The sequence below is a fragment of the Paracoccus mangrovi genome, assembly GCF_042648425.1.
Taxonomy (GTDB): domain Bacteria; phylum Pseudomonadota; class Alphaproteobacteria; order Rhodobacterales; family Rhodobacteraceae; genus Paracoccus; species Paracoccus mangrovi.
In genome coordinates, this window is the sequence record NZ_JBHRXJ010000011.1 from 1 (window position 1) to 57,671 (window position 57,671).

Annotated in this window: 51 protein-coding genes (1 of these 51 running past the window's edge); 9 read left to right on the plus strand and 42 right to left on the minus strand. The window is 65.1% G+C overall.

Annotated features, from left to right (window positions below; all coding sequences use genetic code 11):
* Positions 1-133 (minus strand): Lrp/AsnC family transcriptional regulator (locus ACFOMH_RS14290; RefSeq protein WP_377745444.1); only part of this gene is annotated, 133 nt, incomplete at its 3' end.
* A 121-nt stretch (positions 134-254) separates the two neighbouring features.
* Between ACFOMH_RS14290 and hppD the strand changes: the two genes are divergently transcribed.
* A complete protein-coding gene (gene hppD, locus ACFOMH_RS14295) occupies positions 255-1,367 on the plus strand; it encodes a 4-hydroxyphenylpyruvate dioxygenase (protein WP_377745278.1) in 1,113 nt (370 codons plus the stop codon).
* A 106-nt stretch (positions 1,368-1,473) separates the two neighbouring features.
* Here the strand turns inward: hppD and glpK are convergent, their stop codons facing one another.
* The 9 genes from glpK to efp all read right to left on the minus strand — a co-directional run bounded on the left by glpK (position 1,474) and on the right by efp (position 11,595).
* Positions 1,474-2,958, minus strand: a complete 1,485-nt coding sequence (glpK, locus tag ACFOMH_RS14300) for a glycerol kinase GlpK (RefSeq protein ID WP_377745280.1) — start codon at positions 2,956-2,958, stop codon at positions 1,474-1,476.
* A gap of 65 nt (positions 2,959-3,023) precedes the next feature.
* Entirely contained in the window at positions 3,024-4,745 is a 1,722-nt protein-coding gene (locus tag ACFOMH_RS14305) for an ABC transporter substrate-binding protein (RefSeq protein ID WP_374426747.1), read from the minus strand.
* Positions 4,746-4,830: 85 nt separating this feature from the next.
* Complete coding sequence (locus ACFOMH_RS14310) at positions 4,831-5,253, minus strand: DUF2160 domain-containing protein (RefSeq protein WP_374426744.1); 423 nt, start codon at positions 5,251-5,253, stop codon at positions 4,831-4,833.
* 8 nt (positions 5,254-5,261) lie between these two features.
* On the minus strand, positions 5,262-6,065 hold the full coding sequence (locus tag ACFOMH_RS14315) for a carbohydrate ABC transporter permease (RefSeq protein ID WP_374426742.1): 804 nt from the start codon (positions 6,063-6,065) through the stop codon (positions 5,262-5,264).
* On the minus strand, positions 6,065-6,952 hold the full coding sequence (locus ACFOMH_RS14320) for a carbohydrate ABC transporter permease (protein ID WP_377745283.1): 888 nt from the start codon (positions 6,950-6,952) through the stop codon (positions 6,065-6,067). Before ACFOMH_RS14320 ends, ACFOMH_RS14315 begins: the two co-directional genes overlap by 1 nt.
* Positions 6,952-8,037, minus strand: a complete 1,086-nt coding sequence (locus tag ACFOMH_RS14325; RefSeq protein WP_377745285.1) for an ABC transporter ATP-binding protein — start codon at positions 8,035-8,037, stop codon at positions 6,952-6,954. Before ACFOMH_RS14325 ends, ACFOMH_RS14320 begins: the two co-directional genes overlap by 1 nt.
* Before the next feature lie 9 nt (positions 8,038-8,046).
* On the minus strand, positions 8,047-9,126 hold the full coding sequence (locus tag ACFOMH_RS14330; protein ID WP_374426733.1) for an ABC transporter ATP-binding protein: 1,080 nt from the start codon (positions 9,124-9,126) through the stop codon (positions 8,047-8,049).
* A 21-nt stretch (positions 9,127-9,147) separates the two neighbouring features.
* A complete protein-coding gene (glpD, locus tag ACFOMH_RS14335; RefSeq protein ID WP_377745446.1) occupies positions 9,148-10,722 on the minus strand; it encodes a glycerol-3-phosphate dehydrogenase in 1,575 nt (524 codons plus the stop codon).
* A gap of 306 nt (positions 10,723-11,028) precedes the next feature.
* Complete coding sequence (gene efp, locus ACFOMH_RS14340) at positions 11,029-11,595, minus strand: elongation factor P (RefSeq protein WP_374426730.1); 567 nt, start codon at positions 11,593-11,595, stop codon at positions 11,029-11,031.
* A 132-nt stretch (positions 11,596-11,727) separates the two neighbouring features.
* Between efp and epmA the strand changes: the two genes are divergently transcribed.
* Positions 11,728-12,771, plus strand: a complete 1,044-nt coding sequence (epmA, locus tag ACFOMH_RS14345) for an EF-P lysine aminoacylase EpmA (protein WP_377745288.1) — start codon at positions 11,728-11,730, stop codon at positions 12,769-12,771.
* Here epmA and glcF read toward each other — a convergent pair.
* Genes glcF through ACFOMH_RS14360 form a run of 3 tightly spaced genes read right to left on the minus strand, consistent with a single transcriptional unit; the run spans position 12,768 to position 16,643 of the window.
* A complete protein-coding gene (gene glcF / locus ACFOMH_RS14350) occupies positions 12,768-14,054 on the minus strand; it encodes a glycolate oxidase subunit GlcF (RefSeq protein WP_377745290.1) in 1,287 nt (428 codons plus the stop codon). The two genes, epmA and glcF, sit on opposite strands and share 4 nt — an antisense overlap.
* Position 14,055: 1 nt before the next feature.
* Positions 14,056-15,201: an FAD-binding protein gene (locus tag ACFOMH_RS14355; RefSeq protein ID WP_377745292.1), complete on the minus strand. Its 1,146-nt coding sequence runs from the start codon at positions 15,199-15,201 to the stop codon at positions 14,056-14,058.
* Positions 15,198-16,643, minus strand: a complete 1,446-nt coding sequence (locus tag ACFOMH_RS14360) for an FAD-linked oxidase C-terminal domain-containing protein (RefSeq protein ID WP_377745448.1) — start codon at positions 16,641-16,643, stop codon at positions 15,198-15,200. The genes ACFOMH_RS14355 and ACFOMH_RS14360 overlap by 4 nt, the downstream gene beginning before the upstream one ends.
* A 136-nt stretch (positions 16,644-16,779) precedes the next feature.
* On the opposite strand from ACFOMH_RS14360, the gene ACFOMH_RS14365 reads away from it, so the two are divergent.
* Entirely contained in the window at positions 16,780-17,589 is an 810-nt protein-coding gene (locus tag ACFOMH_RS14365; protein WP_374426719.1) for a FadR/GntR family transcriptional regulator, read from the plus strand.
* Here ACFOMH_RS14365 and ACFOMH_RS14370 read toward each other — a convergent pair.
* Genes ACFOMH_RS14370 through fahA form a run of 5 tightly spaced genes read right to left on the minus strand, consistent with a single transcriptional unit; the run spans position 17,586 to position 22,312 of the window.
* Positions 17,586-18,896 (minus strand): TRAP transporter large permease, encoded by a 1,311-nt coding sequence (locus ACFOMH_RS14370; RefSeq protein ID WP_377745293.1) that lies wholly within the window; start codon positions 18,894-18,896, stop codon positions 17,586-17,588. The two genes, ACFOMH_RS14365 and ACFOMH_RS14370, sit on opposite strands and share 4 nt — an antisense overlap.
* On the minus strand, positions 18,893-19,393 hold the full coding sequence (locus ACFOMH_RS14375; RefSeq protein ID WP_374426713.1) for a TRAP transporter small permease: 501 nt from the start codon (positions 19,391-19,393) through the stop codon (positions 18,893-18,895). The genes ACFOMH_RS14370 and ACFOMH_RS14375 overlap by 4 nt, the downstream gene beginning before the upstream one ends.
* Complete coding sequence (locus ACFOMH_RS14380) at positions 19,390-20,394, minus strand: TRAP transporter substrate-binding protein (protein WP_377745296.1); 1,005 nt, start codon at positions 20,392-20,394, stop codon at positions 19,390-19,392. The genes ACFOMH_RS14375 and ACFOMH_RS14380 overlap by 4 nt, the downstream gene beginning before the upstream one ends.
* 14 nt (positions 20,395-20,408) lie before the next feature.
* The gene (gene maiA, locus ACFOMH_RS14385) at positions 20,409-21,095 is read right to left on the minus strand and encodes a maleylacetoacetate isomerase (RefSeq protein ID WP_377745298.1); all 687 of its coding nucleotides are present in this window, start codon (positions 21,093-21,095) and stop codon (positions 20,409-20,411) included.
* Between the two features lie 2 nt (positions 21,096-21,097).
* Positions 21,098-22,312, minus strand: a complete 1,215-nt coding sequence (gene fahA, locus ACFOMH_RS14390; RefSeq protein WP_377745299.1) for a fumarylacetoacetase — start codon at positions 22,310-22,312, stop codon at positions 21,098-21,100.
* A 330-nt stretch (positions 22,313-22,642) separates the two neighbouring features.
* Between fahA and ACFOMH_RS14395 the strand changes: the two genes are divergently transcribed.
* Positions 22,643-23,086, plus strand: a complete 444-nt coding sequence (locus ACFOMH_RS14395; RefSeq protein WP_377745300.1) for a MarR family winged helix-turn-helix transcriptional regulator — start codon at positions 22,643-22,645, stop codon at positions 23,084-23,086.
* On the opposite strand, the gene ACFOMH_RS14400 is transcribed toward ACFOMH_RS14395, so the two are convergent.
* Positions 23,083-23,574, minus strand: a complete 492-nt coding sequence (locus ACFOMH_RS14400) for a MarR family winged helix-turn-helix transcriptional regulator (RefSeq protein ID WP_377745302.1) — start codon at positions 23,572-23,574, stop codon at positions 23,083-23,085. The genes ACFOMH_RS14395 and ACFOMH_RS14400 overlap by 4 nt on opposite strands.
* A 127-nt stretch (positions 23,575-23,701) precedes the next feature.
* Between ACFOMH_RS14400 and ACFOMH_RS14405 the strand changes: the two genes are divergently transcribed.
* Positions 23,702-25,171 carry an amidase gene (locus ACFOMH_RS14405; protein ID WP_377745303.1) on the plus strand — a complete coding sequence of 490 codons (1,470 nt, stop codon included), beginning with the start codon at positions 23,702-23,704 and terminating at the stop codon, positions 25,169-25,171.
* Here ACFOMH_RS14405 and ACFOMH_RS14410 read toward each other — a convergent pair.
* From ACFOMH_RS14410 to ACFOMH_RS14425, 4 genes are all read right to left on the minus strand, one after another.
* On the minus strand, positions 25,151-26,095 hold the full coding sequence (locus ACFOMH_RS14410; protein WP_377745304.1) for a helix-turn-helix domain-containing protein: 945 nt from the start codon (positions 26,093-26,095) through the stop codon (positions 25,151-25,153). The genes ACFOMH_RS14405 and ACFOMH_RS14410 overlap by 21 nt on opposite strands.
* An 80-nt stretch (positions 26,096-26,175) precedes the next feature.
* Entirely contained in the window at positions 26,176-28,536 is a 2,361-nt protein-coding gene (locus ACFOMH_RS14415; protein WP_377745306.1) for an aldehyde dehydrogenase family protein, read from the minus strand.
* Between the two features lie 12 nt (positions 28,537-28,548).
* Positions 28,549-29,535: a deoxyribose-phosphate aldolase gene (deoC, locus tag ACFOMH_RS14420; RefSeq protein ID WP_377745308.1), complete on the minus strand. Its 987-nt coding sequence runs from the start codon at positions 29,533-29,535 to the stop codon at positions 28,549-28,551.
* Positions 29,525-30,538: a sugar-binding transcriptional regulator gene (locus tag ACFOMH_RS14425; protein WP_377745309.1), complete on the minus strand. Its 1,014-nt coding sequence runs from the start codon at positions 30,536-30,538 to the stop codon at positions 29,525-29,527. Before ACFOMH_RS14425 ends, deoC begins: the two co-directional genes overlap by 11 nt.
* A gap of 213 nt (positions 30,539-30,751) precedes the next feature.
* Between ACFOMH_RS14425 and hchA the strand changes: the two genes are divergently transcribed.
* Positions 30,752-31,615, plus strand: coding sequence for a glyoxalase III HchA (hchA, locus tag ACFOMH_RS14430; RefSeq protein ID WP_377745311.1), 864 nt, complete (start codon positions 30,752-30,754; stop codon positions 31,613-31,615).
* A gap of 47 nt (positions 31,616-31,662) precedes the next feature.
* Here hchA and ACFOMH_RS14435 read toward each other — a convergent pair whose 3' ends face one another.
* The 6 genes from ACFOMH_RS14435 to ACFOMH_RS14460 all read right to left on the minus strand — a co-directional run bounded on the left by ACFOMH_RS14435 (position 31,663) and on the right by ACFOMH_RS14460 (position 38,632).
* A complete protein-coding gene (locus tag ACFOMH_RS14435) occupies positions 31,663-33,546 on the minus strand; it encodes a bifunctional sugar phosphate isomerase/epimerase/4-hydroxyphenylpyruvate dioxygenase family protein (protein WP_377745313.1) in 1,884 nt (627 codons plus the stop codon).
* Positions 33,543-34,388, minus strand: coding sequence for a shikimate dehydrogenase family protein (locus tag ACFOMH_RS14440; protein WP_377745315.1), 846 nt, complete (start codon positions 34,386-34,388; stop codon positions 33,543-33,545). The genes ACFOMH_RS14435 and ACFOMH_RS14440 overlap by 4 nt, the downstream gene beginning before the upstream one ends.
* 83 nt (positions 34,389-34,471) lie before the next feature.
* Positions 34,472-35,968 (minus strand): tripartite tricarboxylate transporter permease, encoded by a 1,497-nt coding sequence (locus ACFOMH_RS14445; protein ID WP_374426672.1) that lies wholly within the window; start codon positions 35,966-35,968, stop codon positions 34,472-34,474.
* A 12-nt stretch (positions 35,969-35,980) separates the two neighbouring features.
* Positions 35,981-36,481, minus strand: a complete 501-nt coding sequence (locus ACFOMH_RS14450; protein ID WP_374426669.1) for a tripartite tricarboxylate transporter TctB family protein — start codon at positions 36,479-36,481, stop codon at positions 35,981-35,983.
* Between the two features lie 98 nt (positions 36,482-36,579).
* Positions 36,580-37,572 carry a tripartite tricarboxylate transporter substrate binding protein gene (locus tag ACFOMH_RS14455; protein ID WP_377745318.1) on the minus strand — a complete coding sequence of 331 codons (993 nt, stop codon included), beginning with the start codon at positions 37,570-37,572 and terminating at the stop codon, positions 36,580-36,582.
* 118 nt (positions 37,573-37,690) lie between these two features.
* Positions 37,691-38,632 (minus strand): LysR family transcriptional regulator, encoded by a 942-nt coding sequence (locus ACFOMH_RS14460; RefSeq protein ID WP_377745319.1) that lies wholly within the window; start codon positions 38,630-38,632, stop codon positions 37,691-37,693.
* Between the two features lie 93 nt (positions 38,633-38,725).
* Between ACFOMH_RS14460 and ACFOMH_RS14465 the strand changes: the two genes are divergently transcribed.
* Positions 38,726-39,532 carry a sugar phosphate isomerase/epimerase family protein gene (locus ACFOMH_RS14465; RefSeq protein WP_377745321.1) on the plus strand — a complete coding sequence of 269 codons (807 nt, stop codon included), beginning with the start codon at positions 38,726-38,728 and terminating at the stop codon, positions 39,530-39,532.
* Between the two features lie 98 nt (positions 39,533-39,630).
* A complete protein-coding gene (locus tag ACFOMH_RS14470; RefSeq protein ID WP_377745323.1) occupies positions 39,631-44,406 on the plus strand; it encodes an NAD-glutamate dehydrogenase in 4,776 nt (1,591 codons plus the stop codon).
* A 43-nt stretch (positions 44,407-44,449) separates the two neighbouring features.
* Here ACFOMH_RS14470 and ACFOMH_RS14475 read toward each other — a convergent pair whose 3' ends face one another.
* From ACFOMH_RS14475 to ACFOMH_RS14535, 13 genes are all read right to left on the minus strand, one after another.
* Positions 44,450-44,734: a GNAT family N-acetyltransferase gene (locus ACFOMH_RS14475; RefSeq protein ID WP_377745326.1), complete on the minus strand. Its 285-nt coding sequence runs from the start codon at positions 44,732-44,734 to the stop codon at positions 44,450-44,452.
* Positions 44,735-44,745: 11 nt separating this feature from the next.
* The gene (locus tag ACFOMH_RS14480) at positions 44,746-45,849 is read right to left on the minus strand and encodes an NAD(P)-binding domain-containing protein (protein ID WP_377745329.1); all 1,104 of its coding nucleotides are present in this window, start codon (positions 45,847-45,849) and stop codon (positions 44,746-44,748) included.
* 86 nt (positions 45,850-45,935) lie between these two features.
* Positions 45,936-46,916, minus strand: a complete 981-nt coding sequence (cysK, locus tag ACFOMH_RS14485; RefSeq protein WP_449301456.1) for a cysteine synthase A — start codon at positions 46,914-46,916, stop codon at positions 45,936-45,938.
* A gap of 210 nt (positions 46,917-47,126) precedes the next feature.
* On the minus strand, positions 47,127-48,119 hold the full coding sequence (locus ACFOMH_RS14490; protein WP_377745330.1) for an RDD family protein: 993 nt from the start codon (positions 48,117-48,119) through the stop codon (positions 47,127-47,129).
* The gene (locus ACFOMH_RS14495; RefSeq protein ID WP_377745332.1) at positions 48,116-49,189 is read right to left on the minus strand and encodes a stage II sporulation protein M; all 1,074 of its coding nucleotides are present in this window, start codon (positions 49,187-49,189) and stop codon (positions 48,116-48,118) included. Before ACFOMH_RS14495 ends, ACFOMH_RS14490 begins: the two co-directional genes overlap by 4 nt.
* Positions 49,186-50,478 carry a DUF58 domain-containing protein gene (locus tag ACFOMH_RS14500; RefSeq protein ID WP_377745333.1) on the minus strand — a complete coding sequence of 431 codons (1,293 nt, stop codon included), beginning with the start codon at positions 50,476-50,478 and terminating at the stop codon, positions 49,186-49,188. The genes ACFOMH_RS14495 and ACFOMH_RS14500 overlap by 4 nt, the downstream gene beginning before the upstream one ends.
* Positions 50,478-51,434 carry an AAA family ATPase gene (locus tag ACFOMH_RS14505; protein WP_377745335.1) on the minus strand — a complete coding sequence of 319 codons (957 nt, stop codon included), beginning with the start codon at positions 51,432-51,434 and terminating at the stop codon, positions 50,478-50,480. The genes ACFOMH_RS14500 and ACFOMH_RS14505 overlap by 1 nt, the downstream gene beginning before the upstream one ends.
* Positions 51,397-52,722 (minus strand): hypothetical protein, encoded by a 1,326-nt coding sequence (locus tag ACFOMH_RS14510; protein ID WP_377745337.1) that lies wholly within the window; start codon positions 52,720-52,722, stop codon positions 51,397-51,399. Before ACFOMH_RS14510 ends, ACFOMH_RS14505 begins: the two co-directional genes overlap by 38 nt.
* Complete coding sequence (locus ACFOMH_RS14515) at positions 52,715-53,458, minus strand: hypothetical protein (protein WP_377745339.1); 744 nt, start codon at positions 53,456-53,458, stop codon at positions 52,715-52,717. Before ACFOMH_RS14515 ends, ACFOMH_RS14510 begins: the two co-directional genes overlap by 8 nt.
* Before the next feature lies 1 nt (position 53,459).
* Positions 53,460-53,855, minus strand: coding sequence for a DUF805 domain-containing protein (locus ACFOMH_RS14520; protein WP_377745340.1), 396 nt, complete (start codon positions 53,853-53,855; stop codon positions 53,460-53,462).
* A gap of 169 nt (positions 53,856-54,024) precedes the next feature.
* A complete protein-coding gene (locus tag ACFOMH_RS14525) occupies positions 54,025-54,309 on the minus strand; it encodes a helix-turn-helix domain-containing protein (RefSeq protein ID WP_377745342.1) in 285 nt (94 codons plus the stop codon).
* 102 nt (positions 54,310-54,411) lie between these two features.
* Positions 54,412-55,383 carry a ParB/RepB/Spo0J family partition protein gene (locus ACFOMH_RS14530; protein WP_377745344.1) on the minus strand — a complete coding sequence of 324 codons (972 nt, stop codon included), beginning with the start codon at positions 55,381-55,383 and terminating at the stop codon, positions 54,412-54,414.
* Positions 55,380-56,579 (minus strand): AAA family ATPase, encoded by a 1,200-nt coding sequence (locus ACFOMH_RS14535; RefSeq protein WP_374426620.1) that lies wholly within the window; start codon positions 56,577-56,579, stop codon positions 55,380-55,382. Before ACFOMH_RS14535 ends, ACFOMH_RS14530 begins: the two co-directional genes overlap by 4 nt.
* Positions 56,580-57,185: 606 nt before the next feature.
* Here ACFOMH_RS14535 and ACFOMH_RS14540 point away from each other — a divergent pair.
* Positions 57,186-57,671, plus strand: the beginning of a protein-coding gene (locus tag ACFOMH_RS14540) for a replication initiation protein (protein WP_374426618.1). The gene runs 543 nt beyond the window's last position; only the first 486 of its 1,029 coding nucleotides appear in the window; the start codon lies at positions 57,186-57,188; its stop codon lies beyond the right edge, outside the window.

The following is a 57,671-nucleotide window of genomic DNA, read 5'->3' on the forward strand; positions in this document are numbered from 1 at the left end:
CCGCCCGCCTGCGCGAACATTGCGAGGCCGAAAGATGCACCCGCTCGCCCAAGGCGGCATTGGTCAGCGATCCATCATGCTGCAACGCATCAAGAATCGCAAGGTCATACCCGTCCATGCCTGTTTCGCGCATTATATCGCCATTTCATGCATCAATCATGCACAAACCTGCGTCACCATGCCGCAGATTGCAACCTTCATGCGGGAATTTCCTGCCATGTTTGGAAAAACCGCCCCGACAGGAGGAAACATCGTTGGGACCTTTTCCGCATGATGCCCCCAAGGCCCGGATCAGCGCCGAGAACCCCGCCGGCACGGATGGGTTCGAATTCGTCGAATTCGCCCATCCCGAACCCGAAAAGCTGGACGCCATCTTTCGCCAGATGGGCTTTGTCCCCGTCGCCCGCCACCGCAACAAGGCGATCACGCTGTATCGGCAAGGCGACATCAACTATCTGCTGAACGCCGAACCGGGCAGCCATGCTAGCGCGTTCGTGGCCGAACACGGCCCCTGTGCGCCGGCCATGGCCTGGCGCGTCGTCGACGCGCAGGTGGCCTTGCGCCGCGCGCTGGATCTGGGGGCGACGGAATATACCGGGCCGGGCAAGTCGATCGACGCGCCGGCGGTGATCGGGATCGGCGGCTCGCTTTTGTATTTCATCGACCGCTATGGCGATACCGGCAGCGCCTATGCCGCCGATTACGACTGGCTGGACGAGGTCGATCCGCGCCCGCAGGGCTTTGGTTTCTATTACCTCGACCACCTGACCCATAACGTCATTCGCGGCAATATGGACACCTGGTACAAGTTCTATCACGACACGTTCAAATTCCGCGAAATCCGCTTTTTCGACATTCAGGGCAAGATGACCGGGCTGGTGAGCCGGGCGCTGACCTCGCCCGATGGCAAGATCCGCATCCCGATCAACGAATCCACCGACGATCACAGCCAGATCGAGGAATATCTGCGCCGCTACAAGGGCGAGGGGATCCAGCACATCGCCATCGGGACCGAGGATATCTATGCCGGGACCGACCGCATCGCCACGGCGGGCATGCGCTTCATGCCCGGCCCGCCCGAAACCTATTACGAGATGTCGCATGACCGCGTGACCGGCCATGCCGAACCCATCGACCAGATGAAGAAACACGGCATCCTGATCGATGGCGAGGGGGTCGTCGGCGGGGGGGAAACCCGGATCCTGCTACAGATTTTCTCGAAAACCGTGATTGGACCGATCTTTTTCGAGTTCATCCAGCGCAAGGGCGATGATGGCTTTGGCGAGGGCAACTTCCGCGCCCTGTTCGAGTCGATCGAAGAGGATCAGCTGCGTCGGGGGGTGTTGCAGCCCAAACCCGCCGCCTGAGGGCTGGTCCCTTGCGCCCTGCCGCGCGCCGTGCCAGTGGCCCGTGCGACCCGGCCGCCCGAACGGGTTTCCAAAAACCGTGCGGCCGGGTCGAATACCGAACGGATCAGGCCTGCATGGTGGCCGCGACCGCGCGTTTCCAGCGCCCATAGCGGGCGGCGCGCGTCGGCTCGTCCATCGCCGGCTCGAACCGCCGCTCAAGCGCCCATTCGCGGGCGAAATCCTCGGGCGGGGGGCAGATGCCCGCGTGCATCCCGGCCAGATAGGCGGCGCCAAGGGCGGTGGTTTCGGTGACCACCGGCCGGTCGACCGGGGCGCCCAGAATGTCGGACAGAAACTGCATGGTCCAGTCGCTGGCCACCATGCCGCCATCGACGCGCAGCACCCCGTCGCCCGAGGTCGCCCAATCCGCGCGCATCGCCTCAAGCAGGTCGCGGGTCTGAAAGCCCACGCTTTCCAGCGCCGCGCGGGCAAATTCGGCCGGGCCGGAATTGCGCGTCAGCCCAAAGACCGCGCCCCGGCTGTCGGGCCGCCAATAAGGCGCGCCAAGGCCGGTGAAGGCCGGCACAAGGATCAGCTCTTGCGTCGGATCGGCGGCCTCGGCCAAGGGCTGGGTCTCGGTGGCGTGGCGGATGATCTTGAGCCCGTCGCGCAGCCATTGCACCACCGCCCCGGCGATAAAGATCGACCCTTCCAGCGCATAAGTGGTCTGCCCGTCCAGCCGATAGGCGATCGTGGTCAAAAGCCGGTTTTTCGACGGCACCATCTGATCGCCGGTATTCAACAGCGCGAAACAGCCGGTGCCATAGGTCGATTTCATCATGCCGGGTTGAAAACAGGCCTGTCCCACGGTCGCCGCCTGCTGATCGCCCGCGACGCCAAGGATCGGGATTTCATGGCCGAACAGATCGGCGCGCGTCACCCCGTAATCATCGGCACAGTCGCGCACCTCGGGCAAAAGCTGCATGGGAATGTCCAGCAGCGCACAGATATCGGCGTCCCAGCGGTTTTCGGCGATATTGTAAAGCAGCGTGCGCGCGGCATTGGTGGCGTCGGTCGCATGCACCTTGCCCCCGGTCAGGTTCCAGATCAGCCACGAATCCACCGTGCCAAAGGCCAGCTCGCCGGCCTCGGCGCGGGCGCGGGCGCCCTCGACATTGTCCAAAAGCCATTTCAGCTTGGTCCCCGAAAAATACGGGTCCAGCAGCAGGCCGGTCCGGGCCGAAATCATCGGCTCATGCCCCTGGGCCTTCAATGTCTCGCACAGCTCGGCGGTGCGGCGGTCCTGCCAGACGATGGCGCGGTGCAGCGCGCGGCCGGTGGCGCGGTCCCACAGCACCACGGTTTCGCGCTGATTGGTGATGCCGATGGCGGCAATGCCGCCGGCCCCCTGCCCCAGCTTTTCGATGGCGGCGCGGGCGGTGGCGGCCACCGTCGTCCACAGATCCGAAGGATCGTGTTCCACCCAGCCCGAGGCCGGGAAATGCTGGGGAAATTCCTCTTGTGCCGAGGCGACGGGCGCAAGGTTTTCGTCAAACAGAATGGCGCGGGACGAGGTCGTGCCCTGATCTATGGCAAGAATATGTTTCAAGGCGGTCTCCTTTGTCCCGGAATGGAAAAGGGGGCGGGACCTCGCCCCGCCCCCCGATTGGCAGCTTACTGCCAGGACTTGATCAGCTCGTCATAAGAAACGGTTTCGCCCTGCGGCTTTTCGTTTTCCAGCTTGGCGACCGGCGCGCCGGTCGCGTCCAGCCATTCCTGCGGATCCTTTTCCTCGTTCAGCTTGGGACCCAGATCGCCCTGCACCTTGGAGCGTTCAAGCCGGGCAAGGACCTTTTCCTGCTCGGCGCAAAGCGCGTCCAGCGCCTCTTGCGGGGTCTTGGCGCCCGACAGCGCATCGCCGATATTCTGCCACCAAAGCTGGGCCAGCTTGGGGTAATCGGGGATATTGGTGCCGGTCGGCGACCACTGCACGCGCGCGGGCGAGCGATAGAATTCGACCAGACCGCCCAGCTTGGGCGCGCGTTCGGTAAAGGACTTGTCCTGAATCGTCGATTCCCGGATGAAGGTCAGCCCGACATGCGATTTCTTCACATCGACCGTCTTCGAGGTCACGAACTGCGCATAAAGCCATGCGGCCTGTGCGCGGTCCACGGGCGTCGATTTCATCAACGTCCAGCTGCCGACGTCCTGATAGCCGATCTTGGTGCCTTCGGTCCAATAGGCGCCATGCGGGCTGGGCGCCATGCGCCATTTGGGCGTGCCGTCCGCGTTCACGACCGGGGTGCCCTCCTTGACCATGTCGGCGGTAAAGGCGGTGTACCAGAACATCTGTTGCGCGATATCGCCACGCGCCGGGACCGGGCCGGCCTCGCCAAAGGTCATGCCCTGGGCTTCCGGCGGGGTGTATTTCTGCAACCACTCGATCGCCTTGGTCACGGCATAGACCGCCGCCGCGTCGTTGGTCGCACCGCCGCGCGCCACGCAGGACCCCACCGGACGGCTGTTTTCATCGACGCGGATACCCCATTCGTCGACCGGCAGGCCGTTGGGTTCGCCCTTGTCGCCCATGCCGGCCATGGACATCCAGGCGTCGGTATACCGCCAGCCAAGGCTGGGGTCCTTTTTGCCGTAATCCATGTTGCCCCAGGCTTTGGTGGGGCCGCCCTCGATATAGGACATGTCGCGGCCGGTAAAGAATTCGGCGATGTCCTCATAGGCCGACCAGTTCACCGGCACGCCCAGATCATAGCCATACTTGGCCTTGAAATCGTCCTTGGTCTTTTGATCGTTGAACCAGTCATAGCGGAACCAATAGAGGTTCGCGAATTGCTGGTCCGGCAGCTGATACAGATCGCCATCGGGCGCGGTGGTGAATTTCAGCCCCAGAAAGTCCGGCAGATCCAGGCCGGGATTGGTGAAATCCTTGCCCTCTTCGGCCATCCACTTGGTCAGGTCGCGCGCCTGCTGATAGCGCCAATGGGTGCCGATCAGATCCGAGTCGTTGACATAGCCGTCATAGATGTTCTCGCCGGTCTGCATCTGGGTTTGCAGCTTTTCGACGACATCGCCTTCGCCGATCAGGTCATGGGTGACCTTGATGCCCGTGATGGCGGTAAAGGCCGGGGCCAGCACCTTGGATTCGTATTCATGGGTGGTGATGGTTTCCGACACCACCTTGATTTCCATCCCGGCCAGGGGCTTCGCCGCATCGACGAACCACTGCATTTCCTTTTCCTGATCGGCGCGCGACAGCGTCGACAGATCGCCGATCTCGGCGTCCAGGAATTTCTTGGCGGCCTCCATATCGGCCCAGGCGGGCGAGGTGCCCGTCACCATCAGCGCAAGCGCCATGGCGGTTCTGGTCGTCAGTCTCATGTTTTCCTCCCTTGGAATGCGAGACGTTGCGTTCTGGTGCCCCGGGCAATCAACGCTGCCCTTGGGCGGGATTTACAAGGTCCGGTCAGACCCAGCGGAACACCGCCGCGGCATAGACCAGACACAGCGCCAAGGCCCACCATAGCGGCGGCCCGGCGAAAAACAGCCAGCCCAGACAGATAAAGGCCGAGCCAAGCAGCGAAATGAAAAGCCGGTCCCCGCGCGTCGTTTCGATCCGCAGGATGCCCTTGCGCGGGGTCTCGGGGAAACGGATGGCAAGAATGGTGAACAGGACCAGCAGGCTGGCGATGGTCCAGAAGAACAGCGCGACCGGGAATGTCCAGGCCATCCAGCCGCCGGGGATCATCGGGTCGAACCATTGCTTTTCGCCATCAAGAACCGGCGTGGCCCAGATCAGGAAACCCAGCGCCGCACCAAGGACAAGCGCGGCAGCGACATAGATCGCGGGCCAGTTGGTGCGGCGGGCGGGGGTTGCGGTGTCAGCCATGGGAAACCTCACACGCGGCCCAGGGCAAAGCCCTTGGCGATATAGTTGCGGACAAACCAGATGACCAAGGCGCCCGGCACGATGGTCAGCACGCCCGCCGCCGCCAGCACGCCCCAGTCCATGCCCGAGGCCGAAACCGTGCGGGTCATCGTCGCGGCGATGGGTTTGGCGTTCACCGATGTCAGGGTGCGGCTCAGCAAGAGTTCCACCCATGAGAACATGAAGCAGAAAAAGGCCGCGACCCCGATCCCCGACGCGATCAGCGGCATGAAAATCCGCACGAAGAACCGGCCAAAGCTATAGCCGTCGATATAGGCGGTCTCGTCGATTTCCTTGGGCACGCCGCGCATGAACCCTTCGAGGATCCACACGGCCAGCGGCACGTTGAAGAGGCAATGCGCCAGCGCCACCGCGATATGCGTATCAAACAGCCCGATCGAGGAATAAAGCTGAAAGAAGGGCAGCGCAAAGACCGCCGGCGGCGCCATCCGGTTGGTCAGCAGCCAAAAGAACAGATGCTTGTCGCCCATGAAGTTATAGCGCGAGAACGCATAGGCCGCCGGCAGGGCGACAAGGATCGAGATCACCGTATTCAGCACCACATAGATGATCGAGTTGACATACCCCATATACCAGCTGGGATCGGTCAGGATGGTGCGATAGTTCTGAAACGTCAGGTTCCGGGGGAACAGGCTGAACGTGCCGGTGATTTCGGCATTGGTCTTAAGGCTCATGTTCAGCAGCCAATAGATCGGCAGCATCAGGAACAGAAGATACAGCACCATCACGACGGCTTGGGACTTGATGCGCATCACAGTTCCTCCGGGATGTCGGATGCGGCCCGGTCCATATCGGTCATCACGGTGTAGAACACCCAGCTGACCAGCATGATCACAAGGAAATACATCAGCGAAAAGGCGGCCGCAGGGCCAAGGTCGAACTGTCCCACCGCCATCTTCACAAGGTCGATGGACAGGAACGTGGTCGAGTTGCCGGGACCGCCGCCGGTGACGACGAAAGGCTCGGTATAGATCATGAAGCTGTCCATAAAGCGCAAGAGCACCGCGATCAGAAGCACCCCCTGCATCTTGGGCAGCTCGATATAGCGAAAGACGGCCCAGCGGCTGGCCTGATCAATCTTGGCCGCCTGATAATAGGCCTGCGGGATAGATTGCAGACCCGCATAGCAAAGCAGCGCGACAAGACTGGTCCAGTGCCAGACATCCATGACCACGACCGTGATCCAGGCATCCAGCGGATCGTTTGTATAGTTGTAATCGATCCCCAGCGCCTCAAGCGTGTGACCCAAAAGACCGATATCGACGCGGCCAAAGATCTGCCAGATCGTGCCGACCACGTTGAACGGGATCAGCAAGGGCAGCGCCATCAGCACAAGCACCACACTGGACCAGAAGCCCTTTTTCGGCATGTTCAGCGCGACGAAAATGCCAAGCGGCACCTCGATGGCCAGAATGATGGCCGAAAACAGCGCCTGACGGCCCAAAGCCTCGTGCAGGCGTTCGGAATGGACCATCTCGTCGAACCATTCCAGACCGGCCCAGAAGAATTCGTTATTTCCGAAGGTGTCGTTGAAGGCATAGTTCACCACCGTCATCAGCGGGATCACGGCCGAAAAGGCCACGACCACCAGCACCGGCAGCACAAGAAACCATGCCTTGTTGTTCCAGGTCTTTTCCATCACGCGGCCCTTTCACGCGCCGGCGCGACGCGCCAGTCATCGGCATAGACGTTGATCCTGTCGGGCGCGAAGGCGACGCGGGGCAGCCCCTCGACCGGCATCCCCTCGGGGACGACGACATTGAGCGCATGGCCCAGCACCTCGCCGCGCACCAGCCGGTGGCGGCCGACATCCTCGACGCGGCGGATATTGAAAGGCAGGCCGCCGGTCGCCGTCAGCATCGCGTGTTCGGGGCGGATGCCGATCTGGACCTGACCCGTGGGCGGGGCATATTCCGCGCCCAGGCCAACCACCTCGCCTCCGGCCAGCGTGGCGCGGTCGCCCTGGACCGTGGCGGGCAGGAAGTTCATGCCCGGCGAGCCGATGAAATAGCCCACGAATGTATGGGCGGGGGCCTCGAACAGCTCTTCGGGCGTGCCCATCTGGACGACGCGGCCGTCATACATCACCACCACCTTGTCGGCGAAGGTCAGCGCCTCGGTCTGGTCATGGGTGACATAGATCATCGTATGGCCGAACTGGCGGTGCAGCTGTTTCAGCTGGGTGCGGAGTTCCCATTTCATATGCGGGTCGATGACGGTCAGCGGCTCGTCGAACAGGATCGCGTTCACATCCTCGCGGACCATGCCGCGGCCAAGGCTGATCTTTTGCTTGGCATCGGCGGTCAGCCCCTGCGCCTTGCGCGACAGCATGGATTCCATGCCGATCATCGCCGCGATCTGATCGACGCGGGCCTTGATATAGGCGGGATCCATGCCCCGGTTGCGCAGCGGGAATGCCAGATTGTCGCGCACCGACATGGTGTCGTAGACGACCGGGAACTGGAACACCTGCGCGATATTGCGCGCCGCCGTCGGCGCATCCGTCACATCGCGGTCGCCAAACAGCACCCGGCCATGGCTGGGCCGCAACAGCCCTGAAATGATGTTCAGCAGCGTGGTCTTGCCACAGCCGGAGGATCCCAGCAGCGCATAGGCCCCGCCATCCTGCCAGACGTGATCCATTTCCTTCAGCGCGTAATCGCGTTCGGATTGCGGATCGGGCAGATAGCTGTGGGCCAGCTTTTTCAGCGTGATCTGAGCCATGATCCCCCCTCAGGCCGCGTTCGCATAGGGCGCGGCGGCGGCAAGCTGGCCATCCTCGCGGAACAGATAGACATGCGCCGGATCCAGCCAGACGGTCAGATCCTGCCCCGGCGTCAGGTCGTGAACCCCCTCGACCAGCCCGACCCAGCGGTCGGCGCCGTGATGGGCGTGGATAAAGGTTTCCGAGCCGGTGATTTCCGTCACCGCCAGCTTGCAGTCAAAGCCGATGGCCCGGTCGCTGTGGCGATGCAGATGCAGGTGATTGGCCCGGAACCCGGCCTGATAGGTGCCATCGGGCAGATCGGCAAAGCCCGCGACCGGCGCCGGGCTTTCGCCCAGGGTGACCTGTCCGCCCCGCTTCTGCGCGGTGACGAAATTCATCGGCGGATCCGAAAAGACGCGGGCGGTGGTGGCGTCCTGCGGCTGGCGATAGACGCGGGGCGTCGGCCCGAACTGGGTCACGCGCCCCTGCCACAGGGTCGCGGTATTCCCGCCCAGAAGCAGCGCCTCTTCGGGTTCGGTGGTGGCATAGACAAAGATCGCGCCCGAGGCCTCGAAGATGCGAGGGATCTCGACGCGCAACTCCTCGCGCAGCTTATAGTCAAGATTGGCCAGCGGCTCGTCGAGAAGAACCAGCCCCGCGCCCTTGACCAGCGCCCGCGCCAGCGCGCAGCGCTGTTGCTGGCCACCCGACAGCTCAAGCGGCTTGCGGGTCAGCATGGGGGTCAGGCGCATCATCTCGGCGGTTTCGCGGACGCGGCGGTCGATTTCATCGGCGGGCCGGCCCAGAATGCGCAGCGGCGACGCGATGTTTTCGTAAACCGACAGGCCCGGATAGTTGATGAACTGTTGATAGACCATGGCGACGCCCCGGTCCTGAACCCGCTGGCCGGTCACGTCCTGACCGTTCCACAGGATGCGCCCGGCCGACGGCTGGTCCAGCCCCGCCATCAGCCGCATCAGGCTGGTCTTGCCCGACAGCGTCGGGCCCAGCAGCACGTTCATCGTGCCCTTCTGCAAGGTCAGGCTGGTCGGGTATATGTGCACCCTGCCCCCGACCACGCGCGACACGCCCTGCAATTCCAGCATGCCCTTCCCCCTTGATCCTTGCTACTGCGCCGCCGCGCCGACGGCGGGCATGCGGGCCACGAACCGATCCAGTTCGCGGGCCTGTTCATCATTCATGTGCAGCCCCAGCTTGGTGCGGCGCCACAGGATGTCATCGCCGCTGCGTGCGAATTCCTTGTCGGTCAGCCAACGCAGCTCGGCCTCGGTCAGACCGGCCCCGAAATCGTGGCCCAGATCGGCCAGGCTTTTCGCATCGCCCAGCACAAGGAACGCGTCGGTGCCATAGGTCCGCACCAGCCGGCGCGCATCGCGCGGGCTGAGGAACGGATAGGCCGCGCCCAGCCGCGCGATCAGCGCGTCGACCCCGTCGACCGGGAAATCCCCGCCCGGAAGCGGCACCCCCGCCGTCCAGTTGCCCGAGGCCTGCGGAAAGAATGGCGCAAGCTTTGTCAGCGCGCTTTCCGCCAGCCGGCGATAGGTGGTGATCTTGCCGCCGAACACATTCAGCAGCGGCGCCCCCTGATCGTTGAGGCTGAGCACATAGTCCCGCGTCGCCGCCGTCGCCGATTTGGCGCCGTCATTGTAAAGGGGCCGCACCCCGGAATAGGTCCAGACCACCTGATCGGGCGTCACCGGCGTTTTGAAATACTGGCTCGCGAATGCGCAAAGGTAATCGCGTTCCTCGTCGGTACAGCGGGCCTCGCCCGGCGCACCCCTGTGGTCCATGTCGGTGGTCCCGATCAGGGTGAAATCCTGTTCATAGGGAATGGCAAAGATGATCCGCCCGTCGGTCCCCTGAAAGAAATAGCAACGATCGTGGTCGTAAAGTTTCGGCACCACGATATGGCTGCCGCGCACCAGCCGCACCCCCTCGGTCGAGGGGATATGCGCGACATTGCGTATCACGTCCTCGACCCATGGCCCGCCGGCATTGACCAGCGCGCGGGCATGATGGATCTGCGTGCCGCCCTCGCCCTCGGTGGTGATCCGCCACAGATCGCCCTGACGCTCGGCATGGCTGACGCGGGTGCGGGTCATGATGGTGGCGCCGCGCGCCTCGGCGTCGCGGGCATTCAGCACCACCAGCCGCGAATCCTGGACCCAGCAATCGGAATATTCCCAGCCCAGCCCGAAGCCGGGCTTCAGCGGTCGGCCCAGCGGGTCGCGGGCAAGGTCAAGCCGCGCCGTCCCCGGCAGGATCTTGCGCCCGCCCAGATGGTCGTAAAGAAACAGCCCCAGCCGGATCAGCCAGGCCGGCCGCCGCCCCTTCATCCAGGGCATGACCATCCCCAGAAGGCGCGAGGTGGGGGTGTCGCTTTCAAAGCGCATATCCGGCGAATAGGGCAGCACAAAGCGCATCGGCCAGCTGATATGGGGCATCGCGCTCAACAGGGTTTCGCGTTCCTCAAGCGCCTCGCGGACCAGCCGGAATTCGAAATATTCCAGATAGCGCAGCCCGCCGTGAAACAGCTTGGTCGAGGCCGATGAGGTCCCCTGTGCCAGATCGCCCATCTCGGCCAGCGTGACCGTAAGGCCGCGCCCGGTGGCGTCACGCGCGATGCCGCAGCCATTGATGCCGCCACCGATGATGAAAAGATCGACCGCCGGCCGTTCCATGACTGACACGCCGCGCCCCTCCCTCGCTGTTGGTGTGCGCATTTCCACGCTCAGGTGTAGCGTTTGCCCGGATTCGGTCAAGCGGGAATATTCGTTTTTGACCGTTTCGTAACGGAAACGAAAATAATCATGCGGATTGCGCGGAAAATTTCTGCGATGCGGCGCAAAATCGTGGGGAAAGCCCGACAAAATGCGCGGTTTCACGCGGTTTCGGACCCCTCCGCGCCATGGAAAAGGGGCGGTGCCGCCGATTGCGACACCGCCCCCATTGTTCATTCCCTGCCCGGATGGCCGGGCGGACGGGCCTTAGCCCTTGGCGCGTTCCACATAGGTCAGGTCGGCCGTGTTGATCACGACCTTGGTGCCGACGCCGATATGGGGCGGGACCATGATGCGCACGCCGTTATGGGCCATCGCCGGCTTATAGCTCGAGGACGCGGTCTGGCCTTTGACGACCGGCTCGGTCTCGGCGATTTCGACGGTGACGCGCTGCGGCAGTTCGATGGCGATGACGACACCGTTATGCACTTGCAGGAACACGCGGATCCCGTCCTCCAGAAACACCTTGTCGTCGCCGATCACGTCGGGCGAAACCACGACCTGCTCATAGCTTTCCGGCTCCATGAAGTGGAAGCCTTCGCCATCCTCGTAAAGGAAATCGTATTCGCGTTCGTCGACATGGGCACGCTCGACCTGTTCGGTGGTCTTCCAGCGTTCCGAGACCTTGTTGCCGTCGGCGATGCGGCGCAGATCGACCTGCGTCGTCGGCGTGCCCTTGCCGGGGTGGAAGTTCGTCGCCGTCAGGACGACATGAAGCTTGCCGTCGATTTCGACGACATTGCCTTTGCGAAGGCTGGAGGCGATGACTTTCAAGGCGGTTCCCTTGTCTGCTTTTCAAATACCGGGGGGCCGGCTATCCAGAGGGCCGGCAGAGATGGCGTCCCATAGCGCGTTTCGCGCCACAGCGCCAGACGCAAGCGATATGGGCAGTTTCGGGGACGGATCATGGCAAGAACAGGCGAAACCCCGTGGTGGGACCGCGACCGTCATGCCGGGCGCCGGCCCCTGCTTTTGGCGCGCAACCGCATCCAGGCGGCGATCCGCGACTGGTTGGGGGCGCGGGATTTCCTGGAAATCGACCCCGCCGCGCTGGCCGTCAGCCCGGGAAACGAGGCGCATCTTCACGGGTTCGAAACCCGCCAGATCGGCAATGACGGTGTGCCCCGGGCGATGTATCTGCATACCAGCCCGGAATTCGCGATGAAAAAGCTGTTGGCGGCGGGCGAGGCGCGGATATTTTCGCTGTCCCATGTCTGGCGCAATCGCGAACGCGGGCCGCTGCACAGCCCCGAATTCACCATGCTGGAATGGTATCGCGCGGGCGAAGACTATCGCCAGCTCTTCGAGGATTGCGCCGCCTTTCTTGGTCTTGCCGCCGAGGCGGCGGGGGCCGAACGGCTGCAATTCCGGGGCATTACCTGCGACCCCTCTGCCACGCCCGAGGTGGTGACGGTGGCCGAGGCCTTTGCGGAATTTGCCGGGATCGACCTGCTTGCGACCTGCGACGGCGCGGAAACCGACGCGGAGGCCCTGCGCGCGCAGGCGGTGGCGCGGGGGATCCGGCTGGGCGCGGATGACGGCTGGTCGGACATGCTGTCGCGCATTCTGGTGGAAAAGGTCGAGCCGCATCTGGGCCATGGCCGGCCGCTGATCCTTGACCGTTATCCGGCGGCCGAGGCGGCGCTGGCGCGTCCCGCCGCCGACCCGCGCGAGGCCGAGCGGTTCGAGCTTTATGCTTGTGGGGTCGAGCTTGCCAACGGCTTTGGCGAATTGACCGACCCGACCGAACAGCGCCGCCGTTTCCTGATGGAAATGGACGAAAAATCCCGCGTTTACGGCGAACGCTATCCGCTGGACGAGGATTTTCTGGCCGCGCTGGCAAGCATGCCGCCGGCCTCGGGCTGCGCGCTGGGGTTCGACCGGCTGGTCATGCTCGCCACCGGCGCGCCGCGTCTTGACGAGGTGATCTGGACCCCGGTCGCGCCCTAGGCCAGCGCGCGCGGACGCGGCCCGCCGGTCGCCCAGTCCAAAAGTTCGGCGGTATGCACCACCGGCACGCCCGTCCCCGACCCGATCTGCATCATGCAGCCGATATTGCCGGCGCTGATCACCTGCGGGGTCAGCGCCTCAAGCGTTTCGACCTTGCGCTGTTTCAGCTGACCCGAGATTTCGGGCTGCATCAGGTTATAGGTCCCGGCCGAACCACAGCAGATATGGCTGTCCTTTGGCTCCAGCACGGTAAAGCCGGCGGCGGCCAGCAGGTCCTTGGGCGCGGCCCGGACCTGTTGGCCATGTTGCAGCGAACAGGCGGAATGATAGGCCACGCGCAGCGGCTCGGCATGGGTCGCGCCATCAAGGCCCAGATCGGCCATCACCTCGGTGATATCGCGCGCAAGCGCCGCCACCTGCGCCGCGTCATCGGCCAGGGGGCCGCCCGCGAACATATTGCCGTAATCCTTGACCGTGGTGCCGCAGCCCGAGGTGTTGATCACCACCGCATCAAGGCCGCCGGCCCGGATCTCGGCCATCAGCGCGCGGATATTGGCGGCGGCCGAGGCGTGGCTTTCATCCGTGCGCCCCATGTGATGGGTCAGCGCGCCACAACAGCCCATGCCCTTGGGGATCACCACCTCGCAGCCATGGCGGCGCAACAGGCGGATGGTGGCGTCGTTGATATCGGTGTTCAGCGCCCGCTGCGCACAGCCAATCAAAAGCGCCACCCGCTTGCGGCGCGTGCCGGTCGCGGCAAAGACCTGTGGCCGGTCGTTCAGGCTGGGCGGCGGGATGTCCTGGGGCGCCATGTCCAGCATCGCCCGCAGGCGCGGATCGGGCAGCATGCGCCGGAACGGCCGCGCCAGCTTCGCCCCCGCCAGCGCAAGCCGGAACCGCCCCGGATAGGGCAGGATCCGCGCCAGCATCCAGCGCAGCGCCCGGTCGTGCCACGGGCGGCGGTAATGGGTTTCGATATATTCCCGCGCGTGATCGACCAGATGCATGTAATGCACCCCCGAGGGACAGGTGGTCATGCAGCTTAGGCAGGACAGACAGCGGTCGATATGCTGGACGGTTTTCGCATCCGGCACCTTGCTGTTTTCCAGCATGTCCTTGATCAGATAGATTCGCCCGCGCGGGCTGTCCAATTCGTCGCCCAGCACCTTGTAGGTCGGACAGGTCGCGGTACAGAACCCGCAATGCACACAGGACCGCAGGATTTCATTGGCGCGCGCGGTGCCGGGATCGGCCAATTGGGCGGGGGTGAAATTCGTCTGCATCTCAGCCCTCCATCAGACCGGGGTTCAGGATGCCGGCGGGGTCGAATTGCCGCCGCAGCCCCTGCGACAGCGCGGCGACCGGGGCCGGCGCGGGCGGGAATGCCGGACCGGTCAACCCGCCGCGCCGGATCAGCGTGGCATGGGGTGCGATGGCGCGGATCGCCGCGACCTCGCCCGGCCCGGAATACCAGATCAGCCCGCCACCCCAATCCAGCGAACAGGCCCCGCCCATCGCCTCAAGCGCGGCGGAAACGCGCGGGGCATCGGTCGGCTTGACCAGCACCCGCCACAGGGGCGCCTCGCCACCCGCGAAATGGGTCACGTCGCGCAGATCCTGCCACAACCGGGCCGAGGCCGCGCCGTCCAGCTGTTCCACGATCCGCCCCGGCATCAGCGTCAGCAGCCGGTCGCGGCGATAGCTCAGCTGTCGGGGGTCCAGCGCCTCGATCCGCAGCCATGCAGTGTCATTGCGAAAGGCCGCGCCCGAAACCTCATAGGGTGTGGCGAGCGTCGCCGAAAACAGGGCCACCGCCTCGGGCGCCGTCAGGTTGCGGATGGCCAGCGTCAGCCGCTCGGGCAAAAGCGGCAGCGTTTTCAGCGCCACCTCGGTGACCACGCCCAGCGTGCCATGCGCCCCCGCCAGCAGCTTGCCCAGATCAAGGCCGGTGACATTCTTCATCACCCGGCCGCCATTCTTGATGACGCGCCCCTGCCCGTCGACAAACCGCAAGCCCAGCAGATGGTCGCGGCAAGCCCCGGCCAAAAGCCGGCGCGGCCCCGAGGCATTCGCGGCCACCACGCCGCCGATGGTCGGGCGCCCGCGCGTGCCCAAAGCGCCGCGCATGTCCGGCGGCTCGAACGCAAGCGCCTGACCCTCGGTGGCCAAAAGCGCGGTGATATCCTCAAGCGGGGTGCCGGCGCGGGCGATCAGGGTCATCTCGCCGGGCGCATAGGTCACCACGCCCGCAAGGCGCGACATGCCAAGCGTATCGCCGGGCAGATGCGCGGTGTCGACCCGCGTGCCGCCGCCCGCGATGCGCAGGGGCGCGCCGCTTCGGCGGTGATCGGCGACCAGCTCGGCCAGTTCGGCCTCGGTCGCGGGGGTCAGGGATGCGGGGGCAAGGCTGGTTTCGGCATCAACGCTCATTCCGCGGCGGCCCTTTCGCGATGGGGCCGGCTTGCGGCCAGCGGGAACACCTTGGCCGGATTCAACAGCCATTGCGGGTCGAACACATCCTTGACCTGCATCTGGATCGCCAGATCGTCGGGGGCGTATTGCGTGCTCATCAGATCGCGCTTTTCGATGCCCACCCCATGCTCGCCGGTCAGACAGCCGCCGACCTCGACGCAAAGCCGCAGGATGTCGGCGCCAAAGGCCTCGGCCCGTTCCAGATCGCCGGGCGTGTTGGCGTTGAACAGGATCAGCGGATGCATATTCCCGTCGCCGGCATGAAAGACATTCGCGACCTCAAGCCCGTGCTGGCGCGACAACTCGCCGATCATCTTAAGCGTATAGGGCAGCTTGCCCACCGGCACGGTGCCATCGAGACAGATGTAGTCGCCCAGACGCCCCATGGCGCCGAATGCCGATTTGCGCCCCTTCCAGATCGCCGCCGCCTCGTCGGCATTGCGGCTTTCGCGGAACTCGACCGGGTCCAGCGCATCGGCGATCTCACGGATACGGCCCAGCTGAAAGGCGATTTCCTCGGGCGATCCCTCGACCTCGACAACCAGCACGGCGGCGCATTTGGGATAGCCGGCATGGGCAAAGGCCTCGACCGCGCGCAGACAGGGCTCGTCCATATATTCGATGGCGACCGGCAGCACGCCCGAGCGGATGATGCGCGCCACGCATTCCCCCGCCACCTCGGCATCGTTGAAGCCGATCAGCACCGGGCGCGCGCCCTCGGGGCGGGGCAGGATGCGCAGGATGGCCTCGGTCACAATGCCAAGCTGGCCTTCCGAGCCGCAGAAAAGGCCCAGCAGGTCCAGCCCCGCCGCGCCCATTTCCGGGCCGCCCAGTTCGATCACCTCGCCCGTGGTCAGAACGACCGTGGCACCCATCAGGTTGTTGGTGGTGACGCCGTATTTCAGACAATGCGCGCCGCCGGAATTCATCGCGATATTCCCCGCGATGGTGCAGGCAAGCTGCGACGAGGGATCCGGCGCGTAAAAGAACCCCAAAGGTTCCAGCTCGGCGCTGACCGACAGGTTGGTGACGCCGGTCTGGACGCGGATGAACCGGTTTTCGGTGTCGATTTCCAGCATGTCGCGCAGCCGCATGGTGCCGATGACCACGCTGTCGGCGGTGGGCAGCGCGCCCCCGGCCAGCGATGTGCCCGCGCCGCGCGGCACCACCGGCACCCCCAATTCGTGACAGACGCGCATCGCGGCCGCGACCTCGGCCGTGCTGCGCGGCAGGACGACCGCAAGCGGCGCACAGCGATAGGCGGTCAGCGCGTCGCATTCATAGGCGCGGGTTTCCTCGGGGTCGGAAATCACCGCATCCCCGGGCAGCACCGCGCGCAGGGCGGCGACGATCTGGGGCGCGCGCGACAGGATGCGCGGATCGGGTGCGGGCATGGCGATGCTGGACACGGGCGGCTCCTCCTCCTCGTCCCTGGCTTGGGGTTGTGGTAAAATTATTTGACCACAGCTGTCAACCGGCACAATCAGCTTACCAGACGGTTGCACGGGCTGGCGCGATGCGGGATGATGCGCGACCATGACCGACACACCCATGACCCGCCGCGCGGCCCAAATCGTCGCCAGCCATATCGAGAAGCTGATCCTTGAGGGCGCCTTGCGCCCCGATGAATATCTGCTGGGCGAACGCGAACTGGCGGCGCGGCTGAACGTCTCGCGCCCGACATTGCGCGACGGGCTCAAGCTGCTTGAGGATCGCGGGCTGGTGGTGGCCGAGCGCGGGCGCGGCACCCGCATCGCCGCGTTGGGGGCGGCGGCGATCACCGATCCGCTGATCGCGCTTTTGGCGGGGTCGCCGGAACTGGCCGACGATTATCTGGAATTTCGCGATGTCGTGGAAAGTCAGGCCGCGGCACTGGCCGCCACCCGCGCCAATGATGTCGACCGCCGGATGATCGCGGATTGCCTTGCCGCCATCGAGGCCGCCCATGCCGGCGCCGACCCCACCGAAGAGGCCGAGGCCGACGCCGCCCTGCATCTGGCGATCTATGAGGCCAGCCACAACCTTGTGCTGTTACAGATGATGCGGGCGCTTTCGGGCATCCTGCGCAGCGACGTGATCCAGAATCGCGGCCGCATGTTCACCATTCCGGCGATCCGCGAATTGCTGCGCGACCAGCACCGCGCCATCGCGCAGGCGATTCTGGATCGTGACGCGGCCGCCGCACAGACGGCCGCGCATGAGCATCTGGCCTATATCCGCCACGCCTCGCGCGAAATCCACGAATCCGAGGCCCAGCTAGGCCAGTCGCTGCGCCGGCTCAGCGGCGGCGGGCTGGGTCAGCGCACGGCCCCGACCCCCCACCTTGCCACCGATCCCCGGGCCTAGGTCACCAGCCACAGGGACAGCGCCGGCACCCCGATAATCAGCGCCAGCCGAAAGATATCGGCGACCCAGAACACGAACACACCCCGAAAGATCGTGCCCAGCGTCACATCCGGCAGAACCGAGCGCAGGACGAACACGTTCATGCCGATGGGCGGCGTGATCAGGCTGATCTCGGTCACCACCACGACGATGATCGCGAACCAGATCAGCACCGCGTCGGGATCGGCCAGCACCGCGAGCCCGAAATCCAGGTTCGAGATGACCGGATAGAACACCGGCACCGTCAACAGGATCATCGACAGGCTTTCCAGAAAGCAGCCCAGCACAAGATAGATCAGCACGATCAGCAAAAGCACCGTCCATGCCGACAGGCCCAACCCCTCGACGATCTGCGACAGGCTGTCGGGCAGCCCGGCGAAGGTGACGAAATTGCTGAATATCTCGGCCCCGATGATGATGGCAAAGATCATCGCCGAGGCGGTGGCGCTGTCCAGAAACGCCGCCCACAGCGCCGGCCGCGTCAACCCGCCGGTCAGGCCCGCGATGATCAGCGCGGCGAAGGCGCCCATGCCGGCGGCCTCGATCGGGGTGAACAGCCCGCCATAGATGCCGATCATGATGAACGCAAACAGCGCCAGAACGGCCGCGACGCTGATCGCGTCCTGCCGGGTCATCGGCATCACCTCGCCCACCTTGGGCGCAAGTTCCGGTTTCAGCCGGACCGCGACCATGACCGCGACCAGATAGCCGATGATGCCGACAATGCCCGGGATGATGCCGGCCAGAAACAGCTTGCCGATATCGGCCTCGGTCAAAAGGCCAAAGATGATCAGCACGACCGAAGGCGGGATCAGAATGCCCAGCGTGCCCCCCGCCGCGATGGAGCCGGTCGCAAGGCTGTCGGAATAACCGAAGCGCCGCATCGAGGGCATGGCGACCTTGGACATGGTGGCGGCGGTGGCCAGCGACGATCCGCAGACCGCCGAAAAGCCGCCGCAGGACAGCACCGTCGCCATCGCAAGCCCGCCGCGCATGCGCCCGAACACCCGGTCGGCGGCGGAAAACAGCCCCTGCGCGATGCCCGATCCGGCCAGCACATTGCCCATGAAGATGAAAAGCGGCACCACCGACAGCGAATAGTTCAGCCCGGTCTCGAACACCGCATTGCCGACCATGGCCCCGGCCGGCGCCCAGCCGCGCAGAATGGCGAAACCGACGCCGCCGACAATTGCCATGGCGAATGCAATCGGAATGCGCACGAAAACCATCGCCAGCAGGATGGCGAATGCGATCAGGGAAATGGTCATGCCGCCACCTCGTCGCGCGGCAGGATCAGGATCAGGCTCGACACCGCGCAGCTGATCGCCGCCAGAAAGGCCAGTGGCGCCATCGGCAGCATCAGCGACGCGCTGCGCGTACCCTCATGCCATTGGTCCAGCCCGATCACCGCCAGCCGCCAGGCGAAATAGGCCAGCGCGGCGGCCGAAACCAGTCCCGCCAGCCGCCCCATCAGCACCTGCACCCGCCGCGAAAACATGTGCAGCGCCAGATCGACCTCGACATGGCCACCATCGGCGGTGGTCAGCGGCAGCGCCACGAAAACCAGCGCCGCCAGCAGCATCTGCGTCAGCTCATAGGCGCCGCCAAAGGGCCGGTTCAGCAGATAGCGGCCGAAAACGTCAATGCAGGTGACGCCGATCATCAACGCGATCAACAGCGCCGCGACCACGGCAAGCGCGCGATACCAGCGCGCCTGCCGGTGCGGCACCCGGCCGGGGATCATGTCCGGTGCCGGCGCGCTCATTCCAGATTGACCCCGGTTTCCTTGCGGAACTCGGCCAGCGCGGCGGCGCCGTCATAGCCTTGGCCCAGGCTGTCGGACCATTTCTGTTCCAGCTCGCCCGCCTTGGCCTTGAGCGCGGCGACGATTTCCGGCGAAGCCTGATAGAAATCGACCTTGTCGCCGATCTCGGCCTTGGCGGCGCTGTCGGCATCGTTCCACGCCTGTCCGACGCGTTCGGCAAAGGCCTCGCCCGACAGCGCCTCGATGGCGGCGCGGTCCTCGTCGCTCAGCGCGTTCCACTTGGCTTCGTTGATCACAAAGAACCATGTGGTGTTATAGATGCCGCCCGGCACCGTCATCGAATATTTGATGTCATCGACAAGGTTGAAGGCGGTCATCGCCTCATAGGTAAAGGCCACGCCATCGATGACCCCGCGCGACAGCTTCTCATAGACCTCGGGCGAGGACATGAACAAAGGCGTCGCCCCCAGCGCGCCGACCAGATCGGCGACATAGCCGCCCGGCACGCGGATCTTGAGCCCCTTCATGTCGGCGACGGTCTCGATCTTGCGCTTGTTGTTGTGCAAAAGCCCCGGCCCATGCATGAACAGGCCCAGAAGATGCGTGCCCTTATGTTCCTCGGCCGCGTTCAGGGTGCCGCCGTAAATCTTCCAGTAGGCTTTCGAATTGGCGATGGCGTCATCGCCCAGAAAGCTGAACTGGCCCAGACGCGCGCGGTTGAAGCGGTCATCCTCGGTAAAGGAATGCAGGCCATAGGTGATGTCGGCCACGCCGTCGCGGGCCATGTCGAAATGCGCCGGCGGGCTGCCCAGAGGCTTGCCCATGATGCGCACGGTGACGCGGCCGTCGGTCGCCTTTTCGACCGCCTCCGCCCAGGGCTTGAACGCATTCACCACGATCGGGTGCTTGGGCGGCAGCCAGGACGACATGATCAGTTCTTCGGCCATGGCCGGCATGGCGGACAGAAGCAGGCCGGCCAGTGCGAATTTGAGCGATTTCATTTCCTCTCTCCCTGTTATGTCTTCGCCTTGGGCGAAGGGTCGTAAAGTTCGGGCCGCGCGGCCGCAAAGGCGGGATGCGCCGCACAATGCGCGGCCACGGCACGGATACGCGACAGATGGTCAAAGCCGACCCCCCAGCGCGTGGCGTTGTAAAGCTGTGGGATCAGCGCGCAATCGGCCAGCCCGGGCGTGTCGCCATGACAGAACCGCCCGTCAAAGCCCGGATGGTCCAGCATCGCCTCGACCGCGGCCAGCCCGGCGCCGATATTGTCGCGGTTCCATTGGCCGCGCGCATCCGGCCCCGCCAGCGCCTCGACCCGCTTCAAGACGACAAGGTTCGACAGCGGATGGATCTCGCAGGCGATGGCCTGCGCCACGGCCCGCACATGCGCCCGCGCGCCCTCGTCCCGGGGCAAAAGCGGCGGCGCGGGCCGCGTCTCGTCCAGATATTCGATGATGGCCAGCGACTGCGTCAGCACCCGCCCATCGATTTCCAGCGCCGGCACAAGCCCCTGCGGGTTCAGCGACAGATGCGCGGGACCGCGCTGCGCCCCGGCCACTAGATCGACCGCCACCCGGTCATAGCCGATCCCCTTGAGCGCCAGCGCAATCCGCACCCGATAGGACGCCGAGGACCGCCAGTAATCATGCAGCACAACCGCGCCCGTCGCGTGGCCCCGGCCGGGCACAGCCCCCGCCATGGTCACGGCATCGCGGGCAGGATCTGCCCGGTGCAGGGGCCGAACCCGATGCGATAGCCCGCGCCTTCGGCATGGGCGTAAAGCCCGATCTCGTCGCCATCCTCGATAAAGCTGCGTGTCTGACCGTTCACCGTGACCGGCACCTTGCCGCCCTGCGTCATTTCCAAAAGCGCCCCGGTCTGATCGGGCGAAGGCCCCGAAATCGTTCCCGACCCCAAAAGATCGCCAACCCGCATCGGACAGCCCGATTGCGTGTGATGGGCCAGCTGCTGGGCGCTGGAATAATACATGACATTGTAATTCGTGCGCCCCATCGGCTGGCCGTTCATGGTCCAGCCGATCACCATGTCGTAAAAACCCGGCCGGTCCTCGGCCAGATAGGGCAGCAGCGGATTGACCCGTTCGGCCCCCGCGCTGCGGAACGGCTCAAGCGCGGCCTGCGTCACGATCCACGGGCTGATGGTGGTGCCAAGCGCCTTGGACTGGAACGGCCCCAGCGGCTGATATTCCCAGGCCTGAATGTCGCGCGCCGACCAATCGTTCAACAGCACATAGCCAAAGATCATCTCTTCGGCACGGGCGACGCTGACGCGCTCGCCCATCTGGCTGTCCATACCGACGATGGCGCCCAACTCCAGCTCAAGGTCCAGCCGGCGGCAGGCGGTCCATTCCGGCCCGGCCTCGCCCTTGACCTGTCCCATCGGCCGCCGGATCGGCGTCCCGGACACCACGACCGAGGACGCCCGCCCGTTATAGCCGATCGGCATATGCGTCCATTGCGCCGGCAGCGCATTCTCGGGACCGCGAAACAGCACGCCCACGTTAAAGGCATGGTTCTTCGAGGCATAGAAATCGGTGAACTCGGTCACCCGGATCGGCAGATACAGCCGCGCGTCGGCCATCGCGACCAAGGGCAGATCCTCATCCGCCCCCTCGGCCAGCAACGCGGTCAGCCGGTCGCGGACCGCGTTCCATGTCGCCCGCCCCTGCGCGATGAAATCGTTCAGCTGCGGCTGGCCAAAGGCACCCCCCGCCTCGATCAGCCCGCGCGCCTCGCAAGCCGCAAGATCGACGATCATATCCCCGATCGCCACCCCGCAACGCGGCGCATCCCCGGCCACCGAAAACACCCCATAGGGCAGGTTCTGAATGGGAAAATCGCATCCCGCTTCATTCGCAGCCTGAACCCAGCTGCGCAACGGCCGTTCACCCGTCATCGCGACCCCTCTCATCTGTTCGGACGCCCCGCCACCCCATCCGGGAAAACGCGCGGGACCAATATTCCCTGCTTCGTTGACTAGGCCGATTTCGTTTCATTTGCAACTATCATTTCGCAAAATTCGATTCATATGAAACGAAATCATATGCCCGCATCGCCGCGTCACCCCTGCGAAACCCGCCTGCATATCTTCCATGTTCAAATATCCAATCCGGCCGCGCCAACCGCGCGACGGCCCGGATTGCGCGCGCCCGACCGACACGGGCCGCAATTCTTGTTGTCCCCGCAACGGTTTTTTGGTGATCTCCCCTGAAAAGGAGACATATCCATGCCCTTCGAACTGGACGGGTTCCTGCCCTATCGGCTCAGCGTGGCGGCCACCCAGATCAGCCGCCGTTTCGCCGCGCTTTACGGGGCCGAGGCCGGGCTCAGCATCCCCGAATGGCGCGTGCTGGCGCATCTGGACCGCTCGGGCGCGGTCAGCGTGCGCGACATCCACCTGCGGGTGCATCTGGACAAATCCGTGGTCAGCCGCGCCGCCACCCGTCTTGAAGAGGCAGGTTTGCTTCGCAAATCCGAACATCGGACAGACCGCCGGCTGATCGTGCTGGAACTGACGCCCTCGGGACAGGCGCTGATGCGCCGGCTGGGCCGCATCGCCCGGGATTTTCAGGCCCGGCTGGCACAGGAACTGGGCGATGACGGGCCGGCACTGGAACGCGCGCTGAGCCGGCTGATCACTGCGGAACCCGAAAGCCCGGCGCGAAACTAGCCGCCCTGATCGACGCGGCCCGGCCGGGGGAATTGCGCGCCATGGCCGGATTCGGGCTGGGTCACCTGTGCGATGGCCTGATCCAGCGCGGCGACCCCGCGTTCCAGCGCGGCGCGGTCGCGGGCCGACATGGCGGCAAGCACTTCCTCGGCCCGCGCCTCGACCTCGGTAAAGGCAAGACGAAACAGCGCCTCGCCGCGCGCGGTGATCGCGTAATTGCGCAGCCGCCGGTCCGAACCCAGCACCTCACGCGTGATCAGCCCTTTTTCCTCAAGCCGGGTGGCGGCGCGGCTGACCTGAACCTTGTCCAGCGATGTGCGCTGCGACAATTGCAGCGAATCCAGCGTTCCCGCCTCTTCCAAAAGAAACAGAAGCCGCCATTCCTCGCGCGAAAAGCCGTGCTCGCGGCCATAGACGGCGACGAGCTGGCGCGAAAACGCCTCGGCCACCACGGCCAGACGATAGGGGAAAAAGGTTTCAAGACGCATGGCCCACCCGGGGGAAAATGTCGAAAATACGTTTCGATTGCAACAATTGACCCCGATCCGGCGCCAAGATCAAGCCCGGGCGCAAAGCCGGTCGATTTCGTCGCAGCCCGCATGCTAGGCTAAGCGCATGACCCAGCCCGCAGAAACCGCCATCACCGCCCTGTCCGCCCGCGACCTCAGCGCGGCGATCCATGCCCGAACGCTGTCCTGCGTCGAGGTCATGGCCGCCTATCTGGACCGGATCGAGGCCCTGAACCCCGAAGTCAACGCGATCGTCTCGATCCGGCCGCGCGCGCAATTGCTGGCCGAGGCCGCCCGCGCCGATGCCGAGATCGCGGCCGGACGCCCGCGCGGCTGGCTGCATGGCCTGCCACAGGCGCCCAAGGACCTGACCGCGACGCGCGATCTGCCCACGACCAAGGGCTTTCGCGGCCTGCAAAAACATCTGCCGCCGGCCGATTCGGTGCTGGTCGAACGCATGCGCGCCGCCGGCGCCATCCTGATCGGCAAGACCAATACCCCGGAATTCGGGCTTGGCTCGCACACCTATAACGCGCTGTTCGGCACCACCCGGAACGCCTGGGACCAAAGCTGCAGCGCCGGCGGCAGCTCGGGCGGGGCGGCGGTCGCGCTGGCGCTCGACATGCTGCCCGTCGCCGATGGCAGCGACATGATGGGATCGCTGCGCAATCCGGCCGGCTGGAACAATGTCTATGGGCTGCGTCCCAGCGCCGGGCTGGTGCCGATGGCGCCGCAGCCGGAACTGTTTTTCAACCAGCTCAGCACCGAGGGACCGATGGCGCGCAATGTCGCCGATCTGGCGATGCTGCTTTCGGTCGAGGCCGGGCATGACCCCCGCGCACCGCTGTCGCTTGCGGGCGATGGCACGGCCTTCGCCGCGCCGCTCGGGCGCGATGTCGCGGGTGCGCGCATCGGCTGGCTGGGCGATCTGGACGGGCATCTGCCCATGGGCGCGGGGGTTCTGGACACCTGTGCGCAGGGGCTGGCGATCCTGACCGAACTGGGATGCCATGTCGAACCGGCGCGCACGGGCTTTGACATGGACCGGCTGTGGCGGGCCTGGGTGGTGCTGCGCGCGTTCATGGTCTCGGGCAGCCTGGGCGCGCTTTACGACGAACCGCGCGCCCGCAACCTGTTGAAGCCCGAGGCGATCTGGGAAATCGAAACCGGCCGCGCGCTGACCGGGTCACAGATCTATGCCGCCTCGACCACGCGCTCGGCCTGGTATCAGACGCTGCTGGGGCTCTTTGAACGCTATGACTATCTGGTGCTGCCAAGCGCCCAGATCTTTCCCTTTGACGCGGATCTGCACTGGCCGGCCGAAATCGCGGGCCGTGCCATGGACAGCTATCACCGCTGGATGGAGGTGGTCATTCCCGCCACCCTTGCCGGGGCGCCGGCGCTGGCCGTGCCTTCGGGTTTCGGCCCCGAGGGTCCGCAGGCGGGCCTGCCCATGGGTTTGCAGATCATCGCCGCGCCGGGCCGGGATCGCGCGCTGCTGGACCTGGGCCATGCCTATGATCTGGCGCAACCCTTCACGGCGATGAAACCGCCCCTAGCCCGCCGCCGCCCATAGCCGAAAGCGCCGCCCGCCGGTCACCTCGCGCGCAAGGCCCAGATCGCGCAGCCGCGCCAGCAGGCGTTCGGCGGTGTCGCGGCTGATCCCGGCGCGGCCCTCGATCATGGCCGCGCTCAACAGGGGATGGGCGGCCAGTTCGGCGATGACGCGGGCGGGATTGTCGCCCTTGATCCGGGCCGTGGCCTGCATGGCGCGCGCCCGCCAATCGGCCAGCCGCGCCAGTTCCTGCCGCGCCTCGGTCGTGCCATGGATCACCGCGGACAGATGCCGGCGCAGCCGGTCGCCGGGCGGGCCGCCATCGATCCAGACCCCGCGCCCATGCCGCCCAAGCGGCACAAAAGACAGCGCCTCACAGCCCGTGGCCATGTCGCGCGCGGTCCAACAGGCCGATTCGCTCAGCGCCTCGGGCGCGGAAAGCCCGCAAAGCCGCCAGGCGCTGCGCGCCGCCGGGGCGCGGGCGATGGGGATCACGCCCTCCAGCCGCGCGATCAGCACCCGGAATTCGCCGCTTGCCGCGTCGAAATCATCGCCGGTCGGCCGCGCCGCCAAAGGCTCACCCAACCCGCCGATCCCGGTCCGGTACAGCGCCAGAAAGCCGCGCAGATCGGCGGGATCGCCCTGTCCCTCAAGCCGGCGCAGGCCCCAGCGCGCGATACGCATCGCCTCAAGATCGGCCCCGGCGCGGGCCTCCATCAGGTCGCGGCCGATCTCTTCGCGGCGCAGGGGGCGGCCCTGCGCCCAAAGCATCGCCTCGGTCTCGATCAGCGCCAGGCGCAGGATCGCGCCGGCCCGATCCGCCGGGACCATCTCCGCCACAACCTGATCCAGCCGCCCCAGCGCCTGTGCCGCCGCCGCCAGATCGACGGCCAGCGCCGCCTGCGCAGCGCGCCAGCCATCGGCGTCGAACAGCATCCCGGTCATGTCGCCGCCCCTTTCCGATCCCGATCACCACCGCAGAATAAGGCGATCTTGCGGATTGAGGAAAGGCACGGCGCGCCGGATCATTCGCCGTAGGGCACCCAGATATTCTTGACCTGCGTGGCGCGGGTCAGGAAGGACCGGCCCTGCCCCTCGGCGCCGGCCCAGTCGCGGGCGGCGCCATCCTCGCACCAGGTCTGTTTCAGATTGCCGGCCGATGCCGCCTCGACCATCGCGGCGCCTGCATCCGTGCCGAAATACCAAAGCGCGTCCACGTCGTCATGTTCGGCCAACGTTTTCGCAAGCGGATCGCGCTCGCCGGTGACGATATTGATGACGCCGCCCGGCACGTCCGAGGTGTCGATCACCTGATAAAGATCGGTCGCGGCCAAGGGATGCGTCTGCGAGGGCACCGCCACCACCCGGTTCCCCATGGCGATCGCCGGCAGCACCAGCGACACGAAACCCAAAAGCGGATAAGCGACCGGGCAGGCAATGCCCATCACGCCAAGCGGTTCGTGCATGGCCAGCGTCACATGCGCCGATTTCGTCTGATGCACGGCGCCGTCGAACTTGTCGGCCTGCGCGGCATACCAGAAAATGCGGCGTATCGCGGTCTCGACCTCGGTCTGGGCGGCGGACTTGCCCTGACCAAAGCTGCGCAGCCGTTCGGTGAACTCGGCCGCGCGGGCCGAAAGGTTCTCGGCCAGATAATAGAGCACCTGCGCGCGGTTATGCCCGGTCTGCGCGCCCCAGCCGGCGGCCTTATGCGCGGCCTCGACAGCATTGCGGATGTCCTTGCGATTACCCAGACCCGCCAGACCGACTGCCTCTTTGGTGCCCGGAACGGCATAGGAATAGCCGCTGTCGGGGCGTGCCTGTTTGCCGCCGACATAAAGTTTGGCCGTGCGGTCGATGGTGCCCGCCGCCATCTGTTCGGCGGGGGTCGCAACCGGCGCGGGCAGCGCGGCCTCGGGCTTTTTCGCGCGCGGCGCGGGGTGGCGCAGATAGGCGGCCATCCCCTCGCGCCCGCCTTCGCGGCCGAAACCGCTTTCGCGATAGCCGCCGAAACCGGCACCCGCATCGAACAGGTTCGCCGAGTTGATCCAGATGACCCCGGCCCTGATCTTTGCCGCCACATCCAGCGCCAGATTGATGTTTTCCGACCAGACCGAACCGGCCAGCCCATAGCGGGTGTTATTGGCCAGCGCGACCGCATCCTCGGGCGTGCGGAACGGGGTCAGGGTGACGACCGGGCCGAAGATTTCTGCGCTGGCAAGGATCGAGGCCGGCTCGACCTCGGTCACAAAAGTCGGGGGATAGAAACAGCCGGCGGGGGCGCTGCCCTGATGGATCTGCGCGCCCTCGGCCCGGCCCTGTTCGACCAGGCTGCGGATGCGATCCAGCTGCACGGGATGGACGATGGCGCCGATATCGGTGGATTTTTCCAAGGGGTCGCCGACGATCAGCGTTTCCATCCGCCGGGCCAGCAATTCGGTGAACCGCGCCGCCACCGATTCCGCGACCAGAATGCGCGAACCGGCACAGCAGACCTGTCCCTGGTTGAACCAGATCGAGTCGACGACCCCCTCGACCGCCGCGTCCAGATCGGCATCGGCAAAGACGATGAAGGGTGACTTGCCGCCCAGTTCCAGCGTCAGCGCCTTGCCCGATCCGGCGATCTGGCGGCGGATGATGCGCCCGACCTCGGTCGAGCCGGTAAAGGCCACCTTGTCGATGCCGTCATGACCGACAATCGCGGCGCCGGTATCGCCGTCGCCGGTCACGATGTTCAGCACCCCCTTGGGCAGCCCGGCCTCGCGCGCGATTTCGGCCAAGGCCAGCGCGGTCAGGGGGGTGTATTCGGCGGGCTTCAGCACCACGGTATTGCCGGCGGCGAGCGCGGGCGCGACCTTCCATGCCAGCATCAGCAGGGGGAAGTTCCACGGGATCACCTGTCCGCAGACGCCATGGGGGCGCGCGCCGGGGAATTCGTCGGTCATGATCTCGGCCCAGCCGGCATGGTGATAGAAATGGCGGATGACCAGCGGAATGTCGATGTCGCGGCTTTCGCGGATCGGCTTGCCGTTATCCAGCGTCTCCAGCACCGCCAGCAGGCGGGCATGCTGCTGGATGTGACGCGCCAGCGCATAAAGATGCCGCGCCCGGTCGTGACCAGGCAGCGCCGCCCATTTGCCCTGCGCCGCGCGCGCGGCCTTAACCGCCGCGTCCACGTCCGAGGCCGCACCTTGCGAGACGCGGGCGATCACCTTGCCGGTCGCGGGGTTCATCACCTCAAAGAGGTTCGCGGGTTTGGTGAAGGCGCCGTCGATGAAATGGCCGAACCCGTCCTGATGCTTGGCCAGCCAGTCGCGGGCGATGCTGCTGTCCTCGGGGGCGGGGCCGTAATCCATATTGTCCATAATTTCCATGATCTTGTTCATGCCCGTTCCCCCCTATGCCAGCGCCAGCCGCGACGCCGACGAATAGCGCCCGGTGACGTGATGTTCCAACTGCCGCTCGATATCGCCCAGCATCGAGGACGCGCCCAGCCGGAACAGATGCGGGTCCAGCCAGTCGCGGCCCATTTCCTCGCGCATCAGAAACTGCCAGTTCAGCGCGTCCTTGGCCGATTTCATGCCCCCCGCCGGCTTGAAGCCGATGCGTTGGCCGGTCGCGTCGCGATAGTCGCGCAGCGCCCGCACCATCACCAGACTGACCGGCAGGGTGGCGTTCACCCCCTCTTTCCCGGTCGAGGTCTTGATGAAATCGGCGCCCGCCTGCATCGCCACCATGGATGCGGCATAGACATTGCGCAGCGTCTGCAAATCGCCCGTGGCAAGGATCGCCTTGAGATGCGCGGAACCGCAAGCCGCGCGCATGGCGGCGACCTCATCATACAGCGCCTGCCAGTTGCCGGTCAGGACGTGCTCGCGGGTAATGACGATGTCAATCTCATCGGCGCCCTGATCGACGGCATAGCGGATCTCCTCAAGCCGAAGGTGCAGGGGCATCAGTCCGGCGGGAAAGCCGGTGGCAACCGAGGCGACCGGGATCCCCGTCCCCTGCAAGGCGCGCACGGCATGGGTGACCATGGTCGGATAGACGCAGACCGCGCCGGTGGTCAGCCCCATTTCCGCAATGCCAAGACCCGCGACGATATGGGGCGCAAGCGGCTGGCGCGCCTTGGCGCAAAGACGGCGCACACGCTCGGCGGTGTCGTCGCCCGCAAGCGTGGTCAGATCGATACAGCGGATCGCATTGATCAGCCATGCCGCCTGCCAGTCCTTTTTCACGCTGCGCCGCTGGATCAGCGAGGCGGCGCGGCGCTCGGCCGCGCTGCGGTTCACGGGATGGCCCTCGAACATGGCCGCGTCCAGCGCCATGCCGGGGTTGCGGGGGTCGTTTGTCCCGGCCTGCATGGCGGCGGTTTCAGCGGTCATCGGCATGCTCCAATGCGAAAGTTGCGGTCGCCTCGTCGGTGACAAGGATATTTACCAGCCCGGCGCGCAGCGCGCCAAGCGTCACGTCATGCTTGGCCGCGCCCGAGGCGACAGCGATCGCGCGGTCGCGCCCCCGCAGCTCGGGCAGGCTCAGGCCGATGGTGCGCGCGTCCAGCGCCGGATCGGCGACGCGGCCATCACGGTCGATGAACCGGCCCAGCACATCGCCCACGGCCCCGGCCCGCAACAGCGCGGCCATTTCGGCATCGGTCACATTGCCGGAATGCAAAAGCGCCGAATCCGGCCCCGCCGCGCCCAGCGAAAAGACCAGCACCGGCGCGGCACGCGCCAGCGCCAGCACATCGGCAACGATGCGGTCCTGTTCCAGCACCTCGCGCGTGAGACTTGCGCCGACAATCGCGGGCACCGGCAACGGGATCATCCGGCCCGGCCCCTTGCGGGCAAAGGTCTCGGCCACGTCATAGCGGTGGGCGGCGCCCGGCGCGGGGGCGACGGTGCCGTTGATCTGGACCACGGTGACGCCCTCGGCCCAGTCCGGCGCAAGCCAATGCGCCACCGCCGCCATGGTCCGCCCCCAGGACACCCCGATCAGCGCCGGCAAGGGACGCATCGCCGCCAGATATTGCGCCGCCGCCTGCGCCACGCTTTCGCCGCCCTGCCCCGCGGCGTCATGTCCCGCCGCATCGGATCCCGCCGGTCCCGGCACCACCACCGCATCGCGCAGGCCGAACCGGCGGCTCAGGCGCGATTCCAGATCCGGGTGGCGCAGGGTGCGGGGGACGATTTCGATGCGGACGATGCCCTGATCGCGCGCCTCGGCCAAAAGGCGGCTGACCTGCCAGCGGTTGAGCCCGGTTTCCGCCGCGATCTGGGTCAGGGTCCGGTCCTGTTGATAGGTCATGCGCGCGATCCGCACCATCAGATGCTCGCGGCTTTCATCCATGGGCAGGCGGCTTGCGCCGCGTTCGGCAGGTTCAGCCATCGGGGCGCGCCAATATTTGAAAATGTGTCGGCATGTCACGGATGTGATACGCGGGTTGCGGCTCTCCGGCAAGATGATTTCACATTCGTGGTGTGTCTTCACATATGTGGGACCCTGCCCGACATGCCGATCCGCGCCGCCGCTTGTTTTGCGGCGGGGCGATACTTACCCTGTTCTGAACCGTTTGCTCATTGTCCAGAAAGGATGCGCAAAATGACCAAAGCCGACGAGCTGAGCCGCGAACCGACCCGCGATCCGGCGGAATATGATGCCTGGTTCCCCTCGCCCTATTCGCTGTCGCAATACATTCCGCCCAAGACCGATTTCGACGGCGCGCATTACCCCGCCCCGCATAAGGGCGGCAAAAAGATCCTGATGGTCGCCACCGACGAACGCTATGTCCCGACCCGGGGCGGCAAGCTGTTTTCCAGCGGCAATCACCCGGTCGAAACCATGCTGCCGATGATGCATCTGGACGCCGCCGGCTTTGACATCGAGGTCGCGACCCTGTCGGGCAATCCGGTCAAGTTCGAGTTCTGGGCAATGCCCGCCGAGGATGAGGCCGTCGCGGCATTCTATCAGCGCTATCTGCCCCGGTTCCGCGACCCGAAAAAGCTGGCCGATGTGCTGGCCGGACCGATGGACGATTATGCCGCCGTGCTGGTGCCGGGCGGGCACGGCGCGCTGAACGATATCCCCGAAAGCGCGGATATGGCGCGGGCGCTGAACTGGGCCCTGGAAAACGACCGCTATATCGTCACGCTCTGCCACGGGCCTGCCTGCCTGCTGGCACCGGCGGCGGCGGGCGGGGCCAGCTATCCCTTTAACGGCTATGAAATCGTGGTCTTTCCCGATGCGTTGGACGAGGGGGCGAATGTCGATATCGGCTATATCCCCGGTCACCTGCGCTGGCTTTTGGCGGAATCGCTGGAAAAGCTGGGGGTGCGGGTGCTCAACACCGGCATCACCGGCCAGGTCCATCGCGACCGCAAGCTGTTGACCGGGGACAGCCCGCTTGCCTCGAACGCGCTGGGGCGGCTGGCGGCCGAGGCGCTTTTGGCCGATTACCCGGGCTAAGGTACGGGGCCAAGACATGGGGGGCGGCCGCATCGGGCCGCCCCTTTTCAGTGGCGCGGCATCCCCGCCGGCCGCGCCGTGCGCTTTTGCGCGGCGATGCGGAACGGCGCGTTCGGCGCGCCATAGCCGGCGTAATTCCCCTGACGCTGGACGACCTCAAAGAAGAAACCGTCCGGGCGGGCCAGGGAATAAAGCTGAAAGAACTGCCCGCCGGCATCCTCGTCATACATGATATTGGCGGCGCGCATGCGTTCGGTCAGCGCCGGGTCAAGGCCAAAGCGCGCCTCGACATCGGCATAGTAATTCGCCCCGATGCGCAGGATCGGAAAGCCCCGCGCCGCAAGCGCCCGCGCCGTCACAAAAAGGTCGTCGCTGGCGAAGGCGATATGCTGGACCGAGGCGCCAAGGCTTTCTTCGATGAAACGCCCGGCCAGCGTGCGGCGGGTTTCGGCCCCGTTCAGCGTGACCCGCATCCGGCCGGTCCGCACCGCCTGACTGCGCACCAGCCCGTCGGGGTCGATCACATCGACCATCGGCGCCTTTTGGGCGTCAAAGATTTCGGTATAGAACAGCGACGCGCTAAGCATTTCGTCATAGGCCATGGTCTGGGCGATATGGTCGATGCCGGTGATGCCCGCGCCGGGGAACGGACCGGGACCGGACAGGCGGAAATCCACCTCCCAGATATTGCCCAGATCGGATGCGCTGTCGAGAAACCGGATCACGCTGCCGCCGATGCCGCGAATGGCGGGGATGGCCAGCTCGCCCGCGCCGGCGTCCTGTTGATGCGACTGCGCCATAAGCGCGACACCGCGATCATGACCGGCCTGCGCGTCGGCGACCCGCAGCCCGATTTCCGACACCGTGGTGCCATGCGCGACATAAGAGGTATGGGCAAATCCGGTGCTGTCGGTATTGACCAACAGATTGGCGCCGCCCTGCCGCCACAGGCTGACCGGTTTCGACACATGCCGCCCCGCCGGTTCGAACCCGGCGCTGCGCAACAGCGTCTCAAGATCGCCGGCATCGGTCTGGCTGGTGGCGAATTCGATGAATTCGACCTGTTCGACCGGGGCCGGGGCCGGAAAGGGCGGCAGATCGACCGACAGCGCCGGTTCGGCGCGCCGCGCCCGGTCCAGAACGCCGATCAGGCTGCGATGACCGTCCTGCGCCACCAGACGCGGCAGGCCCGAGCGGAACTGATCGTTGAAAATTTCCAGGCTCAGCGGCCCCGCATAGCCGGTGGCAAGGATGGCGCGCATGAAGCGGGTGACGTCCAGATCCCCCTCGCCCGGCATATTGCGGAAATGCCGCGACCAATAGAGCAGGTCCATGTCGATGGCCGGCGCATCGGCCAGCTGGACGAAAAAGATCCGGTCGCCGGGAATGGCGCGGATCGTGTCAGGGTCGATCCGCCGCGCCAGCGTGTGAAAGCTGTCGAGGATCAGCCCGACATGGGGATGATCGGCGCGGCGCACCACCTCCCACGCATCGCGGTGGTCGTTGACGAAACGGCCCCAGCACAGCGCCTCGAACCCGACGCGGACATCATAGCGCGCGGCCAGATCGCCCAGATCGCGGAAATCCTGGGCCATGCGGTCGATGCCGCCCATCGCCGCCGGATGCGTCGAGGAACAGACCAGCATCAGATCGGTGCCCAGCTGATTCATCAGCTCGAATTTGCGGGCGGCGCGGGCAAAGGCGCGGGCACGATAAGGTTCGGGCAGGCCCTCGAAATCGCGAAACGGCTGGAACAGGGTGATTTCCAGCCCGTGATCGCGCACCATCTGGCCGACCTCGGCGGGGCTGTGATCGGATGCGATGAAATCCTGTTCGAAAATCTCGATCCCGTCAAAGCCCGCCCCCGCGATGGCGGCAAGCTTGCCGGTCAGATTGCCCGACAGGGATACGGTCGCGATCGAGGTTTTCATTCCGTATCCTTTCCATCGGCAAGATCCCGGCGCAGCCGCGCCTCATCCAGCGGCAGGCCGGTGAACAGCGCCCAGGAATCCAGCCCCTGCCCGATGAACAGCTCATAGCCGGAAATGACCTGAAGCCCCTCGGCCGCCGCATCTTGCAGGAATTGCGTATCGACCGGCGTATAGACCGCGTCAAAGGCCCAGGCCGCGCCGCGCATCCGGTCGCGCGGCAGGGGCGTGCCCTCATAGCCCACCATGCCCACAGGGGTGCAGTTCACGATGCCCGCCGCCCCCGCCGCCAGTCCCACGGCATCGGTGCCGGTGCGGGTGACAAGATCCGGGCGCGCGGCGCGCAGCGCATCGGCCAGCGCCTGTGCCTTGGGCAGGTCGCGGTCGGCGATGCGGATTTCGCGCAGGCCAAGCGCGATCAGACCAAAGGCGATGGCCTTGCCGACACCGCCCGCGCCGATCATCAGCACCGGCCCCGGCGGCTGTTCGCCCCGCACCCAGCGATAGGCCAGGATGAACCCCGAATGATCGGTATTGAACCCGTGCGGCCCACCGGCATCGAAAATGACGGTATTGACCGCCCCGATGGCCCGCACCAGCGGATCGTCCACGGTGACCTTGGCCGCCGCGCGTTCCTTATAGGGATAGGTGACATTCACCGCGCGGTAACCCGCCTCGGCGACATGGGCGAACAGCGCGTCGAATGGCATCTGCATCCGGGCCGGGATCAGCCGGTCATAGGTCACGCGGACACCGTTCTGCGATCCCGCCAGACGGTGCAGGCGCGGCGATTGCGAGGCAAGGATATTGTCCCCGATCAGGCCAAGACGAATATCGGCAGTCATGCGGATTACCTTTCCGAAGAGGTTGCGCCCCGGCCCGGAAGCGCCGCGCCCAAAGCGCCGGCGCCACGGGCCCGGGACATGGCTCAGGCCGGCTTGCGGCGGCGGATCATCCGCCAGACCGGCGTATTCGACAGGATGATCAGACAGACCGCCAGAAACAGGCACAGCGACAGCGGGCTGGTCACGATGCCCCGCATCAGCCCGCCCAGGCTTTCCTGTTCCGAGATGATCGCCCGGCGCCAGTTGTCATCCAGAAGCCGGCTGAGGATCACACCCAGAATGACCGGACCCAGGGGATAGCCGTATTCCTTCATGAAATAGCCAAAGACGCCAAAGCCCAGCATCCAATAGACATCCGTCAGGCTGTTGTTGACCGCATAGGCGCCGACGATAGACAGGACCAGAATGACCGGCAACAGCACGGTGCGCGGCAGCTCGACGATTTTCACGAAAAGCCGGATCCCGGTCAGCCCAAAGATCAGCATGAAGATATTGGCCAGCATCAGCGAGCCGACAATGAACCAGAACATATGCGGCTGTTCGACCATCAGCATCGGCCCGGGATTCAGCCCGTGAATGAACAGCGCCCCGATCATGATCGCGGTCACCGCATCCCCCGGAATGCCCAGCGTCATCATCGGGATAAAGGCCCCGCCGACGGCGGCATTGTTGGCGGTCTCGGGCGCAACCAGCCCCTCGACCGCGCCCTTGCCAAAGGGGGTTTCGGGATTGCGGGTGGTGCGCTTGGCATAGTCATAGGCCATCAGCGCCGCGATATCGCCGCCGGTGCCGGGCAGCGCGCCGACCACCGTGCCGATGGTCGAGGTTTGCAGGCCCAGCGGCAGATGCTTGCGGACCCGCGACCATGACGGGATGATGCCGGTGATCTTTTGCTTGACGGCGGGCGTGTTGACGCTGTGCAACTGGGCCAGCGCCTCGGCCACGCCGAACATGCCGATCATCACCGCCACAAAGGAAACCCCGCCCCGCAGCGCGTCGATTTCAAAGACAAAGCGGTCCTGCACGGTCAGCGGATCCATCCCCACCGCGCCGATGGCGATGCCAAGCGCGCCGGAAAACACCCCCTTGATCAGGCTTTCGCCCGAAAGCGACCCGACCAGCAGGATCCCCATGATCGCAAGCAGCATGAAATCGCGCGGCTGAAAGCGGATGGCGAAATCCGAAAGCGACGGCGCAAACAGCGCCAGCGCAAGGATGCCGATGAACCCGCCGATGAACGAGACGACCGTGACGATGCCGATCGCCTCGCCCGCGCGCCCCTGCTGGGCCAATGGAAAGCCGTCCAGGGCGGTGGCGATGGCCGAGGGCGCGCCGGGGATGTTCAACAGGATCGCCGTGCGCGAACCGCCATAGACACCCCCCATATAGATGCCGATCATCAGGGCCAGCGCCGGATAGACATCCCATGAAAAGGTGAATGAAATCAGGATCGAAACGGCCATGGTGACCGAAAGCCCCGGAATGGCGCCGACATAGATGCCGGCAAATGTGCCGACCGCGACCAGACCCAAAAGCTTGAGATCGGTCACCGGCATCAGGAAATCTGCAAGAATGCTCATGATGGCCTCGGCTCAGAACAGGGATGACAGCCAGGCGATGATCTCGCCCTCGGGGACGATGCCCTGCGGCATCAGCACGGCAAAGATCAGCCGGAAAATCAGATAGATCAGCGCCACCGTGCCCACCGACACGCCCAGGCAAAAGCCCCAGCCGCGCCCCGACAGGTAACGGACCATCACCAGCAAAAACAGGATCGAGGTCGGGATAAAGCCCAAAGGTTGCAACGCGACCGCGTAAAGCGCCACCATGACGATGGTCACGATGATCGGCATCGGGATGATATTGCCGGTCAGCGTCTCGGTGGTGCCGGGTTTCTTGCGCAGCACCTCCCACAGGATGGTGCCCGAGGAATAGATCATCACGAAGGTCGTCGCCATCGGCACCACGCCGGGCGAGGACAGCGCCTCGAAACCGGAAATGCCGTAGGCCGACCAGAACAGGAACAGGCTGGCCAGAAACAGGAACAGGTTGAACGCAAGTTCGCCGGGGCGCCGTGTGGGTGTCGTCTGCATCGCGGGACCTCCCTTGGTCATGGTGCGAAAATGGCGGCGCCGCCCCTGATGCAGAACGATACGGGGGCGGCGCCTTTTCGGTTCACGTCATCCGGGGATCAGGGCTTGGCGATGCCGAATTCCTCGGGGGATTTCTTGGCGATGCCGCCTTCCCAGATCAGCCACGAGGTCTTGGCCTGCCATTCGTCCAGGAATTTCTGCGCATCGGCACCCGACAGCGACAGCATCTTGTAGCCGCGCCCGTCCATCAGCTTGACGAAATCCTCGTTCTTGGCGCCGGCGGCAAAGGCCTCGGTCAGCTTGGCCACCACGTCGTCGGGGGTGCCTTTCTTGACAAAGACGCCAAAGAACGGACCCCAGGGCAGCAGATCGGCAAATTCCGGGTTCGTGTCGATCACGGTCTTGGTGTCGGGCAATTGCGGCACCGCCTCGGTGTCGAAAATCGCGATGGGCTTCATCTTGCCGCCCTTGATCGATTCCAGCGCCGCGCCCAGAACCGCCGGCATCACGTCGATGGCGCCGCCCTGCAACGCGGTCAGCGCCGGGCCATCGCCGTCATAGGGTACAAAGGTCACCTCGATCGGCGCTTTGGACTGGATCATGGTGGATACGACCGAAGGCAGGCCGCCCGGCCCGGTCGAGCCGAACTTGACCGATTTCGGGTTCGCCTTGATGTATTCGATCATCTCGGGAAAGGTGTCGAAGGGCGCATCGGGACGCGCGACCAGGATCGGAATACCGCGCGCCAGCACGTTCACCGGCACGAAATCGGAATAGTCCTTTTTGCCAAGCTGCATCACCTTGTAAAGCAGCGGGTTTTCCGCCCCGTAAAGCAACGTATAGCCATCGGCATCGGCCCGTTCCGCCTGGGCAAGACCGATGGCGCCGACGCCGCCGGTGACGTTTTGCAAGATCACCTTGCCGCCCAGCACTTCCTCGGCATGGGGCGTGACCGAGCGCGCGACGGTGTCGGTCGAACCGCCCGCGCCCCATTGGATAATGCCCTGAATGTCCTTTTCAGGATATTCGGCCAGCGCCGGCACGGTTGCCAGACCCAGCGCGACCACCGCGCCAAATACGGATTTAAGCATGAAACTCCCTCCCGGTTATATCTGTGGCCCGGTTCCTCGGCCGGGGCCTGTGGGTGACAAGATCGTCGAATGACGTCTTAACTGCAAATACTGATCTGATCCGATAATTAACATGATGTTAATTCTTGCCCTGAAGCAAACGATCAGCATCCCAATTCTGGCGGGCGGTCGCGGCGGCCAGTTCGCGGCGGAACCGGTCAATGGCAAATTCCGCGAAACTTGTGATCTGGCGGCCTTTTTTCAGCACCGCATAGGCGGTGATGCTGGCGCTTTCGCGCAGCGGCAGGCGGACCAGACCGGGCATATAGACCTCGGCCACGGAAAACTCGTCGATCACGGCGACGCCCAGCCCGTGGCGCACCAGGCTGACCATGGTCTGGGCGAATCGGCCGCGCATGGTGTGGCGCGGCACCAACCCCTGATCGGAAAAGGCCCGCGCCAGAATCGCGCCATAGGGGTCGCTGGGATCCATGCCGATAAAGGGATAGCCCACGAGCTCATGGACCGACACGTCGCGCTGTGCGGCCAGCGGATGCCCCTCGGGGACGATGGCGACGATGCGGCCGGTGACCAGCGGCAGGTTCTCGACCGCCGGATTATCCAGGGCCGAGCTCATGAACACGACCTCGCCCTGTTCCAGCAACAGATAGTCCAGCGTTTCCTCGATCTTGAGGATGTTGAGATCGATCATCAGATCGGGAAAGCGCTGGCGGATCGCACGGATCGCGCGCGCGGCGATGAATTGCGCGATGGACGGCGCCGAGGCAAAGGCCAGCGTCACCTCTTCGCCCTTGCGCAGCGCCGTGACGGCGCTGTTGAGGTTTTCGATCTGGCGATGCACCTGATTGAGCATGGCAAAGATCGCGCGGGCCTCATGCGCGGGCACGAAGACGCCGGCCTTGCGTTCGAAAAGCCGCAACCCCAGCCCCGATTCCGTGTGCTTGAGCAACCGGCTGATCCCCGGCGCCGAGACGCCCAGCAATTCGGCCGCGCCCTGAATCGTGCCCGTGATCATCACGGCACGGATCACCTCGATCTGGCGCAGGGTCAGTTCCTTCATGCAGGGATGCTAGCAGAGCGGCGCCGTCTGACCAGAGTTTGATTTCTGAAACATCATCCGATATTGGATCGGTATTCCAGTTTCGTGAACGCCATGACCCGCCCGATCTCGCTGGCGCATCTTACCGTCATCGACCTTGCGCCGCCGGCGATGATCCGGCTGGCCGCCGATCTGGGCTATGATGCGGTGGGGCTGCGGCTGATCCGCGTCACGCCCGACAGCCCCGGCTATCCGCTGATGGAAAACGCGCCGATGATGCGCGAAACCCGCGCCGCGCTGGCGGATACCGGATTGCGGGTGCAGGATATCGAATTCGTCCGCATCAATCCCGATTTCGACCCCGGCCCGCTGGCAGGTTTTCTGGCCGCCGGGGCGGAACTTGGCGCAAGACAGGTGATTTGCGCGCCCTATGATCCCGACCTGTCGCGGCTGGCCGGCAATCTTGCCCGGATGGCGGCGGCCTGTCGCGCGCATGGCTTGCAGGCGGTGCTGGAATTTTTCCCTTGGACATCGGTGCCCGATCTGGCCACCGCGCTCGACGTGATCGCGGCCAGCGGCGACCCGGATCTGGGCGTGCTGGTCGATACGCTGCATTTCAACCGCTCGGGCAGCGGCATGGAGGATCTGGCCCGCGCCCTGCCCCGGATGCCGTTCCTGCATCTGTGCGATGCGCCGGTTCAGACGGCCTATAGCACCGACGAGCTGTTCTTTGCCGGCCGGGTCGAGCGTCTGCCCCCCGGCGCCGGTCAGATCCCGCTGGTCCCGATTCTGCGCGCGCTGCCCGGCGACATGCCCGTCGCGCTGGAAATCCCGATGACGGCGCTGAGCGTGGCCAAGGGGCCCCGCGCCGCCGCGGCCCTGGCCCTCGACGCCGCGCGAAAGCTCTTGCGCGACCTTTGATCGCGGCCCGTTTGGTGTTGAAAAAACCGGCAATCCCCCGGATCATGCCCGAACAGGCGCGGATCATAGCCAGGGGGATAGCTGCGATGCCAACCAGTATGAGCGGGAAACGGGACAAGCGGATCGACAGCGCGCGCAAGATCGCGGCCGAGGGCGGGGCCACGCTCGACCCCGAAATCCTGTTCAAGCGGGCCAGCAAGGACGATCTGGAACGATACACGCCCGAGATGCTGGCCCTGACCGCCGCCCACGCGCAGCGCGAGATCGCCGGCTGGGGCGGCGGCAAGCCCCGCGTCAGCATCCAGACCCTGCCGGGGGTCGAGCCGGGCGGCACCAAGGTTTCGGTCATCGCGATCACCGAAACCAACATGCCGTTTCTTTACGATTCGATCATGGGCGAGGTGACAAGCACCCATCGCGATATCCATCTGGCCGTGCATCCGATCCTTGTCGCCGATCCGGGCAAGGCGATGGCGCTGTTCGATCCCGATCTGGACAGCGATCCCGCCCACCGCGTCAGCCATATCCAGATCCACCTGAGCGAACTGGCCCCGGCCGAGGCCCGCGCGCTTGAGGCGCGGATCGGCGAGGTTCTGGATCAGGTGCATCAGGCGGTGCAGGACTGGCCGGAAATGACCGCGCTGCTGGATCAGGTCATGCGCGAAATGGCCGAACATGATGCCGGCCGCCGCAAGGCCGATCAGGACGAGGCGCTGGCCTTTCTGCGCTGGCTGCGCGACAATAATTTCACCTTTCTGGGCATGCGCGAATTCACCTATTCCGGCAAAGGGGACAAGGCCCGCGTCGAACGCGGCAAGGGCAAGGGGCTGGGCATTCTTGCCAATCCCGATGTCCGCGTCCTGCGTCAGGGCAAGGACAGCGTTCTGACCACGCCCGAAATCCTTGCTTTCCTTGACGGGCCGGAATTTCTTTTGGTGACCAAGGCCAATGTGAAATCGGTCGTCCACCGCCGCGCCTATATGGATTATATCGGGGTCAAGCGCTTCGACGCGGATGGCAATGTGACGGGCGAATTGCGCATCGTCGGGCTGTTCACATCGACGGCCTACACGCGGCAGGCGGCGGATATTCCGCTTTTGCGCGACAAGCTGACCAAGGTGGTCGAGCATTTCGGCTATGACCCGCAAAGCCATTCCGGCAAGATGCTGGCCAATACGCTGGAATCCTATCCGAGGGACGATCTGTTCCAGATCGATGCCGGATTGCTGGCGCGGTTCTGCGAACAGATCAACGATCTGGCCGACCGGCCGCGCGTGCGGGTGCTGGCGCGCGCCGATCATTTCGACCGCTTCGTGTCGGTGATCGTCTTTGTTCCGCGCGAACAGTATAATTCCGACGTGCGCGAACGCATCGGCGAATACCTGAAAACCGTCTATGACGGCCGGGTTTCGGCCTATTACCCGGCCTTTCCCGAGGGCGGGCTGGCGCGGGTGCATTTCATCATCGGGCGTTCCGGCGGCAAGACCCCGCGCATCCCGCAGACCAAGCATGAGGAAGCCGTGCGCGGCATCGTCACCCGCTGGACCGACCGCTTCAACCTGCTGGCGCGGCAGGACGGGGTCGAGCTGGACACCAGTCCCGCCTATCAATCGGTTTTTCCCCCGGCCGAGGCCTATGCCGACCTGTCCGACATCGTCGCCGTCCGGCCCGATGATCCGATCCGCATATCCTTTTATCACCTGCCGCGCGAAACGGCGCGCCCCGGTTCGGTCGAGCTGAAGATCTTTCACGCCGGCGCGCCGGTGTCGCTGTCGCGGCGGGTGCCGGTTCTGGAAAACCTGGGCTTTCGCGTCATCAGCGAACAGACCCATGACATCACCGTGCGCGAGGCCGGTCAGCCGCCGCGTCTGGTCGTGCTGCATGACATGGAACTTGTGACCCGCGACGGCCGCCCGATCGAGCTGGACAAGATCGGCGCCAAGCTGGAAGAGGCGTTTCTGGACGCATGGAACGGCGTGATCGAGGACGGCACCTTCAACCGGCTGATCCTGCTGGCCGGGCTGACCGCGCGCGAGGTGACGGTGCTGCGCGCCTATGCCCGCTATCTGCGTCAGGCCGGGATCACCTATTCCCAGGATTACATCTCGGACACGCTGAACAAATATCCGGCCATCGCCGCCGATCTGTTCCGGCTGTTTCAGGCGCGGCTCGACCCGGCATTGGCCGAGCGCACGCGCGAACGCAAATGCAAGGCGCTGCTGGCCGCCATCGAAGAGGCGCTGACATCGGTGCCAAGCCTTGACGATGACCGCATCCTGCGCCGCTATGTCAACGCGATCCAGTCGACGCTGCGCACCAACTTTTTCCAACACGACGCCGTGGGCAACCCGCCCGCCGTGCTGGCCTTCAAGCTTGATCCCCACGCGCTGGAGGGGCTGCCCGAACCCCGCCCCTATCGCGAGATCTTTGTCTATGGCACCGAGGTCGAGGGGGTGCATCTGCGTTTCGGTCCCATCGCGCGGGGGGGCCTGCGCTGGTCGGACCGGGCACAGGATTACCGGACCGAGGTGCTGGGGCTGGTCAAGGCCCAGCAGGTCAAGAACGCCGTCATCGTGCCGGTCGGCGCCAAGGGCGGTTTCTATCCCAAGCTGCTGCCTGTGGGCGGCAGCCGGGACGAAATCTTCAACGCCGGCAAGGATGCCTATAAGACATTCATCCGCACGCTGTTGTCGGTGACCGACAATATCGTCGGGCCCGATATCGTGCCGCCGCCCGATACGCTGCGCATCGATGGCGACGATCCCTATTTCGTGGTCGCCGCCGACAAGGGTACGGCGACGTTTTCCGACACCGCCAACGGCCTTGCGCAAGAGGCCGGGTTCTGGCTGGACGATGCCTTTGCCTCGGGCGGGTCGGCCGGTTACGACCACAAAAAGATGGGCATCACCGCCCGCGGCGCATGGGAGGCGGTCAAGCGCCATTTCCGCGAGATGGACACCGATATCCAGACCACGCCCTTTACCGTCGCGGGCGTGGGCGACATGTCGGGCGACGTCTTTGGCAACGGCATGCTGCTTTCGGAACAGATCCGGCTGATCGCCGCCTTTGACCACCGCGACATCTTTATCGACCCCGATCCCGACACCGCGAAATCATTCGCCGAACGCAAGCGCATGTTCGCCCTGCCGCGATCCAGCTGGCAGGATTACGACCGCAAGGCCATGTCGCCGGGCGGCATGATCATTGCGCGCGCCGAAAAGCTGGTGACGCTGACCCCCGAGGCACAGGCGGCCATCGGGCTGGACAAGGCGCAGGCGACCCCGTTCGAGATCATGACCGCCATCCTCAGGGCGCAGGTCGATCTTTTGTGGTTCGGCGGCATCGGCACCTATCTGCGCGGCAGCAATGAGACCGATGCCGAGGTCGGCGACCGCGCCAATGACGCGATCCGCATCACCGCAAACGAGGCCCGCGCCCGCGTCATCGGCGAGGGCGCGAACCTTGGCGTCACGCAAAAGGGGCGGATCGAATTCGGCCTGAATGGCGGGCGCTGCAATTCGGACGCCATCGACAACTCGGCCGGGGTGAATTCCTCGGACGTTGAGGTGAACATCAAGATCGCGCTGGCGCCGGCGATGCATGACGGCCGCCTGCCGCGTCCGAAGCGCAACCGGCTTCTGGCCTCGATGACGGACGAGGTGGCGGATCTGGTGCTGCGCAACAACTATCAACAGACGCTGGCCCTGTCGCTGACCGAAATGCGGGGGGCGGCCAATCGCACATCGCTGGGCCGGCTGATGACCCGGCTTGAGGAACAGGGGCATCTGAACCGCAAGGTCGAAACCCTGCCCAGCGATCAGGTGCTGGGCGAACGCTATCAGACGGGCAAGCCGCTGACGCGGGCGGAAATCGGTGTCCTGCTGTCCTATGCCAAGATCGTGCTCTTTGACGAGGTGGTGGCCAGCGACCTGCCCGACGATCCCCATTTCGCCGCCACGCTGGAACATTACTTCCCGGCGAAAATGCGCAAACCCTTTGCCGGCGACATCCGCGATCACCGGCTGCGGCGCGAAATCATCGCGACCGTTTTGGCCAATGAGGTGATCAACCGCGGCGGCCCGGCCTTTGTCTCGACGCTGACCGATGCGACGGGCTATGTGCCCGCCGATGTGGTCAAGGCGGCGGTGGTCGCCCTTGAGGGGCTGGGCCTGCCGCGCGTCTATGCCGAAATCGACGCGCTGGACAACAGGATCGCCGGCAGCTTGCAGAACCGCCTGTATCAGGATGTCGGCCGCATCTTTGCCCATGTGACCGAACGCGTGCTGCGCACCGGGCTAAGCCGCGCACCGGTCACCGAGGCGGTCGCCCGCCTGCGCGACGGGATCCACAAGCTGCGCGGCCGGCTGCGCGATGCCGTGACGCCCCAGATCGCCGAGGAAATCCGCGCCGAGATCGCCGATTTCGTCGAGGGCGGCGTCCCCGACACCCTGACCGCCGAGCTTGCGGATCTGATGCTGACGCCTCTGGTGCCGGAAATCATGGAAATCGCGGCCGAGACCGGGATCGGGCTGGACCGCACCGCACAGGGCTATTTCGCGGTGACCGAGGCGCTGCGGATCAACCGCCTGCTGCTGGCCGCTGAACGCATCCACGCCACCGAACAGTTCGAGGCGATGGCGCTGTCGCGCGCGCTGGCCCAGATCGCCGCCGCCCGGCGCGACCTGACGGCGGCGCTGCTGGTTGCGCAAAAGGCGGGACGCGCCTCGGCATCGGCGCTGGGGGAAAACGATGCACGCATCGCCAGCGCCGGCGAACAGCTGGAACTGTTGGTCGAAAAGGGCGAGCCCAGCCTTGCCCGGATCACCGTGGCCGCCGGGCTTCTGGGCGATCTGGCAAAGCTGCACGCCGCCTAGGCCGCCGACGGGCCGGGTGACATCCCCGGCCCGGCCGCATCACCTAGCCCGCGACGATGTCGCGATATTCGGGATGGCGCGCATAGAACGCGGCCATGAAGCTGCATTTCAGCACCGCCTTGCGCCCGCTTGCGCGGATCAGGTCAAAGGTTCCGATGGCCAGCCGCGTGCCGATGCCGCGCCCGCCATAGGCATAGGGCACCTCGGTATGGATCAACGCGACATTGCCGTTTTCATCGATCCGGTAATAGGCGGCGGCGATGTCATCGCCATCCAGCGCCAGTTCGAACCGGTGTTCGGCCGGGTTTTCAATCACGCCCTGGGACATTCCTTCCCCTTTCATGTTTGCGGGTCCTCTTGCGTCGCAAGGCCCAGATGATCGACCAGTTCGCGCGCCGCCGCACCCCCCGCGCGATTGGCCCCGATGGTCGAGGCCGAGGGGCCGTAGCCCACCAGATGCACCCGCGGATCGCGCGCGACCTGCGTGGCCAGCCGGCCGGTCATGCGGATGCCGCCGTTCTCTTCGCGCAGCTGCAAGGGCGCGAGGTGATCGAGCGCGCTGCGAAACCCGGTCGCCCACAAGATGATGTCCACCGCTTCCTCGCGGCCATCGGGCCAGCGCAGGCCGGTGGGGGTAATCTCGGAAAACATCGGCTGGCGGTTCAGCACGCCGCGCGCCTGCATGGCGCGGATCGCGGGGTTATAGGGGATGCCGGTGACCGACACGACCGATCCGGGGATCAGCCCCTGGCGCACGCGGTCCTCGACCCGGGCGACGGCGGCACGGCCATCCTCGGCGGTGAATTCGGCATCGCGGAATTCCGGTGGCCGCCGGGTCAGCCAGATCGTATCCGTCACCCGCGAAATTTCGTCCAGCATCTGCAAGGCCGAGATGCCGGCCCCCACGATCGCCACCCGCCGCCCGGCGAATTCCTCGGGCCGGTGATAATCATGGGTGTGCATCTGTCGGCCCAGAAACAGCTCGCGCCCCGGATAATAGGGGATCTGCGGCGCGTCCCATGTGCCGGTGGCATTGATGATACCGCGCGCGGAAAAGGTTTCGCGATCCGTCTCAACCCGCAGCCTTTCGCCCCGGTCACAGACCAGCCGCGCGGTGACCGGCCGATAGACCGGCAGGTGAAACCGTTCCTCATAGGCGCGGAAATAGGCGGGCACGGCCTCGGCGGCGCGAACCTCGGTCTGGCCGGGATCCAGCACCTCGGCAAAGCCCATGCCGGGCAGGTCGTGCAGCCGGTTGATGGTGCGCATGGTCAGCGTCGGCCAACGGAATTGCCATGCGCCGCCGGGCTGGGGGGATTTGTCCAGGACCAGATAGCCCTTGCCCCCCTTAAGCCCGAGCCGCCCCAGATGATAGGCCGCCGAAAGCCCGGCCTGACCGCCGCCAATGACAAGGATGTCGATCTTGTAGGCAAGGCTGTTCATCGGACCTCGGGCGCAGGCGCAGGGACGGCGCGGCCCAGCTTAGCCGCCGCCGGATCGGGGACAAGGGCAGAGAAAGCTGCGGCGCCTCAGGCCGGGTTGCCAGTGCCGTCGAACACCCCCTCGAACAGCGCCGAGGACAGATAGCGCTCGCCCGAATCCGGCACCACGACGACGATGGTCTTGCCCGCATTCTCGGGCCGATGCGCCAGCCGCAGCGCGACCGCCACCGCCGCGCCGCCGGAAATCCCGGCAAGGATCCCCTCTTCGCGGATCAGCCGCAGCGCGGTCGCCATCGCCTCGTCATTGCCGACCTGTTCGATGCGGTCGACCAGCGACAGATCCAGCACCGGCGGCACAAAGCCCGCGCCGATGCCCTGAATCTTGTGCGGGCCGGGCGCGACGGGATCGCCGGCGCGGGTCTGGGTCAGGACCGGGCTGGCCTCGGGCTCGACGGCGACGGACAGCAGGTCCAGCCCCCTGCCCTTGAGATAGCGGCTGACCCCGGTGATGGTGCCGCCGGTGCCGACGCCGGCGACAAAGATATCGACCTGACCGCCGGTATCCTCGAAAATCTCGGGGCCGGTGGTGCGTTCATGGATGCCGGGATTGGCGGGGTTCGCGAATTGCTGCAACAGCACATAGCGCCCGGGATCCGAGGCGGCGATTTCCTCGGCCCTGGCGATGGCGCCCTTCATGCCCTTGGCGCCCTCGGTCAGGACCAGTTTCGCGCCATAGGCCAGCAAGAGCTTGCGGCGTTCCAGGCTCATCGTGTCGGGCATGGTCAGGGTGATCGGAATGCCGCGCGCGGCGGCGACAAAGGCCAGCGCGATGCCGGTATTGCCCGAGGTCGGCTCGACGATTTCCTTGCCCGGACCCAAAAGGCCGCGTTCCTCGGCGTCCCAGATCATCGCCGCACCGATGCGGTCCTTGACCGAATAGGCGGGATTGCGGCCTTCGGTCTTGGCAAGCACGGTCGCGGCGGCGCCGTCGGTGATACGGTTCAGCCGCACCAAAGGCGTGTGCCCGATGCTCAGCGAATTGTCGTCATGGATCCTGGTCATGGCCATCGCCCCCCTTGGGTTTCCGATCTTGCCCGGTCTGCGGTGGCCGGACCCTCAAGCTAGGCATTCAGGATAGCAGATTCATCCGCCATGGCCCGAAAATCCCGAAACCTCGCCCGAACGGGCGTATCCGCACGGTTTCACGCGGTCCCGCGCCCAACCCGCAGGCGCAAATCGCACCCCCCCCATATCCGCGTGAAAATCGGATTTTGCGGATTACTGCGCGGTTGGCGGCGGCCGCCCCTCGGTGGTCTTGCCATTCGCGTTGCCGGCGGCATGGAACTTGTTTTCGCGGCTGTCCCCAAAGAGGTGACGGCTTTCCAGAAATTCGCGCTGGCTGCGATAGAAATCCATCAGAAAGTCCCATTCCCGGGCCGCCGGCACCGCCTCGGCATAGCCGATGCGGCGGCGGATGGTCTGGGTGACGGCGCTGATTTTCTCATGCGCCTCGGGGGATTTGGGGGGATCGCGCAGCACCTGTTCCAGCACCTGCAATTCATAGCGGCCATAGATGTCCAGATGCTCGGGGCCGAACTCATAGCCGCGCCGGGTTTCCACCCGCGACAGGTCCGGCAACAGCACGGCGCGCGGCGTGTCGACGACAATGGTATCGGCCAGCATGTCGCCCAGGCGTTGCCGGCGCTGGTTCAGGCACGGCACCAGCAGCACCGCGACGCACCAAAGCAGCGTGATCACGGTTTCGACCCAGGACGATCTTGCGGCGCCAAAGATAAAGGCGATGGGCAGAAAAAGCTCGACCTCTTTCATCAGATTGCGGGCGACGATCTGATGCGCGGTCAGGCGGCGGCCGTCCAGACTTATGACGCGGATGCCGGTGATGAGCTTGCCCAGCGTCCGGCCGTTCCAGATCAGTTCGGACAGCACATAATAGGGCACGCGGATAAAAAGGATGGTCAGCGAATAAAACGCCACCAGCGCCAGCCAGGTCAGGTGGCCGGCATAGATCACCGCCAGAAGCAGCAAAAGCGCCCCGCCATAGGTGAACAGAATATCCAGAAACTGCGCGCCGAAGCGGCTGCCCAGCGTGGCGATGTTAAAGCCGATCGGCACGCCCTCGGGCGGGATCTGCGACCAGCGGCGGGTATGGACCTTGGGCGGGCGCGGCTTGCGGGCGCGGCGGCGGGATGCCTTGGCGGGCGTCATGCCGGGGGTCGGGGTGGCGGAGGTCGGGGTGGCCGCGTCGCTCATGCGCGGGCCCCGCTTGCGGATGGCTGGCGGACCTCACGGCCCGACAGGGACAGCCACGAAACCCAAAGCAGCCCCAGCCCCCAGCCGATGACAAGCCGCCACTGGGTCGAGGTGATCAGCTGGCGCAGAAAACCCTCGACCAGCGCGGCGACGATCAGCATCAGCCCGGCCAGCAGGAACAGCTTGACCGCGTCCCGGCCCCGGTCGCGCAGGGCGGCGCGGCGGGTCTGTTGACCGGGAAACAGCATCGCCAGCCCCATCTGCGCACCGCCCGCACAGGCGAAACAGATCGCGGCGATTTCGGTCACGCCATGGATCGACAGCCAGCCCGCCACCTCATAGCCCAGCCCCTTGTCCGCGAACATCCAGACGAACCCGCCCAGAACCAGACCGTTGTAAAAGGTCAGCACAAAGCTGGGCGCGCAGAAAAAGATGCCAAGCGCGAATGTCAGCATCGCCACCTGGGTGTTGTTGGAAAACAGATATGAGGCAAAGCCCGAAAGCTCGTCATGCCCGCTATTCCCGCCATCGAACAGCGTCGAGCGCAGATAGTCGGCCGAGGCGTCCGGGGTGCGGCCATCCGACAGGCCCGGCGGCACGAGGCTGTAGAACCAGCTGTTATCCTGGGCGACCAGCGCCCAGCCCAGAAGCCCGCCCAGAAGCATGGCAAGAAAGCCGATGATCAGCGCCGGCGCAGAGCGCCGCACCGCCTGCGGAATGCCATAGACGATCAGCCGGCCGAAAAGCCCGCGCAGGCTTTCCTGCGGCGCATAGACGGCCAGATAGGCCCGCGCGCAAAGCGCATCCAGATAGGCCAGAAGCGCGCTGTCCATGGAAATCGCCCGCGCCACCGACAGCGAGTTGATCGCCTGCCGGTAGAGGCTGGCCAGTTCCAGCGCCTGATCATAGCTGAGCGCGCGGGCGCCGCGACGTTCGACGGTTTTCAGCAGCTCCTCAAGCCGCCGCCAGCCCGGTTCGCGTTCGGCGCGAAAGCGGGCGGAACGGATGATATCGGCGGGCAGCGCGGGTTGCGGCGCGGGACTGGCCGGGGCCGCGATGGGGGCGGTCATATCAGCTCCTTCGCCTTGATGTCGATATAACGCGAAACCAGCGCCGGGGTCAGCGCATCGGGGCTGACATCCAGACACAGGATGCCCAGCCGGTGCAGCTTGTCCAGCACCGCCTGTCGTTCGGTCACGATCTGGCTGGCGGCGACGGCGCGGGCGACGGCATCCAGCCCCTCATCCGCGGGGCGGGTCAGGTCCTGCATCGCCGGATCGCGCAGCGCGACATAGAGGATCAGATGCTGGCGCTGCATCACCGCAAGGTTTTCGACCAGCAGCTCGGCGGTGGTGGCGTCGACGAAATCGGAAAACACCACGATCAGCGAGCGCCGCTTGAGCTTGCCGTTCAGCGTCGACAGGCCCAGCGTGTGGTTGGATTCGACCGGCTCCTGGACCAGATCGGCACAGGTGGCCTGAATCCGACCGAACGCGCTGCGCCCCGGACGCGGCGGCAAGAAGGGCTGCGGCCGCGCGGCAAAGCTGTAAAAGCCGACATTGTCGCCCCCCAGCCCCGCCGCCCAGACCAGCGCCAGCCCGGCATTGATGGCATGGTCCAGCTTGCTCAGCGCGCCCAGCCTTTCGCCCATCAGGTGGCCGGTATCCAGACACAGCACGATCTGGTGGTTGCGCTCGGCCCGTGTTTCGCGCGCGATCATCGCCCGCGCCCGGGCCGAGCGTTTCCAGTCGATGCTGCGCGGATCCATCCCGGCGACGAAATCGCGCAGCTGGTGAAATTCCGAGCCGTCGCCCTTGATCTGGGTGACCCGCGCCCCGTCGAGCAAGGGCAGCATCTGCGCCTGAATGGCGCCCGACAGGATCGGCCGGATATTGGGCAGCCCGGTCATCGTCAGGTCGAGCGGCCAATTGGCAATCACCTCGAAAAGCCCGAAGCGCGAGGCATAGCGCATCGACAGCCGGGTGATGCGCTGCGCGCCGCGCCGGGTCAGCAGCATCGGCACGCTCAGCATCCCCTGCCCCGGAATGCCGGTCAGGGGCGCGGTCTCGATCCCATCATCATGGGTCAGCGCCAGATCATAGCGCGCCGGCAGGCGCGGCGCGTCAAACGCGACGCTCAGCGGCACATCGGCGCCGACAAAGCCCGTGGCCGGGGCCTCGGCCCGGGCGGCGATCCGCCGCGAGGCGGGCGAGGCCAGCGCATCCGCCGCCGCCAGCACGGCCAGCCCGCCCCAAAGCACCACCAGCGCAAAGCCCCGATCCGGCAGCTTGACCGTGATCAGAACGCTTAGCGCCGCCAGCACCAGCGCCAGCGCGATCAGCCGGACCGAGGGCCGCATCAGCGCGGCGCGTCCTGGCGGTTCAGGATCGCGGTCAGCACGTCATCGGGGCTGCGCCCGTCGATTTCGGCCGTGGGGCCAAGCACGATGCGGTGGCGCATGGCGGGCAGGAACAGCGCCTGCACGTCATCGGGCAGCGCATAATCGCGCCCGTCCAGCGCCGCCCGCGCCCGCACCGCACCGGCCAGCGCCACCGCCGCGCGGGTGGATACCCCATGCAGCACCTCGCCATCGCTGCGTGTGGCGCGGGTCAGATCGACGATATATTGCACGATGGTCGCATCCAGCCGGATCGCGTCGACCAGCGCATGCCCCTGTTGCAGGGCCTCGCGGGTCATGACCGAGGTCAGGGGCGTCGCATCCTCGCCCACCGGGCGCAGGGTGCCCCGCGATAGAATGGCGATTTCGGCGTCACGGTCGGGGAAATCGACGATCAGCTTGAACAGGAAACGGTCCAGCTGCGCCTCGGGCAAAGGATAGGTGCCGTGCTGTTCGATCGGGTTCTGGGTGGCAATGACGAAAAACTCGTGGCCCAGCGAATGGGTCTTGTCGTCGATGGTCACCGCACGTTCGTTCATCGCCTGAAGCAGCGCCGATTGCGTCTTGGGCGGCGCGCGGTTGATTTCATCGGCCAGCAGGATATCGGTAAAGATCGGCCCGCGCGTCAGGCGGAATTCATTGGTCTGAAAGTTGAACAGGCTGACGCCCAGCACATCGCCCGGCATCAGGTCGGGGGTGAACTGGATGCGGCCGAAATCCAGCGTCGTGACCTGCGACAGGCATTGCGCCAAGAGCGTCTTGGCGGTGCCGGGCGGCCCCTCGAGCAGGCAATGGCCGCGCGCGAAAAGCGCGATCAGCAGGTGATCGATCAGTTCGGCCTGACCGGCGATGACCTTGCGGATTTCGCCGCGCAGGGCATCAGCGAGGCTTTGAAATTCGGTCAGAGTCATGGCCATGGGTCAGGGTCTCCAGAAGGCTGCGATAGGTGTGAAGCTGTCGGGTCAATTCGGCATGGGGCATTTGCGGGGCGCGGGTCATCAGTGCCTCGGCGGTCTGTTGCAGGGCCTGGGCCGCGGCGGCATCGCGCCGCGCAAGATGGGTGAAAAGCCGCCCCTGCCCGGCCTGCGCGGCGGCCGTGCCAAAGATCTGGCGCGCCAGATGCGCCAGATCGGCGCGGACATAATCGGCGACCATCTGGCCGTCATGGCCCGACAGCCGCAAAAGCCGCGCCTTGGTCGCGATGGCCGCCGTCTTTGACGACTGGGCCGGCGCATGATCGGCGGTCAGCAATGGCCCGAAACGCACCGCCCCGCGCCAGAACGAAAGGCCCAGCACCGCCAGCATGATCACCCAAAGCGCGGTCAGCGGCGGCTTGAACAACCGGCCAAGGGCGCTGGCGTCGCGTTCATAATCGCGGCGCTGGTTATCGGCTTCGTCATCATTGGCATATTGCGTGAAGATGGCGTCATGGGTGTCCACATAGACCGGCCGCGTGTCATCGCCGAGATAGTCGCGCAACATTCCCACGGTGACCGCGCCATTATCGGCCAGCGTCAGCCCGTGATTGTTCAGCAGATCGGGATCCGACAACAGCAATATCGGCCAGACATCGTCATATTCACAACGGATCACCAGCGCCCCGGCCTTGAGCGGCAGAACCGGCCGGCATGCGTCCGGCAGGCTGGCGGGATCGAAAAGCTGCGGCTCGAACAGTGCCAGCGAGCCCCATTGCGTATCCTCGCGCAGGAAACCCGATCCGGGGCGGATCAGCCGCAGATCCGTCTCTGACAAAAGCTGCGAAAACAGCTCGGGGTAGTTGTCCAGCGGGATCAGGGTCGAGCGATGCACCGCCCCACGCGCAAAGCTGCCCGCCACCCATTTCGGCGGCACGATCAGGTTTGGCATCTGATAGAGCCGCTCGAGCACATGGTCATAATCGCTGTCCAGCAGCGTCGGGGAATAGAATTGGGCGTGCTTGTCCAGCCCGGCGGGGATCGGGTTCAACAGGTCGGCATCATGCAGCGTCAGAATGCGGATCGACAGCGAATCGCTTTGCGGGGTCAAAAGCGGATTGGATTCCTCGGCCGCGATCCCCTGTGATTTCAGCCATGGCGCCAAAAGCGAAAAGCCGATGGTCGAGCGGTTGACGCGCCGTTCCTCACCCCCGCGGTTGAGTACGAAAAGCAGCGCCAGCACGGCAAGGATCAGTATCCCGCCAAGGATCAGGGGCAAACGGCTACGCATGGGCGGGCTTTTTCGGGATCAGCAATTGGCGGCCCGTTTCCAGCGCCCGGGCAAAGCCCGCCTCATCGACGGCGCGGCCGCCATAATGGGCCAGTTCGGTGGCATTGAGCAGCAATGCCAGCGGCTGATGAAAGCGCCATCCTTCGGGCAGGCGGCGAAAGGCGTCGCGTTCGGTATCGGCGCGGGCAAAGCGGGTATCGCTGTCATCGCCGGCAAACAGCAGGCAGTGATGCAGCAGCCGCACCATCGCGGCGCTGCGGTCGGGCATCGCCGCGATCTGATCCAGCAGGGTTTGCGGATCGGTCATCCGCTCGGCCTCGGTCAGGGCCCAGGATTCGGGGGCGGCGTGCCGCAAACGGTCGGGTTTCGGCGCGGCCGCAAGCAGGTTGCCGCTGCCGCCGAAACGCATCCACAACACCAGCCCCAGAAGAAACAGGCCGATGACTGCCATGGCCGAAACCGACCCACCGTCGACACCGATGCCATCACGGCGGGGCGACACGTCGGGACGCGACAGCTCGATCGCCGGCCCGTCGGCCAGATCGCCTTGCAGCCGGGTCACATAGGTCATCCCGGTGTCGATCCGGCGCAGCCTGGCCTCGGTCATAAGCCGGTCCAGATCGGCCCCGCGCGGCGGATCGGCGGCCTCGATCACACGATAGCCGTCCTGCTGCGCCAGCGCGGCCGCGCCCGTCAAAAGCGTCAGGGCCAGCGCAGCAAATGCCGCGCGCAGCATATCAGCCAAACACTTCGGCGTGGCTTTGCGGCTTAAGCGGATCGGGGCCAAAGCGATTTTCGCCATCGGTCCCGCGCAGCACGGTCACGACACACAGCGCGATGCTGGCCAGAATACCGACATAGGGGATCAATCCCGCCACGACGCCGGCCAGATACCACCAGCCCGACAGATTGCGATCATGAAAGCGGCGGATGGTGACGCTGAGCAGCGGCAAGATCACCGCCAGATAATAAAGCCCCGCCAGACCAAAGGCGATCATCGACAGGACCGAGGGCTGACCGGTTTCGAAATCCATACCCAGCATGGCAATCCCGACCAGGACCAGCGGAACCAACATGGTGGAAAGCAGAAACCACCAATATTCCGAGCGCGAGGCGCGGCCCGAAAAGGTCACATATTTTTCCTTTAGGCAGACACGAACTGCTTCTTTAAAACCCATGATTGCACATACCCATTTGCTGGCGTCAAAAAAACTCGGCGAGACTATTGCACCTGATTTCTTTCGCGGCAATTGAGGAAATATCCGTATTTGCGTTGATTGCTGCCAATATGCCACGCGGATATCATTTCCCGGCCGGGCCGCGCGCGCGCTGGCGTCCGGGGGGTGTGCCGGATCCCGCAGCCGGGGGGAACAGCGCGCCAAACCCGTCCAATGCATCCAATGCGCCGGCGATGCGCAAAAGGGTCGCCAAAGCGACCTCTCCGCTTTGCTCGAAACGTTTCAGCGTCGGCAATGGCACGCCCGCGCGCCGCGCCAGATCGGCCTGCGGGATATTCAAGGCCAGCCGCCGGGCCTTGGCCGCGGTGCAGATGCGATCCTGAACCTCATTGGCTGGATCAGCGGGCATGGTGTGATCCCATATCGACAGAGCATATAAGGGATATCAGGATGTCCCTTATCCTGCAAGGCAACGGCCGGACGGTGAAAATTGCCAATTGGCAATTTCCTGCTATTCGGCGAATTCCTGGGCGATGAAGGCATCCAACGCCTTGCGCAGATCGGCAACGGGGATATTGCTGCTGAATTCTAGCCGGATCTTGTCGCCCTTGCGCTGCATGGCCACACCCGCGCGTTTCGCGCCGCCCCCGAACAGGGTGCGCGCGGGCGCAGGCCGGACACCATAGGCGGCGGCTTTCAACCGGGCCAGCACCTTGGGAACCGGGATGAAATCCCCCTGCCCCGACCGCGCGCTTGCCTGACCCGCGGCGATGGCGTCCGCTTCGGCCAAAACCTTGTCTTCGGCGTCGTTCAACAGCGGGCGCAGGCTGCGGGCGTGCAATTCCTTAAGATCGGTGATCTGCGGCCATGCCTGAACCACGGGTGCCGGAAGCCGCGCCAGATAAAGATAGCGCGACAGCCACGCCTCGGACACTTCGAGCCGGGCGGCCATCGCCTTTTGCTTGCCGCCATAATAAAGTTCCAGCGCCTGTTGATAATCGCGGGCGCGTTCGTAATCGGACAGATCGGCGCGGTCGCGATTTTCGATATCGGCCAGACGAAATGCCTCTTCGTCGCTGAGATCGCGCACCTCGATCAGATATCGAAACTGCGGATAATTGTTGGCGCGCAACCAGGTGATGGCGAAATGCCGCCGCGCACCACAGACCACCTCGTATTCCGCGCCCTGCCCCGCCGGCAAGCGGCGCACGATGGCGGGAAATTCCTGCTGGCCCTGGGCCTTGATGCTGTCGATGAGGTCGCGGCAATTATCCTCGGTCAACAGGTCATAGGCGCGGTTGTGGCGCGACCACATAGCACAGCGTTCGGGTTCGACCCAACGCAACAGCTTTTCCTCGCGCTCGCCGCTTTCCGACAGCGCATTGGAACGTTTCAAAAACCGCGTGCCCGATTTTTCCGGCGCCGCCGCCTCGGGGATATCCTTCAGCACGTCGTTGAAAATGGCGTCATGGCGCTTGCTCACAGCAGGCCCTCCTTGCGCAGATTATGGTGGTGGCTGGGCCATGTCTTGCGGGCCAAAAGCTCGACCTCGCGGCCGACAGCGTCCAGATAGGCCCGGCAACGGCGGTGGGTTTCGGTGCGGCTGGCCGGTCCCGTCAACTCGTAAACCGTCATCAGGTTCGCGGTCGCGTTGTCGATTTCGGCCGAATCCTTGAGTACGGCGGCCAGCATGTCCTGCGGGAACACCGCGTCCATCATCCGCTTGATCGCCTGATGGGCGGATTTCTGATCGTTCATCTTGCTGGTCAGGATGCGCACGAAACTGTATTCGCGGGCGCCGCCATGGCGGGCCAGCTCAGCCAGCGTCGCCTCCATCATTTTCAGAAAATGCGCGGTCGAGGCAAAGTCGATATTGTTCGGCGGCGCCGGGATCAGCAAGGCGTTCGCCGCCCGCAGCACCGACAGGGACAGCATGCCAAGCGCCGGCGGCGGGTCCAGCAAGACCACGTCGAACTGATCCGCGATCGAGGCCACGCCTTCGCGCAACCGGTCAAGAATAAAGGCCGGATCGCGCGCCATGCGCGCCGCGAATTCATATTCGGCGTCATACAGGCCCAGATTGGCCGGGATCATCGCGATCCCCGGCCAATAGGTCGCGCGCAGCGCATAATGCAGCGATTTCGGCCCGCCATGTTGCAGGAACGGGTAAAGCGTATCTTCATCCTCGTCGATATCGACATCGGGATTCAGACCGAACACCGCCGTGGTCGAGGCCTGGGAATCGCAGTCGATGACACAGACGCGATAGCCTTTCAGCGCGAAATACTGCGCCAGATGCACCACAACGGTGGATTTGCCGACGCCCCCCTTAAAGTTCTGGACCGCCATGATCAGTGGCGGATCCTCGGGCTTGCGGTGCGGCAACGTGCCGAAAACCTCACGCATCCGGTTGATTTCCGCGAGCGTATAACCATTGCGGCGGCCCGTCGCCGGATCCTTTTCCGGTTCGGGCAAGCGGCCATCCGCCTCGGCATCGCGAATGGCCTTTTCCGAACGACCGACCATTTCGGCGGCGGTGCGGACGTTGTAAATCAGGTCGAGCCGCTTTTGGCTGCCTGGGGCAAAGACGCGTTCCCGCAACCGTTCGATCACGGTCGAGGCACGTCGGCTGAGAACACCCAGCTCATCTAGGGTGACGGGGGGAAGGACGGGGGTCATGGTTGCCTGACTGCTGCTCGTTTTCCGGGATTATGTCGCAAGCGGCGCAATGCGTAAAGTTCGGATTTTTTTCTATCGGGCCGAAAAAACCATAAGTTGGGGCCAATACCGTGAAGGATCGTTTTTGCGGGGTGCATCCGTGCCATATTGGGACCCGGTGCCTGTCCGCCCGTCCCAATCCGTAAGACTTGAAGGCGACGGTGCCAGAAACCCACCAACCCTGTGGATAAAATGAAACCACCCTTTTGTTCAGATTCATAGGATTCTCAGTTCATCAAAGGTAAGACATTGGTAGCGAAAGATAAATACGCCTATTTGTTACATTTTGGGATGGCATCGCTTACGTCTCGGGGCGGCAAGGCTTACGAATCGGGCGGGTTCGCCTTACCTTTCGGGCGGGGATCAAAACTTACACATTGGGTGCGCGGTGCATCTGTTGCTAAGCGGGCGAAATTCCCCAACAAAAGCAATGGCCTGCGAATCGCTGATTCGACGTGGTTGCGGCTGTTGCTTACATTTCGGGTGCAACGCGCGCAGACCATGGCCGAATCCTTGAAACCTTACGGCGGAACCGATACAAACGTAAGCGTATCGGAGTAGGGGAAGATGGCGGACGCCTCGATTCGCACCATAGCGGCAAAGCCGAATGCCGAAAGCCTGATCAAGCCCGGCGAGCTGGTTGATCTGGTCGAGGTCACGCCGCTGACTTTGAACGATCGGCGCATCTATAACCAGCTGCTTGAAAATGCATGGGATGCGATCGACAAGCCGGTGACGCATGTCATCGCGAAATCGGCACTGCGCGGCAGCCACAATTCAAACGACCGCGTCGGCGAAAGTCTTGAGCGGCTGATGTCTGCCATCGTCAAGGTCGCGGTGATCTGGGACGGAGAACCCGCCATCGAGCGGGTGCAGCTGTTGGGGGGCAACCTTGAAAGTGGCCGGGCCGACGGGATGCTGGAATACGAAATCCCCGCGCGCCTGCGCAAGATCATCCGCAACAGTCAGGTCTTTGCCCGCCTGCAACGCGAGGTGATGTTCGCCCTGTCGTCGAAATACGCGCTGACCCTCTATGAGATGGTGCAAAAGCGC

Coding starts and splice junctions, on each gene's coding strand:
- ACFOMH_RS14305 (WP_374426747.1), bottom strand. CDS start 4,745: ATGAGACTGACGACCAGAACCGCCATGGCGCTTGCGCTGATGGTGACG.
- ACFOMH_RS14310 (WP_374426744.1), bottom strand. CDS start 5,253: ATGGCTGACACCGCAACCCCCGCCCGCCGCACCAACTGGCCCGCGATC.
- ACFOMH_RS14315 (WP_374426742.1), bottom strand. CDS start 6,065: ATGCGCATCAAGTCCCAAGCCGTCGTGATGGTGCTGTATCTTCTGTTC.
- ACFOMH_RS14320 (WP_377745283.1), bottom strand. CDS start 6,952: ATGGAAAAGACCTGGAACAACAAGGCATGGTTTCTTGTGCTGCCGGTG.
- ACFOMH_RS14325 (WP_377745285.1), bottom strand. CDS start 8,037: ATGGCTCAGATCACGCTGAAAAAGCTGGCCCACAGCTATCTGCCCGAT.
- ACFOMH_RS14330 (WP_374426733.1), bottom strand. CDS start 9,126: ATGCTGGAATTGCAGGGCGTGTCGCGCGTGGTCGGGGGCAGGGTGCAC.
- glpD (WP_377745446.1), bottom strand. CDS start 10,722: ATGGAACGGCCGGCGGTCGATCTTTTCATCATCGGTGGCGGCATCAAT.
- epmA (WP_377745288.1), top strand. CDS start 11,728: ATGGCAAGAACAGGCGAAACCCCGTGGTGGGACCGCGACCGTCATGCC.
- glcF (WP_377745290.1), bottom strand. CDS start 14,054: ATGCAGACGAATTTCACCCCCGCCCAATTGGCCGATCCCGGCACCGCG.
- ACFOMH_RS14355 (WP_377745292.1), bottom strand. CDS start 15,201: ATGAGCGTTGATGCCGAAACCAGCCTTGCCCCCGCATCCCTGACCCCC.
- ACFOMH_RS14365 (WP_374426719.1), top strand. CDS start 16,780: ATGACCGACACACCCATGACCCGCCGCGCGGCCCAAATCGTCGCCAGC.
- ACFOMH_RS14370 (WP_377745293.1), bottom strand. CDS start 18,896: ATGACCATTTCCCTGATCGCATTCGCCATCCTGCTGGCGATGGTTTTC.
- ACFOMH_RS14375 (WP_374426713.1), bottom strand. CDS start 19,393: ATGAGCGCGCCGGCACCGGACATGATCCCCGGCCGGGTGCCGCACCGG.
- ACFOMH_RS14380 (WP_377745296.1), bottom strand. CDS start 20,394: ATGAAATCGCTCAAATTCGCACTGGCCGGCCTGCTTCTGTCCGCCATG.
- maiA (WP_377745298.1), bottom strand. CDS start 21,095: ATGGCGGGGGCTGTGCCCGGCCGGGGCCACGCGACGGGCGCGGTTGTG.
- fahA (WP_377745299.1), bottom strand. CDS start 22,312: ATGACGGGTGAACGGCCGTTGCGCAGCTGGGTTCAGGCTGCGAATGAA.
- ACFOMH_RS14395 (WP_377745300.1), top strand. CDS start 22,643: ATGCCCTTCGAACTGGACGGGTTCCTGCCCTATCGGCTCAGCGTGGCG.
- ACFOMH_RS14400 (WP_377745302.1), bottom strand. CDS start 23,574: ATGCGTCTTGAAACCTTTTTCCCCTATCGTCTGGCCGTGGTGGCCGAG.
- ACFOMH_RS14405 (WP_377745303.1), top strand. CDS start 23,702: ATGACCCAGCCCGCAGAAACCGCCATCACCGCCCTGTCCGCCCGCGAC.
- ACFOMH_RS14410 (WP_377745304.1), bottom strand. CDS start 26,095: ATGACCGGGATGCTGTTCGACGCCGATGGCTGGCGCGCTGCGCAGGCG.
- ACFOMH_RS14415 (WP_377745306.1), bottom strand. CDS start 28,536: ATGAACAAGATCATGGAAATTATGGACAATATGGATTACGGCCCCGCC.
- deoC (WP_377745308.1), bottom strand. CDS start 29,535: ATGACCGCTGAAACCGCCGCCATGCAGGCCGGGACAAACGACCCCCGC.
- ACFOMH_RS14425 (WP_377745309.1), bottom strand. CDS start 30,538: ATGGCTGAACCTGCCGAACGCGGCGCAAGCCGCCTGCCCATGGATGAA.
- hchA (WP_377745311.1), top strand. CDS start 30,752: ATGACCAAAGCCGACGAGCTGAGCCGCGAACCGACCCGCGATCCGGCG.
- ACFOMH_RS14435 (WP_377745313.1), bottom strand. CDS start 33,546: ATGAAAACCTCGATCGCGACCGTATCCCTGTCGGGCAATCTGACCGGC.
- ACFOMH_RS14440 (WP_377745315.1), bottom strand. CDS start 34,388: ATGACTGCCGATATTCGTCTTGGCCTGATCGGGGACAATATCCTTGCC.
- ACFOMH_RS14445 (WP_374426672.1), bottom strand. CDS start 35,968: ATGAGCATTCTTGCAGATTTCCTGATGCCGGTGACCGATCTCAAGCTT.
- ACFOMH_RS14450 (WP_374426669.1), bottom strand. CDS start 36,481: ATGCAGACGACACCCACACGGCGCCCCGGCGAACTTGCGTTCAACCTG.
- ACFOMH_RS14455 (WP_377745318.1), bottom strand. CDS start 37,572: ATGCTTAAATCCGTATTTGGCGCGGTGGTCGCGCTGGGTCTGGCAACC.
- ACFOMH_RS14460 (WP_377745319.1), bottom strand. CDS start 38,632: ATGAAGGAACTGACCCTGCGCCAGATCGAGGTGATCCGTGCCGTGATG.
- ACFOMH_RS14465 (WP_377745321.1), top strand. CDS start 38,726: ATGACCCGCCCGATCTCGCTGGCGCATCTTACCGTCATCGACCTTGCG.
- ACFOMH_RS14470 (WP_377745323.1), top strand. CDS start 39,631: ATGAGCGGGAAACGGGACAAGCGGATCGACAGCGCGCGCAAGATCGCG.
- ACFOMH_RS14475 (WP_377745326.1), bottom strand. CDS start 44,734: ATGTCCCAGGGCGTGATTGAAAACCCGGCCGAACACCGGTTCGAACTG.
- ACFOMH_RS14480 (WP_377745329.1), bottom strand. CDS start 45,849: ATGAACAGCCTTGCCTACAAGATCGACATCCTTGTCATTGGCGGCGGT.
- cysK (WP_449301456.1), bottom strand. CDS start 46,916: ATGGCCATGACCAGGATCCATGACGACAATTCGCTGAGCATCGGGCAC.
- ACFOMH_RS14490 (WP_377745330.1), bottom strand. CDS start 48,119: ATGAGCGACGCGGCCACCCCGACCTCCGCCACCCCGACCCCCGGCATG.
- ACFOMH_RS14495 (WP_377745332.1), bottom strand. CDS start 49,189: ATGACCGCCCCCATCGCGGCCCCGGCCAGTCCCGCGCCGCAACCCGCG.
- ACFOMH_RS14500 (WP_377745333.1), bottom strand. CDS start 50,478: ATGCGGCCCTCGGTCCGGCTGATCGCGCTGGCGCTGGTGCTGGCGGCG.
- ACFOMH_RS14505 (WP_377745335.1), bottom strand. CDS start 51,434: ATGGCCATGACTCTGACCGAATTTCAAAGCCTCGCTGATGCCCTGCGC.
- ACFOMH_RS14510 (WP_377745337.1), bottom strand. CDS start 52,722: ATGCGTAGCCGTTTGCCCCTGATCCTTGGCGGGATACTGATCCTTGCC.
- ACFOMH_RS14515 (WP_377745339.1), bottom strand. CDS start 53,458: ATGCTGCGCGCGGCATTTGCTGCGCTGGCCCTGACGCTTTTGACGGGC.
- ACFOMH_RS14525 (WP_377745342.1), bottom strand. CDS start 54,309: ATGCCCGCTGATCCAGCCAATGAGGTTCAGGATCGCATCTGCACCGCG.
- ACFOMH_RS14535 (WP_374426620.1), bottom strand. CDS start 56,579: ATGACCCCCGTCCTTCCCCCCGTCACCCTAGATGAGCTGGGTGTTCTC.